At 34.1% G+C, this 57,671-nt stretch carries 40 protein-coding genes and 1 pseudogene (1 of these 41 running past the window's edge); 24 read left to right on the forward strand and 17 right to left on the reverse strand.

Going from position 1 to position 57,671, the window contains the following annotated elements; genetic code table 11:
- Positions 1–200: 200 nt before the first annotated feature.
- The 4 genes and pseudogenes from F0000_RS07835 to F0000_RS07850 all read right to left on the reverse strand — a co-directional run bounded on the left by F0000_RS07835 (position 201) and on the right by F0000_RS07850 (position 2,784).
- Positions 201–461, reverse strand: coding sequence for a hypothetical protein (locus tag F0000_RS07835; RefSeq protein ID WP_149624161.1), 261 nt, complete (start codon positions 459–461; stop codon positions 201–203).
- 269 nt (positions 462–730) lie between these two features.
- Complete coding sequence (locus F0000_RS07840) at positions 731–1,237, reverse strand: SMI1/KNR4 family protein (RefSeq protein WP_149624162.1); 507 nt, start codon at positions 1,235–1,237, stop codon at positions 731–733.
- A 10-nt stretch (positions 1,238–1,247) separates the two neighbouring features.
- Positions 1,248–1,814 (reverse strand): annotated as a pseudogene (locus tag F0000_RS07845) (RHS repeat-associated core domain-containing protein); the annotation flags it as partial.
- 349 nt (positions 1,815–2,163) lie between these two features.
- Positions 2,164–2,784 (reverse strand): SLATT domain-containing protein, encoded by a 621-nt coding sequence (locus F0000_RS07850; protein ID WP_149624163.1) that lies wholly within the window; start codon positions 2,782–2,784, stop codon positions 2,164–2,166.
- A 119-nt stretch (positions 2,785–2,903) separates the two neighbouring features.
- On the opposite strand from F0000_RS07850, the gene F0000_RS07855 reads away from it, so the two are divergent.
- Positions 2,904–3,167 (forward strand): helix-turn-helix domain-containing protein, encoded by a 264-nt coding sequence (locus F0000_RS07855; RefSeq protein ID WP_188112050.1) that lies wholly within the window; start codon positions 2,904–2,906, stop codon positions 3,165–3,167.
- A 94-nt stretch (positions 3,168–3,261) separates the two neighbouring features.
- Here the strand turns inward: F0000_RS07855 and F0000_RS07860 are convergent, their stop codons facing one another.
- From F0000_RS07860 to F0000_RS07875, 4 genes are read right to left on the reverse strand one after another with little or no spacing between them, the layout of a single operon-like run.
- Positions 3,262–3,630, reverse strand: coding sequence for a hypothetical protein (locus F0000_RS07860; protein WP_149624165.1), 369 nt, complete (start codon positions 3,628–3,630; stop codon positions 3,262–3,264).
- Positions 3,630–8,042 (reverse strand): DUF6531 domain-containing protein, encoded by a 4,413-nt coding sequence (locus F0000_RS07865; RefSeq protein ID WP_149624166.1) that lies wholly within the window; start codon positions 8,040–8,042, stop codon positions 3,630–3,632. The genes F0000_RS07860 and F0000_RS07865 overlap by 1 nt, the downstream gene beginning before the upstream one ends.
- Positions 8,033–9,397, reverse strand: a complete 1,365-nt coding sequence (locus tag F0000_RS07870; protein WP_149624167.1) for a hypothetical protein — start codon at positions 9,395–9,397, stop codon at positions 8,033–8,035. Before F0000_RS07870 ends, F0000_RS07865 begins: the two co-directional genes overlap by 10 nt.
- Positions 9,398–9,406: 9 nt before the next feature.
- Complete coding sequence (locus F0000_RS07875; RefSeq protein ID WP_149624168.1) at positions 9,407–11,182, reverse strand: type VI secretion system Vgr family protein; 1,776 nt, start codon at positions 11,180–11,182, stop codon at positions 9,407–9,409.
- Positions 11,183–11,703: 521 nt separating this feature from the next.
- On the opposite strand from F0000_RS07875, the gene F0000_RS07880 reads away from it, so the two are divergent.
- From F0000_RS07880 to F0000_RS07905, 6 genes are all read left to right on the forward strand, one after another.
- Positions 11,704–11,886: a CAL67264 family membrane protein gene (locus F0000_RS07880; RefSeq protein WP_149624169.1), complete on the forward strand. Its 183-nt coding sequence runs from the start codon at positions 11,704–11,706 to the stop codon at positions 11,884–11,886.
- Between the two features lie 39 nt (positions 11,887–11,925).
- The gene (ettA, locus tag F0000_RS07885) at positions 11,926–13,617 is read left to right on the forward strand and encodes an energy-dependent translational throttle protein EttA (RefSeq protein ID WP_149624170.1); all 1,692 of its coding nucleotides are present in this window, start codon (positions 11,926–11,928) and stop codon (positions 13,615–13,617) included.
- Positions 13,618–13,733: 116 nt separating this feature from the next.
- Complete coding sequence (locus F0000_RS07890; RefSeq protein ID WP_149624171.1) at positions 13,734–14,276, forward strand: pyridoxamine 5'-phosphate oxidase family protein; 543 nt, start codon at positions 13,734–13,736, stop codon at positions 14,274–14,276.
- 11 nt (positions 14,277–14,287) lie between these two features.
- Complete coding sequence (locus F0000_RS07895) at positions 14,288–14,980, forward strand: HAD family hydrolase (protein WP_149624172.1); 693 nt, start codon at positions 14,288–14,290, stop codon at positions 14,978–14,980.
- On the forward strand, positions 14,980–15,612 hold the full coding sequence (locus F0000_RS07900) for a chloramphenicol acetyltransferase (RefSeq protein WP_149624173.1): 633 nt from the start codon (positions 14,980–14,982) through the stop codon (positions 15,610–15,612). Before F0000_RS07895 ends, F0000_RS07900 begins: the two co-directional genes overlap by 1 nt.
- A 1,018-nt stretch (positions 15,613–16,630) precedes the next feature.
- Positions 16,631–17,263, forward strand: a complete 633-nt coding sequence (locus tag F0000_RS07905) for a CPBP family intramembrane glutamic endopeptidase (RefSeq protein WP_149624174.1) — start codon at positions 16,631–16,633, stop codon at positions 17,261–17,263.
- A gap of 1 nt (position 17,264) precedes the next feature.
- Here F0000_RS07905 and F0000_RS07910 read toward each other — a convergent pair whose 3' ends face one another.
- From F0000_RS07910 to F0000_RS07925, 4 genes are all read right to left on the reverse strand, one after another.
- Positions 17,265–17,837 (reverse strand): non-canonical purine NTP diphosphatase, encoded by a 573-nt coding sequence (locus tag F0000_RS07910; protein WP_149624175.1) that lies wholly within the window; start codon positions 17,835–17,837, stop codon positions 17,265–17,267.
- Positions 17,838–17,934: 97 nt separating this feature from the next.
- Positions 17,935–18,459: an HAD family hydrolase gene (locus F0000_RS07915; protein ID WP_149624176.1), complete on the reverse strand. Its 525-nt coding sequence runs from the start codon at positions 18,457–18,459 to the stop codon at positions 17,935–17,937.
- Entirely contained in the window at positions 18,443–19,207 is a 765-nt protein-coding gene (locus tag F0000_RS07920; protein ID WP_149624177.1) for a Rossmann-like and DUF2520 domain-containing protein, read from the reverse strand. Before F0000_RS07920 ends, F0000_RS07915 begins: the two co-directional genes overlap by 17 nt.
- 668 nt (positions 19,208–19,875) lie before the next feature.
- Positions 19,876–25,485, reverse strand: a complete 5,610-nt coding sequence (locus tag F0000_RS07925; RefSeq protein WP_188112051.1) for a choice-of-anchor D domain-containing protein — start codon at positions 25,483–25,485, stop codon at positions 19,876–19,878.
- Positions 25,486–26,053: 568 nt separating this feature from the next.
- On the opposite strand from F0000_RS07925, the gene F0000_RS07930 reads away from it, so the two are divergent.
- The 8 genes from F0000_RS07930 (at position 26,054) to F0000_RS07965 (ending at position 37,989) form a co-directional block, all read left to right on the forward strand.
- Complete coding sequence (locus F0000_RS07930) at positions 26,054–27,559, forward strand: aspartate aminotransferase family protein (protein WP_149624179.1); 1,506 nt, start codon at positions 26,054–26,056, stop codon at positions 27,557–27,559.
- An 8-nt stretch (positions 27,560–27,567) separates the two neighbouring features.
- Positions 27,568–28,902: a lysine N(6)-hydroxylase/L-ornithine N(5)-oxygenase family protein gene (locus tag F0000_RS07935; protein WP_149624180.1), complete on the forward strand. Its 1,335-nt coding sequence runs from the start codon at positions 27,568–27,570 to the stop codon at positions 28,900–28,902.
- The gene (locus F0000_RS07940) at positions 28,899–30,083 is read left to right on the forward strand and encodes an MFS transporter (RefSeq protein WP_255452667.1); all 1,185 of its coding nucleotides are present in this window, start codon (positions 28,899–28,901) and stop codon (positions 30,081–30,083) included. The genes F0000_RS07935 and F0000_RS07940 overlap by 4 nt, the downstream gene beginning before the upstream one ends.
- 8 nt (positions 30,084–30,091) lie before the next feature.
- Positions 30,092–32,539, forward strand: coding sequence for a GNAT family N-acetyltransferase (locus F0000_RS07945; protein ID WP_255452668.1), 2,448 nt, complete (start codon positions 30,092–30,094; stop codon positions 32,537–32,539).
- A 15-nt stretch (positions 32,540–32,554) separates the two neighbouring features.
- A complete protein-coding gene (locus tag F0000_RS07950) occupies positions 32,555–35,002 on the forward strand; it encodes a GNAT family N-acetyltransferase (RefSeq protein WP_149624181.1) in 2,448 nt (815 codons plus the stop codon).
- A gap of 89 nt (positions 35,003–35,091) precedes the next feature.
- A complete protein-coding gene (locus F0000_RS07955) occupies positions 35,092–36,015 on the forward strand; it encodes a sterol desaturase family protein (RefSeq protein WP_149624182.1) in 924 nt (307 codons plus the stop codon).
- A gap of 26 nt (positions 36,016–36,041) precedes the next feature.
- Positions 36,042–37,157, forward strand: a complete 1,116-nt coding sequence (locus F0000_RS07960; RefSeq protein ID WP_149624183.1) for a heparan-alpha-glucosaminide N-acetyltransferase domain-containing protein — start codon at positions 36,042–36,044, stop codon at positions 37,155–37,157.
- 4 nt (positions 37,158–37,161) lie between these two features.
- Positions 37,162–37,989: a crotonase/enoyl-CoA hydratase family protein gene (locus F0000_RS07965; protein WP_149624184.1), complete on the forward strand. Its 828-nt coding sequence runs from the start codon at positions 37,162–37,164 to the stop codon at positions 37,987–37,989.
- Between the two features lies 1 nt (position 37,990).
- On the opposite strand, the gene F0000_RS07970 is transcribed toward F0000_RS07965, so the two are convergent.
- A complete protein-coding gene (locus tag F0000_RS07970; protein ID WP_255452669.1) occupies positions 37,991–39,007 on the reverse strand; it encodes a helix-turn-helix transcriptional regulator in 1,017 nt (338 codons plus the stop codon).
- Positions 39,008–39,123: 116 nt separating this feature from the next.
- Between F0000_RS07970 and F0000_RS07975 the strand changes: the two genes are divergently transcribed.
- The 3 genes from F0000_RS07975 to F0000_RS07985 all read left to right on the forward strand — a co-directional run bounded on the left by F0000_RS07975 (position 39,124) and on the right by F0000_RS07985 (position 44,596).
- Positions 39,124–41,454, forward strand: coding sequence for a TonB-dependent receptor (locus tag F0000_RS07975; protein ID WP_255452670.1), 2,331 nt, complete (start codon positions 39,124–39,126; stop codon positions 41,452–41,454).
- Between the two features lie 30 nt (positions 41,455–41,484).
- A complete protein-coding gene (locus tag F0000_RS07980; RefSeq protein WP_149624187.1) occupies positions 41,485–42,750 on the forward strand; it encodes a DUF4374 domain-containing protein in 1,266 nt (421 codons plus the stop codon).
- A gap of 673 nt (positions 42,751–43,423) precedes the next feature.
- Positions 43,424–44,596, forward strand: a complete 1,173-nt coding sequence (locus F0000_RS07985) for a PepSY domain-containing protein (protein WP_149624188.1) — start codon at positions 43,424–43,426, stop codon at positions 44,594–44,596.
- Positions 44,597–44,713: 117 nt separating this feature from the next.
- Here F0000_RS07985 and F0000_RS07990 read toward each other — a convergent pair whose 3' ends face one another.
- Both F0000_RS07990 and F0000_RS07995 read right to left on the reverse strand, forming a co-directional pair.
- Positions 44,714–45,583, reverse strand: coding sequence for an SdiA-regulated domain-containing protein (locus tag F0000_RS07990; RefSeq protein ID WP_149624189.1), 870 nt, complete (start codon positions 45,581–45,583; stop codon positions 44,714–44,716).
- Positions 45,584–45,797: 214 nt separating this feature from the next.
- Positions 45,798–46,352, reverse strand: coding sequence for an NUDIX domain-containing protein (locus F0000_RS07995; protein WP_149624190.1), 555 nt, complete (start codon positions 46,350–46,352; stop codon positions 45,798–45,800).
- Between the two features lie 363 nt (positions 46,353–46,715).
- On the opposite strand from F0000_RS07995, the gene F0000_RS08000 reads away from it, so the two are divergent.
- The 3 genes from F0000_RS08000 to acs all read left to right on the forward strand — a co-directional run bounded on the left by F0000_RS08000 (position 46,716) and on the right by acs (position 50,762).
- A complete protein-coding gene (locus F0000_RS08000; protein ID WP_149624191.1) occupies positions 46,716–46,979 on the forward strand; it encodes a DUF4212 domain-containing protein in 264 nt (87 codons plus the stop codon).
- A 20-nt stretch (positions 46,980–46,999) separates the two neighbouring features.
- Entirely contained in the window at positions 47,000–48,790 is a 1,791-nt protein-coding gene (locus F0000_RS08005; protein ID WP_149624192.1) for a sodium:solute symporter family protein, read from the forward strand.
- Between the two features lie 64 nt (positions 48,791–48,854).
- Positions 48,855–50,762 (forward strand): acetate--CoA ligase, encoded by a 1,908-nt coding sequence (gene acs, locus F0000_RS08010; protein ID WP_149624193.1) that lies wholly within the window; start codon positions 48,855–48,857, stop codon positions 50,760–50,762.
- 439 nt (positions 50,763–51,201) lie between these two features.
- Here the strand turns inward: acs and F0000_RS08015 are convergent, their stop codons facing one another.
- Positions 51,202–52,287 carry a M42 family metallopeptidase gene (locus F0000_RS08015; protein ID WP_149624194.1) on the reverse strand — a complete coding sequence of 362 codons (1,086 nt, stop codon included), beginning with the start codon at positions 52,285–52,287 and terminating at the stop codon, positions 51,202–51,204.
- A gap of 106 nt (positions 52,288–52,393) precedes the next feature.
- On the opposite strand from F0000_RS08015, the gene F0000_RS08020 reads away from it, so the two are divergent.
- On the forward strand, positions 52,394–53,110 hold the full coding sequence (locus F0000_RS08020) for a DUF4294 domain-containing protein (protein ID WP_149624195.1): 717 nt from the start codon (positions 52,394–52,396) through the stop codon (positions 53,108–53,110).
- 29 nt (positions 53,111–53,139) lie between these two features.
- On the opposite strand, the gene F0000_RS08025 is transcribed toward F0000_RS08020, so the two are convergent.
- Positions 53,140–55,440, reverse strand: a complete 2,301-nt coding sequence (locus F0000_RS08025; protein WP_149624196.1) for a DNA topoisomerase 3 — start codon at positions 55,438–55,440, stop codon at positions 53,140–53,142.
- Between the two features lie 665 nt (positions 55,441–56,105).
- On the opposite strand from F0000_RS08025, the gene aroC reads away from it, so the two are divergent.
- Entirely contained in the window at positions 56,106–57,170 is a 1,065-nt protein-coding gene (aroC, locus tag F0000_RS08030) for a chorismate synthase (RefSeq protein WP_149624197.1), read from the forward strand.
- Between the two features lie 105 nt (positions 57,171–57,275).
- A protein-coding gene (locus tag F0000_RS08035) for a dicarboxylate/amino acid:cation symporter (RefSeq protein ID WP_149624198.1) crosses the window boundary here: on the forward strand, positions 57,276–57,671 show its 5' end (the start). The gene runs 927 nt beyond the window's last position; the window shows 396 of its 1,323 coding nt (coding positions 1–396); it begins with the start codon at positions 57,276–57,278; its stop codon lies off the right edge, out of view.

Below are 57,671 nucleotides of genomic sequence, written 5' to 3' on the forward strand. Positions count from 1 at the left end.
ATTATATATTAGATTTGAAGATCGAGTGGCACTTGATTTAGCGACCAAGCCCCAGGAGGGCTCTGGGAGCTAGCTCCCAGAGCCCTCCTGGGGCTTAACCCTGAGACAGGGTTATAATTACACTTCCGGTTTTATCTTTCTATTATTTTTATCACTTACTCACAACTCACGGATTACAAATCCGCGCTATCGGGTGGTAGTTATTCCGCACTTTCAAGTAACTCATCATATAAATCTGGTTCGCAATAATTTTTCCAATTATCGCCATATTGTTCTGCAATAGTACATAATGCTAATAACGAAAGAGGATTAAAAGCATAGATATCATTTTCATCCTTTAGTGCATTCCATCTAAAAATTTCTTCTTTATCTTCATTTAGTATAATCTTAATTACATATCCTTTGTCTTTTAATATTGCTAAAGCAGGATTATATGTGTTCATAGCTTCAGTTATAGTCATAATCATCAAATTATTTATTAGTGACAACCTTTTATATATTTTTCATCAATGATTCCTTCTACAAGTATTTCTCCATTCTTTTTATTAAGTCTACCCCAAAAGGATAAAGATGCAATTCTCTATAATCTAGATGCATTACTTAGAGATGCTAAAACTAGACAAGCTTATCAATAAAAAAACAGCTACATCACTGTAACTGTTTTTTATATTTCTATAATTTCTTATCCCTTACTCATACCGCTATGAAGTTGCAAACTTCAGCAGGTTCATTAAAAATATTTATAAGGATAATCGTTGTATAGATCTTTTCTTATTTTATTAAGTGCCTCTATAAAAAATGGTTTTATAATATCTTCATCCATATCTTCATCTAAATAATTTTCTAATTTATTTACAAGAAACCCAAGCTTTAGAAAGTTTTCAAAAGATAGGTTCATTTGTAGAAAACCACTATCATTATATTCACCTTTATTATGGTCATAAAAAATAATGTTTTCATTTTTTATATTCATAAACCATTCATCTCCTTGACCTGTATCAGCTATCAACCAATATTCTTTTGCTATTTCAGGAAAATTGTTCTTTAAATAGTTATTTCCATTTAAAGCTTTTTCATAATCAAATAGATTCAAATCAGGATTAATTTCTTCGGACTTGTATTTAGATATATACTTCAGATAAATATCATCCTTAACTGGTATTTTGTCAAGTTTTTTTATCAAGTTATTTCTTATGTCAATTTTATTTAATTCACTTTCAAAATTAATGTCAAACATGATTTTGTTTTTAATGATGACCTTTTACAGCTCTAGCATTGTTTTTACTAATCCTTTCTTTTCTTGCTAAACCTTTGAGGATACTTTCAAACATTTCCTTACTCTCTTTCTTTGGAAGATTCATGCTATCAACTCTTTTTACAATTCCTTTCCAAGTTTTATTCCAGTTTTGACCAGTCCTTGAACTATTTGTATGAATTCCAGGTTTTTTAGTATGTTGTCCTTTTTTTAGATTATAATGATATTCAGGATTGTTTACATCAATATCAGCAATACGTTTGAAGTCATCTGCTAATTCTTCAGGAAATCCGTGATGTATATCAGGGTTGGTGTGCTTAGATCCAACATAATCTTTCCATCCTTTTTGTAAGGTTCTTGTTGGAGTTTTTGCAAGTCCGAATGTATCAATAAAGGAATTAGAGTCGTGAACATAACTGTACATTTTACTGCCTCCTTCTAAATTAATCGGATCTTGACTTAAATAAGTTCCTGTTTCAGAAGAATAATACCTAAATCTATTATAATACAGTCCAGTTTCAGCATCCTCATACTGTCCCTGGTATCTAAAACCTGTACGATATTCAGAAGTAAGATTTACTTTTCCCTCACGATTCTACCCACAAAAAACAATGAACGTCCTTTTACATCTTCTCAAAAGTATGGATTATCCTTTCAAAAGTAAAATAAAAGTAGCGTGTATTCTCCCCAAGCTGTGTTACATAATTATTATTATACCTGCTCTTCCCAAAGCTCGCCCCATAATACAACTATGTAAAACAGCCCGCTACTGCCAGCGCACTAGGACAGTTAATGCATTTGCTCAATCGCCACAAGGGCTACCACTTCAAAAGCGGAAGATCACAGCTGCATTAGCCATTACGATCTTCCGCTTTTGAAGTGTTTACTCATTATTGATAAGTTAAAAGTTAATAAAACAGAGTGAAAAATATAATTATTGGAGGTAATGATATCAATACGTAATAAACAAGATCAGTTTTTCTAAAGTACCTGATTTTAATTTTAAACACATCAAGCTTACTTAGCTTATGATATTTTGCATTTCTTGTTTTAAATAAATCAATATCAATTGATATGTGATTTGTATATTTTTCAAGAATACTTTGGTATTTGTCTGTTATGTTAACAGCAAAATCTTTTTTTCCTTTTTCTGTATTCTCTGTATTTAGTGTTTTGTATATTCTTAAGTCATTATATATTCTAGATAATTCAAGACCACAATTATGATGTTCTTTAGCTTTTTCGATCTGCCTGAACACCAATAATAATATTGATAGACAGGTTATAGAATAAGCAATTGTATTCCGATCAAAAGAAGCTTCATCGCATATATCATATACTGACAGAAGACTTAGAGCTATTAAATATACAGATAGTAGATTGCTACATAAATTTGATAATTTAGCAGTTTGATTTAATCTAGTACTTGCATTAAATCTACTTCCTTTAGTTGACCATACTTTGTAATTTAATTCTTCCAAAAAAGTTTTGTCTAAATAGTCTGTATATGATTTCTCTTTATCACTCATAAAATATATTTTGTTTTCAAAAATAAGTGTTTTTTCCCTTCTTGTTAAGTAAGGATTGATCTTAAAACTGAAGTGCGCAATGGCAGTTGCTATAGATCTTCAGTTTTAAGATTAATCATGTGACTAATATTTCTAGGTATGAGCGAGGAGAGAATAAACCAACTACAGAGGTATTAACTAAATTGGCTAATGCATTAGATACTACCACTGATTATTTGATGAATGGTTCTACTGATGATGTAGCTACCAGTAATTTGTCTGATAAAGAGTTGTTATCGTTATTTAAAAAGGTTAGTAGTTTATCTACTGATAGACAAAAAGTAATAAAGGAACTTATCGAAGCCTTTGTCTTTAAAGCAGTTATACAAAATAAATTAGCGTAAAAAAAAGCCACAACATTTCTGTTATGGCTTTGTCTTTTTAATATTCTATTTTCTTACTCATACCGCTACAAAGTTGCAAACTTCGCAGAGCAGGTTATAAGTATTCATAACTTACTTTTTTAAGATTATTTTTTTTTATGTAACCTTTTTCCCATTGATCATAATCTTCTGGAATTTCTGAACTTATTTTAATTTTAGAATTTTGCCAGTAATTTTCTCCATAAGCTATTACCATTGACCAGTGATATTCATGTTCGTGAGTTATAAAAACTACATCGTCATAAGACTTAGGCAGACTAAACAAATAAGAATTTTTTATTAATTCTTCAGCTTCAAAAATATCTTTATCAGTATAGTTAATTATACATCCTTTTAGTATTTCTAAAAATGTATACTTATTAAAAGTAACCTTCTCTCTATTATTAGGATCTTCAAAAGTAAGATTATCAGATATCTGTTTCATTAGTGACTTCCTTTAATTTTTCCTTTGTTATGTTTATCAAATAGTTCTGCAGCTTCATCAGTAAATATAGCTAACTGATGACCTATTGCTTTGGGTTTTCCACCTCTTGGATTTGCTAACATTGGACCGTCTACACCATCAAATGTATGGCTTAAAGTTCCTTTTCTTCCAGAAGTAACTGTATCTGCCCACTCTTGAGTTGCTCCATCAAAAGTTTTTATGTTAAGTTTAGCTAATTCATCATCAGGAACATCAAAATGTATAACATCACCTCCTTTTCTATTAGCCCAAGATTGAGCTTGTTCTAAATCATTAGTTACATAGAAACCACCTTGACCTGAAGGATTGAAGTCTAAATTAGGTCGCCCTTTAGATGGATCAATTCCACCCATCACAGCATCAGTACTGGAACTTCCATTAGTAGCGTGGTAAAAGTCCATTAACCCAAAAGGATCAAGGATTAATGTAGTATTACTAGAATATTCATAAAGTTTGCTTCCTCCAGATAACCTTAATTTATCCTGCGATATATAAGTACCCGATTCAGCGGAGTAATACCTAAACCGATTATAATACAGTCCAGTTTCTGCATCTTCATACTGTCCCTGGTATCTAAAAGGTATGAACGTTTTATCTCCTTCAATACTACGAACATTTCCGTAAATATCCAACTCGCAATCCCAAACTTTTATACCTTTTTCATCATAGGCTTGTACAGGAGTGCCCAGATAATCGCAGGCAATACTATAGCGTTTATCTCCTACCATCTTAGCAGCAGGGACAAAACTATCAGACTCAAAAAGCCAGGTGATTTGGTTTGTACTGTCAGTAGGTTCTTTTTCATCACTTTTCACCTCTCCAAAGGGATCTACATACAGTGATGGTCGATCGTTTAGGTCATAGATCCATTCATGCAGAGGTACATTGCCATCCCATACCCATCGGGTGACCAATCCTCTCGTTTCTTTGGGCGTCTCTCCCCCGGAAAGGGAAAAACGTCTATGGTTTTCAACAATTTTTGCCGTTCTGCGCCCCAGCGCATCATACTCAAAAGTAATCTGTTTTTTTGCGGGTGTTCGTACCGTTTTCAGCATACCATTACCATACCACTCATAGGTCCACTCGCCAGTATCTTTATTGTTATCCGCCACAGATACAAACTTTGATATCAGATTGCCTTCTGCGTCATAGGTATAGGATGCTTTGTCATCTTTTTTTAATTTACCTCCGGTATCATAGGTTCTGTCGTTTCTGCTTTTGGTTTTAAAAAGGTTTCCTACAGCATCTGGCATTTTATAGATGGTTTCCCATCCGTTATTATAAGTAGCGGTTTGTAGGTTGCCAGTTTCATCATAGGTAAAAGCTGTTTTTTTACTTCTTAGTTCATCAACCTTATTGCTTAGTTCATCATTGCGACCCCATCTATAGGCCATACGTCTGCCTTCTATGTTTTTTGTCCGAATACTATGTTTGGTTACACGACCGAACCGGTCTCTTTTGGTGGTCATATCAATACCACCGCTGACCATACGACGAATCTCTAGTCCCATATCATCCCGCTCAAAATTAGCCTCCCATCCATCGGTAGCTGTACGGATCAGCTCTCCTGATTTGATAAAATCATGGGTGATATCAGCTCCCAGCGAACTCTGGATCTGTATGCGATTACCACTGCGGTCATAGGTGCTCTCTACCGCATAATCATTTTGTATTTCTTCGGTTACCCGACCTTTGTCATAGGATAGTTTTATGGTATTAAAAGCATTGGTGGCTTCTATGAGTTTGCCATCTCCGTCATAGGTGAAATATTCTCCAGTGCCATCATAGTGATCTGCTGTTAGGATATTTCCTGTGCCATTATACATATAACGAGTCCATCGCTCATCCGGGCGTAATACTTTTACGACTCTGCCGGCACGATCCCTGATATAGCGTCGCTGTAATCCATCGAATCCCCATTCTCCGATGATCTGCCCCATGGCATCCAGCGTAAAACGATACACCTCATTTTCTTCATTGACAATGGATTGTAGTTGTTCTTCTGTATTATATTGAAACTCTATGGTTTTTCCATTTTCTGTGCGGGATTTTAGATTTCCTAATCCCCAATAGGTAAAGCTTACCTGCCTTTTTTTGTCTTTTGCCTCGATTACGTTGCCAGAAGCATCATATATAAAATGATGTAGATTGCCATCAGCTTCTATCAGTTTGATAACATTCCCCATGGGATCATACTCATATGTAGTGGTATTCCCTTTGATATCGATATGTCTGATTACTTGCCCTAGTTCGTCATAGATCCATTGTATGGAACGCCCATCATCCAGCGATACTCGTTGTAGGGTTTCCTGCATACCCCAATGCATCGTAGTGATCAACCCTTCCTGATCTTTGATAGATTTTAGTCGTGGCCCTTCATAGGTATAAGCTGCTGTAGTGCCATCTGCATAGCGACGCCGAATCAGCTTTCCTTCTTCATCATATTTCCATGCTGCGGTGGCTCCGCCCGGACTTCTGTACGATTTGATCTTATGATCTTCGGTATACTCAAATAACGTTTTATCACCGTTGGGATTCAAAATTGCGATTAGGTTTCCCGAGCGATCATACTCATACTTGGCAGCATACCCAAGGGGGTCTGTTACCATTATCAGATCTTGATATTCATTATATTCCTGATAGGTTTCTCCTTGTTTAGCATCGGTAATTCTATAAATCAGATTTTTTTCATCATAATAATAGGTCGTAGTATGCCCAAGTGAGTTGGTGGATATAGTTTTTCCTTTTTCATATTGTGTCCAGTATTCCAGAATTCCATCATCTCCCCAGGTATGAATACATTTTGCATGATCACCTTTGCCTTCATACTCCCAATAAAAATTAAGTTCGCTCTGATTGGTAAGCCGCACTAATAAGTGCCCTTCATAATAAAAATGCTTGGATACATCATTGGCATCTGTTACCTTGATCAGGTTATCATTTTTATCTACTTCATATCTGATGAGATATGTTTTTTTGTTTTTATTTCCTGTCCATACTCCTGTAATACGTTGCTGGTCGTTACTTTCGACAGTAAAGATTCTCCCGGCACTATCTATGATTTGTTTTAAAACACCTGTATGGGTATACTGGAATTGTATTTGATACCCCAGATCGTCAGTGATTTTTTCTATGGGATGGAAACGATCTCCGTGACCAAATGTAGAAAAATGATAAGTAAGCCCATCTGCATCACGATATGCATATCCTTCTGCATTACGAATCCACGTTATTTTTTCACGTCTGTGATAAAAACGATCTCCGGGATGGAGCGGAGGTACGACAATTTCTCTACTATCCGGCAAGAGGATGGTGATTAAATCATTTTCCATTTCCCAATAGCCAATGTAATAGCTATGATGCCAATTACTACCAATAGGACTTTCTACCTCACCATCACTGTGGTAGATACGGTTCCATGATATCGGAATAGGTCCGGGAATCGTAAAATCTGTATTTTCTGCAAATACACGCCCCGTTGCAGCATCTACAGGTTCTCCAAACATCTTACACTTAAAAGGTTGTAACCTCGCTGCCTTAGATGGATTTTTTGGAGCCAGGTCATCGATATATTTCTGGAATTTATCACCTCCTTTTTTCCATAGTTTTCCTAATCCTTTTAATCCAAGATTTATTGCCAGTGCAAACAAGTCTATGGTAGGTGGTCCTCCTACCAGTACTGGTTTCCCTCCGGGAATAACAGTAAGCAAGCTGGATGTTGGCGCCATTAAACTTACTTTTGGTTTTGCTTTTTTAGGTCTGAAAGGTGCTGGAATTCCTACCAGATTACAAGATAAAGCAGGTAAAAACTGAGCAGAGAAAGGTGACCCATCTGCTAATACTGTAGCGCTCCCCATAAACATTTCGGATGATGCCATCGGGCTTACAGATGGTAATGCGTGTAATATAATTCCTGGTAAATGCTGTATACTGATTCCGGCATTGGCAATAAATTTATTGTTGACCAGTACGCTGGGTTTTAATGCTTGTACAATAGCTACTGCTACAGAACTCACACTCACAGGTTGTGGTATGGGCTCTCCAGCATCATCCACCTGTGGCTCGGGAGGTGGTGGTACGACCGCACTAATAGCGGCAAAAATGGCTCCCAAAATATCAAAAACCATGCCTACATGCGGTACCGCCATCACAGGAGATGGAGGAAATATAGTAGGATGCATATCAATGCCAATGGCAATATCCTGAAACTTCCCGGCTGGTTGTCCGGGAATTGATGGTAATACACTGGCAAGGTTTGCCTGAAAGGTATCTAATTTTGATTTTCCTTCTCCAAGCATTCCCAGGAATCCACCAGACTCACTGGCTTCCTGACTACCTCTACTTGCTGTATTTGCTGCATTTCCTACGCCCATTCTAACAATTTATTGAAGTTTAACCAATTTCTTTTGTTCATATATTTGATATCGATTGTCTCTGTTCCTTTTAATAAGGTTTTCCAATCGTCTCCTATTTGTTCATCGAATCGTTGCTCTAGGGAGAGGATGATTTCTTCTTTGCTATCATTATCATTTGCTATCTGATAGGCTATAGCGGCACTGTACAAAAAGGTAGAGCCACGTCTTACCTCTAGTGGTAAATTAGTTCCTGCCTGGAGCGAATAAATTGCTGCCTCCCATGCCGGATCAAGTTTTTTACTCTGGAAATAGATAAATGCTTTCATTCTATAAGCTTCCATGGCATAGAATGCATCTCCCTGTGTAACTGCTTTATCAGCTACATCCTGATAACAGGACAGTGCGATATCTTTTTTCTTTTTTGCCAGTACTAAAGCAGCTTTTAATAGTGTAGCGGATCGCCAGATGGGATATGCTTCTTTTTCTGCTTCTGTCATTTCTATCGCCTGATTCACATGATCCAGCGCTTCTTCATCTTCTTTTTGACTAAAAAAAGCAATAGCTGATACCAGATGAGCCGTTGCCTTGCTGGTTAACATATCGAGTTGATACCCCAGCCGGATTAGTATTTCGGTTTCATCCTGCACGGATAATTCTTCTTTTATGGTAGCTTCCATCACAGTACGCACTTGTTTCTGAAAACGTACACTTGGCGTATGAGGGCGACTCTCATCGCTATCTTTATTCATCGCATTTTTCATCGCAGCAGCCATATTGAGATCGACAGATAATTCCCGAACGATCGCAGTTTTATGATGTGCTAGTTTATCAAATTGACGCTTTCCGATAGGATCAATAGTTGCGAATCGAATATCAGCAGGTAATTCTTTCTGTAATTGTTCACTAAACCATTGCTGGAATCCGGGTTCATGTAACCCGGGAGGGAAGTAGAGTATAAAATTTTCTTCTTTATAGGGTAATATATTTTTTAATCGTTGTAATTCTATAAGTACACTATTAAAATTAGGAGACAAGCTCGTATCTACTGCATAAGAATCATCCAGATATCCATCTTTTTTCAAAGCGCCTATCAAATCATATTGACTTTGTTCTGGTACGGTAAACCAACCAAGGAATTCTTCCCAAACTTCTTTTTCGAAGGTTTCCTCCTTAGAAAATAAGGTTTGAATTCTAAAAAATATTGAATCAAAGATTCCGATAGGGGAAGCTTCTATTTCCATAAATTTATCTAGGATATCAATATCCTGATAGTCGGCAACCCACATCATCATATTCCATTTACGATGATCAATGGTTTTCCAACTATTCCGAATCTTATAGAATTCGTGTGCTATGGATATATCATCAGCCATAATGAAAAATTAAGAATTAAGTTTTACAACCGCTCCGTTGATTAGTGTGTTTCCTTTAGAATTAGTTGTCAGTGAAGTGGCATTAATTTTAGTTTCTTTTCCATTAATACTAACCTCTGCAGAATCACTAACTACAGAATCAGGTAATACGGCCATATTAGAATCCCCTGTTTGGGCTACAAATGCTTCTTCTGAGACTGCTTTTGTGTTTTTGGAATGAAATTCGATATCATCTCCAACCAGAGCGATGTACTTAGAACTCAGTATTATTTTTTCTTCACTACTTAAGGTTACTGTTTTATCAGCAGTATTATAATGTAAACTATTCCCGGCTGCATCAGTGATGGTAATCGTTTCTTCTCCTACTTTGTCATTTAATACAATACTATGCCCACTTCTGCTTTGGATCGCTTTGATATCATTTTTATCACTTTTCCAGGTTCCAGCATTACTACCTCCAGTATAAAAAGCTCCCATCACATAGGGTCTTTCTGCATTACCACCTTCAAAACCAACGATTACCTCTTCGCCTTTTTCAGGGGTAAACTGAAATCCTTTTCCACCTCCTGCATGTGGCGTCATGACTCGCAACCACGGCGTCATTTCTCCAGTAGTTTTCTGCCATGGGAATTGTACTTTTATTCTGCTCATCCCTTCTGGATCTGTGTTATCTGTAACACTGGCTATCTGTGATTCACTTTTAGGAAACGCCATTATATTGGTATTAGGGTATACATCCAGATCGGCAGTAACTCCCACAAAACTATTTTGATATTTTCCGTTTTCTGTAGAAGAATGTGATACACTTATAATTCGAAAACTGCCATAATCAGCACTTTCACCTTTTATTTTTATAACTTGTCCGAGATTAACTCCCGGATTATCACTAATACCTTTAATTTGTACCTGTTTACTCTCCACAGCTTTTTTCTGCTGTTCTACGTGGGTGTCCAGTCGTTTTTTTAATTGCGGATCATAATAAGAATTGAGATAAACACTGGTTTCTTTTGCAAAAATGGACATACTCTTTTCGCTGGTAAATCCATTAAACCCATTCACTCCAGAGTTTATCTGAGAAGTAGCCATTTCGTGATGCTCATCAGCTAAATAATCATTAGTAAAATATTTAAAATTATTGGGTGTGGGGTTTAGGTTTAAAGAAAATTCCTGTAGATCGTGTCCATATGTTAACTGGATAGGTTCTTTATCTTCTGGCTTGCCAAAAACCAATGTACTTCCGTCATAGAAAAACCATTCACTATATTGTGCTGCTAATCTACGGGCATATGAAAAGGAGCTTTCATTGTGTTGTACACTGTAATGAAGACTTTCTGAGTTTTGAGGAGTGAAGTTTGTCTCAAGTTTTGACCGATCATATCCTCTAAAAGTTTTATCCAATATCTCGGATAATCCTACATCACTATGCGAATCGTAATGAGGTCCGTCATCAGCAATGATACTGCAACTATGCGCTTTTATAGAAATCATATCGCCATTTTGTTGATGAAACCCTTTGGTATTATTTACTGAGGTAACAACTCCTTTAAACTCTAATTCTTTGTATCCCGAAACAGGATCGACAGAAGAAATCTTTACAGTTATAATTTCTCCAAGATAATTTTTGCTTTCTGCGGCTACTTCTCCTTCAATTTTTTCCAGTACATCCATCCGGCATACTAATTCTAATATATGATGAGCATCAATTTCTTGATGGAGCATTAGTCTTTTATAGGCGTTTATAAGAGTACTTCCTATAAATATCTGAGTGCTTGATTGTAATGCCATAATTTCTATTATTTCTTTTAATGTACTTTTCTCAAAAACTAATTATTTACGATGCTTAGTCTGTTAGCATACTAATTCTGCATACATAATATATCCAAAAAGGGATACTTTTACTATTCAAACAATACAGCTTCTTTCATTTTTTTAGATCAATAATCGTGCTAAAAGACAGTGTATTAAGAATTAAAAAATAAATTTCAGCGTATCAAATACTAGTTCTTATAAAAATACTTATTTTTTCAATGTGTATGATATGCGCAAAGTTGTTTTTGACTTTTTTGAGTTGAAAAAGGGTTGATTCCCCCTAAAAATTATATGTTTTTTACTTTTTGAAGTGTGATGAAATAAAATTCTCTTTTAAATATAACGAACTAAAAAAATAATCTGTAGTAAAAACAAATAGTAAGTTGTTGTAAGGCGTTAAGAACTCCATAAAAAACTATTTTTTGACAATAAAATAACGATATTTGTAGCTGGTTTTTTATCAAAAAATTAAAAAACCATTAATTAAATGATTAACTATGAAAATGAATAAAAACACAGTGTTAGCCTGGGCTACCTTTATTATGATATTCGTTGGGCTTTCATTGATAGCTCTGGGAGCATTTAGGTATAGTCACGTATCTGGATGGGGTTTTGCTGCTGTTGGGATAGGTTTTTTAGCGAATGCGTGGGTATTCAATGCACTGAAAGGAAGAGTATAATACGAGTAATTTAATATAAATAATCAATTTTAAAGGCTTATGTCAGACGATAAAAAGATAATCTTCTCTATGTCTGGAGTAACAAAGACATATAAAAGTGCAAATACTCCGGTATTAAAAAATATATATTTAAGTTTTTTCTATGGAGCCAAGATCGGAATATTAGGACTTAATGGTTCTGGTAAATCTACCTTGCTTAAGATTATTGCAGGTATTGATAAGAACTACCAGGGAGATGTTGTTTTCTCTTCGGATTATTCTGTTGGATATTTGGAACAAGAACCACAGTTGGATGAAGAAAAGACAGTACTTGAGGTGGTCAAAGAAGGGGTTGCAGAGACGGTAGCCATACTTGATGAATACAATAAGATCAATGATATGTTTGGCTTAGAAGAGGTCTATAGTGATGCAGATAAAATGCAAAAACTTATGGATCGTCAGGCTACGCTACAGGATCAGATTGATGCCAGCAATGCCTGGGAGCTTGATACAAAATTAGAGATCGCTATGGATGCGTTAAGAACACCAGATCCTGATAAGAAAATAGGAGTGTTATCTGGTGGAGAAAAAAGACGTGTTGCCTTATGTCGTTTATTATTAAAAGAACCTGATGTACTTTTATTGGATGAGCCGACCAACCACTTGGATGCAGAATCAGTACATTGGTTGGAGCATCACCTGGCACAATATAAAGGAACTGTTATTGCCGTAACGCATGATAGATATTTTCTTGATAATGTAGCCGGATGGATCTTGGAGCTGGATAGAGGAGAGGGGATTCCCTGGAAAGGAAACTATTCTTCCTGGTTAGATCAAAAATCAAAACGTCTGGCGCAGGAAAGTAAATCAGCATCAAAACGTCAGAAAACATTAGAACGAGAATTGGAATGGGTACGTCAAGGGGCAAAAGGAAGACAGACTAAACAAAAAGCGCGTTTGAAGAATTACGATAAGTTGATGAGTCAGGATCAGAAACAACTTGATGAAAAACTGGAAATATACATCCCCAATGGCCCGCGTTTAGGTACAAATGTATTAGAAGTAACCGGGATCAGTAAGGCGTATGGAGATAAACTGTTGTATGAAGATCTTAATTTTACACTCCCTCAGGCAGGAATTGTTGGAATTATAGGGCCTAATGGAGCTGGTAAGACTACTATTTTTAAGATGATTATGGGAGAAGAGACTCCTGACAAAGGTAGTTTTTCTGTAGGGTCAACAGCCAAAATTGCCTATGTTGATCAAGCGCATTCTAATATTGATCCTCAAAAATCAATTTGGCAAAATTTTAGTGATGAGCAAGACCTGATTATGATGGGAGGTAAGGAGGTAAATTCGAGAGCTTACCTGAGTCGTTTTAATTTTGGAGGTAGTGAGCAAAATAAAAAGGTTGCTACGCTTTCTGGTGGTGAGAGAAACCGTTTGCATCTGGCTATGACCTTAAAAGAAGAAGGAAATGTATTATTGTTAGATGAGCCTACAAATGATCTTGATGTTAATACATTAAGAGCATTAGAAGAAGGTTTGGAAAACTTTGCAGGATGCGCTGTTGTTATTTCTCACGACCGTTGGTTTCTAGATAGAATTTGCACTCATATTTTGGCTTTTGAAGGAGATTCTCAAGTATACTTTTTTGAAGGAAGTTTCTCTGAGTATGAAGAAAATAAGAAGAAAAGGCTAGGAGGAGATCTCATGCCAAAACGTATTAAATATAAAAAATTAGTGCGATAAAATAACAGTATAGGATTGTACTCCTTAAAATAGCTTTCAGCATTGTTTCATATGCAATGCTGAAGCAAGAATAGCATAATTCGGTTATAGTTCAGTTTCATCAATATGGTATAGACATGGCAAAGTTTTATCCTTCTATAAACAAAAGAACCAAAGAGTTTATAGAAGCTCAGAAAATATTTTTTGTAGCAACTGCTCCTATTGAAGGGCGTATTAACCTTTCCCCCAAAGGAATGGACACTTTTAGAGTTCTTGATGAAGAAAGGGTGGTATGGTTAAGTGTTACAGGGAGTGGTAACGAAACGGATGCGCATCTATTAGAGAATGATCGTATCACAATCATGTTTTGCGCTTTTGAAGGAGCTCCCAATATTTTAAGAATTTTTGGGAAAGGGCGTGCTGTACATCCGGAGGATGAAGATTGGAATGATCTCATTTCATTATTTCCTAAACTCCCGGGCACTCGTCAAATTTTTGATGTGCAAGTAGAAAGCGTTCAGACTTCTTGCGGGATGTCAATTCCGTATTTTGAGTATAAAGAAGAACGTAATCAGCTTATTGAATGGGCAACGAATAAAGGAGAAGATGGATTGAAAGCATATCGACAAGAAAAAAATCAGAAAAGTATTGATGGTTTACCTACCCGTAATCTAAATTGATAAAAAACAGTATGAGTCTATCTAATATTAAAGCGATTGCATTTGATGCAGATGATACGTTATGGGTGAATGAAACTTTTTTCAGAAAAGCTGAAGAAGAGTTTTGTGAATTGGTATCTGATTATTTACCAAAAGAAGAAGCTAATGCATTATTATTTGAGGTAGAGATGCAGAATCTGAAGCTATATGGATATGGAATCAAACCTTTTACGCTTTCTTTGATAGAGGCTGCCATAAAAGTTTCTAAGGGTTCTATGGACATAGCACTTATAGAAAAACTTATTGATAAAGGAAAGCAAATGCTTCATGAACCTGTAGAATTACTTGAAGGTATAGAAGAGACATTAGAGTATCTATCTAAGAAGTATCGTTTAGTCATGGCTACCAAAGGTGATTTGCTGGATCAGGAGCGTAAGCTCATTAAATCCGGATTAGAAAAGTATTTTCATCATATTGAGATTGTATCTGATAAGACAGAAAAACAATATCATAAATTGATAAAACATTTGGATATAAAGGAAGATGAGTTTTTGATGGTCGGAAATTCTCTAAAATCTGATGTACTGCCAGTACTAAATATAGGAGCACATGCTTTTCATATACCGTTTCATACAACTTGGGTGCATGAAACGATTACTAAAGAGATTAGTCACCCTAATTTCAGGAGTTTTACTAAAGCAATCGAATTACTTCACGTGCTGTAATGAGGACAGCACTAAACCTCACAACCTGGAACCGAAAAGAACATTTTGAATTCTTTAGTTCTTTTGATGAGCCTTTTTTTGGGATTACAACTACCCTGGATTTTAGTATTGGCTATCAAAAAGTAAAGGATTTAGGATGTTCCTACTTTTTATATTATTTGTATACATCCCTCAAAGCTGTCAATAGAATAGAAACTTTTAGGTACAGAATAGAACATGGAAAAGTATTTGTTTATGATACAATCCACGCCTCACCAACAATAGGAAGAGAAGATCATACCTTTGGTTTTTCATTTCTAAGATATGATGAGAATTTTGATGTTTTTCTACTGGAGGCAGAAAAAGAAATCGAACGTATTAAAAACAGTATTGGATTATGTCATACAGATGATACAAAAAGGATAGATACCATACATTATTCATCTATCCCATGGTATACTTTTACTTCGTTATCGCATGCCAGGCATTATCAATATAAAGATAGTGCTCCTAAAATATCTTTTGGACAGTATACCCAGGAACAAGGGAAGGTTATTTTACCCATTTCTATTCACGTTCATCACGGTCTTATGGATGGATATCACGTAGGTTTATATCTTGAGGAATTTCAACAACTTTTGAATGCGCCTTAGGATAGCTATGATTTTTAATGAAATCAGGATAGTAAATTAAGTTCAAAAATTATTTGAGCTTACCGTATTATGACACGAAGAAAATTTACTCGATAATCGAGATTTAAATGCTCCGAGGCTTGTCTCGAAATCATTTTTTTTTCAATAAATGCCTCGTATCCTATGATAAAAGCAACTTTTCCTTATAAATTTCTCTTATTAAGAGGCATATTTACATGTATCAACGTATCCTTGTCCTCGAGGTAGTTCACTGAAAAATTCATAAACTTTTTAAGTAACGATCTTAGGTATAAAAAGATGCTAAACTCATATACTTAGTTTATTAGCCATATTTTATAGGATATATTGTTCTTATTTTATCTTTTTTAGTACATACAAATAAATGTATATGTCATAGTGTAATACGATTTATAACTAAAAATTTCGCATATTCATCGTTTCTTTTTCCTTTCTACTTCGTTTAAAAAATAAACCGTAGCTATAGCTATGCTTGATTTTTTTGCCTTGCATAATGAAAAAATAATTCAATGAATTTATACGAATTTTTTAATCACAAATCGTATAAGTTGTTACCTTTATTTTTTGATTTTTTTACGAGTCAGCTGTTATTTTTTCTTAATTGTATATATAGGGTACAAAAATTCTTTTTTTAAGGTGTTGCCTCTGTTAAGAACTGTGTAAAAGTATATTTTTTGAACGAAAAATAAAGTAAGAGTGTGTTTTATCGATTAAAAATGTTTTTAATCGATTATTTTGTTTTTTTGCTATTACAATTTTATAAGACAATAAAGCTTTCAACCTATCTTTGGAGTGTTGTTAGTAATTGATTGATTTTTTTGAATTAGTTTATTTTGAATTCTTACAATACAAAAAATTTGATTACCCCAAAATTGTAGAATCAAATATTCCCCTAGTTTAATTTTTATCAGAAAAAGCCTCTTGCCCAGAGGTTTTTTTATTTTTGTTAAAAAACTAATTGTTTCAGATTTTATACAGAAATTAGTTGAAAACTAAATTAATGCAAACCACATTTACACGAGGATTAGAACTTTTACTATTATTTGTCTTATTACCTGTCAGCTATTTACTATCATATCCAACCTATATAAAAGCAGCACTCACCTTATTAGGTTTTGGTTATATTGTTATTTTACTGGTTAAATCAAAACTTTTAAAGTTTGTACTTCCGGATAGATCTCTTTGGAAACCGTTCTGGAGAGAAACCATAATTAAACTAGGGATCGTTATGATCATTACAAGTTTATATGTTTTCTGGATTGCTCCTGATAAAATATTTTCTGTAGTACTAAAAAAACCAGGTTTGTGGGTAATTATCTTATTTGTATACAGTTTTTTATCTGTATGGCCACAAGAAATTATCTACAGAACATTTTTTTATCATCGATATGAGTGTCTGATTAATAATAAATGGCTATTTATGTTTTTTAATGCTATTTTATTTTCATTAGCCCATATTTTCCTCAAGAGTTTTTTAGTACAGCTACTTACTTTTGCTGGAGGGCTGCTATTTGCATTTACATATTACAAAACAAAATCTACCACACTGGTCTCTATAGAACATGCAATCTATGGTAATTGGTTATTTACCGTTGGGATGGGAGAAATGTTGGCTTTTCCAGGAGCGAACTAATTTAGTTTTTTAGGTATCGTATTAATTGATGTACTGCTTTTGCCCGGTGACTGATCTTATTTTTTTCTTCCAGAGGTAATTCAGCAAAAGTCTTGTCATATCCTTCTGGTTGAAATATCGGGTCGTATCCAAAACCGTCTGTACCTCTTTTTTTCTCTGTAATACTTCCGGTACAAATACCTGTAAACGTTTCTGTTTTATTATTAATATGCAATGCAATAACCGTTTTGAATTGCGCTTTTCGGTTTTTGTCACCACTTAATTCCCTTAGAAGTTTGTCCATATTGGCAGTGGAGTCTTTTGCAGCTCCGGCATATCTTGCAGAGTATACGCCAGGTTCATTGTTTAATGCTACAACCTCTAATCCAGTATCATCTGCAAAACAATCATATCCATATCGCTCTTTTATATACGTTGCTTTTTGTATAGCATTCCCTTCAATAGTAGGAGAAGTTTCTGGGATGTCTTCTGCACAATTGATGTCAGAAAGAGATAGTAATTCTATATGTGAAGGTACTAATGATTGTACTTCTTTTAGTTTGTTAAGATTATTTGTGGCAAATACAAGTTTCATTTGTGTGTGAGATAATGTTTGAAATTGTGATACAAAGGATTTTTAAGAATTATAAAAAATAGCATTGTATTACATTAGAAAAAATAATAAGAGTCGATTAATTTTTTGCATCATAATTTGCAATCCATTTCCCCTGTACTTTAAGCACTTGTTCTATAACATCTCTAACACATCCTTTTCCTCCTTTTTTTAGAGAGACATACTTAGAGACTTCTTTTATTTCGGCTACGGCATCTTGAGGGCAGGTGGGTAAACCTATTATTTTCATAACTGGTAAATCCGGAATGTCATCACCCATATACAGTACATTTTCGGATTTAATATTATTTTGGAGTAGATACTCATTTAATTGATCCACTTTATGATGAGCACCCAAATGAATGTCTTTAATTCCTAAACCTTCTAATCTTTTTCTTACTCCTTCATTTTCTCCCCCAGAGATGATACATATTTTGAAACCTTGTTTCATAGCAGCTTTCAATGCATACCCATCTTTGACATTCATGGTTCTGAACAATTCTCCTTCAGTATTTATTAATAGTGTACCATCTGTCAGTACTCCGTCAACATCAAAAATAAAGGTAGTAATGTGTTGTAGGTATTCTTTATAACTCTTTTCCATATGTTAATTGTATTGCTTTAGTAAGTAATTTATATAGTTCTTTTTTTGAATCATCTTTTAAAATATCTAAATGACTATGGATCGTATTCTGATCATTTCTTTTTGCAGGACCAGTTTGTGCAGCCTGCGGAGGGATTTCTAGTATCTTTTTTGCTGTTTCTGATATCAGTGGATGTAATATCTCAAAAGGAATATTATGTTCTGAGCAAATTTCATTTCCCATAGAAAACATATAATTAGTGAAGTTGTTTACAAATACAGCTGCTACATGCAAAACTTTTCTTTGATCAGAAGAAATTTCATAAACTTTTGGGGATAAGGTTGTGGCTAATTTTTGTAATAACACTATATCTTTTTTTTCTTCTGCTTCTATACAAAAAGGAATAGTTGTGTAGTCTATACGCTTTGTTGCACTCAATGTCTGTAATGGATAGAATACACCTTTGCGATTATTATCATTTAATATTTTCATCGGTACACTTCCTGATGTATGTACTACTAATCGATCTTTAAAAAGCATGTGTTTTGCTACCGATTCTATGGCATCATCACTTATTGCTATAATATATATATCAGCTTCGGCCAAATTGTTGATATTATCTGTAACTGGTATCGTTTGCTGGTGGTTATTTATGATAATTCCCTGCCGATTATAGCATTGAACTATTTTTACTAATCCCGAGGTATGAAAAGCAGTATACAAATGCCTGGCAACATTTCCCGCACCAATAATAACGATCCTAATCATTGGGCTAAAATAAGGAAGTTAGTTTAGGTAGAATAATAGATTTTTTGATTTTATTTTTTGCGTAATGAGAATACCCCAAAGAGAGAACTGTTACTTTATTATGGATGTACTTATAAAAACTAAAAGGATTTACCTGTTTGATATGGTAAGAAAGAGGAACTGAAATGTAATTTTTGATAAAATTACATAGAATCCAATGAACTCCTTTTGAGTAGTAGTCTTCAACCGAAAAATTTGGCTTTTGTACTATGATTTTGTAGGTCAAAGCATTTCTCTAGATGAGTTCAATATCAAAATTCTACTAAAAAAATATTTACTCGATACTCGAGATTTAAATGCTCCGAGTCTTGCCTCGAAATCAAAATGTTTTTTTCAATAAATGCCTGGGCTTGCCCCGAGGTAGTTTATACGATTTATAACTAAAAATTTCGCATATTCATCGTTTCTTTTTCCTTTCTACTTCGTTTAAAAAATAAACCGTAGCTATAGCTATGCTTGATTTTTTTGCCTTGCATAAAGAAAAAATAATTCAATGAATTTATACGAATTTTTTAATCACAAATCGTATTACTACTATTTTTAAGGTGTTTTCTGAAATAACCATAATAAAAAGAGGGCGCTTAACTTTTAAGACACCCTCTTTTAACCAAATTATAGATATGTTTTTATTATTGTTTTATAATTTTCACCTGAGAAATTTTTTCACCTGCATCATTATCCAGTCTAAGAATGTATGTGCCTTTGGCAAGATTACTGATATCTAAGAAAATGTTTCCATTATCTTTTGTTTTAAAATCAGTAAAAGAATAAATTACCTGACCTAACATATTAAACATCGTAGCTTTTAATACTTGCTGTTTGTCATTTTCTATGGTTAGGAATCTGGTCGTAGTTGTTACCGGATTAGGATACACTTTGACTATCGATGAAGTAGATTGGCTTCTGTTTTGTGAGATAACCTCAAAATTGACAGTAATTTCTCCCATAGCATTGCCTTTTCCATTAGGTGCTCCGTATATACTAGCGGTGATCGTATTTGCTCCAGACGGAAAGGTTACCGGTTTATAAGTACCGGTATTATCACCATTTAGTGCATATGGAGGAATGTTCTCTATCTGATATTTGGGTGTGCCATTAAAATCAAAGATCACACTTTTTACATCTGCAATAGTAGTTTCTGCGATGATGCTAAGCCCAGTTGAGGGATAGTCATTAAGGTCTAATATATCTCCATTTGACAGATCTCCAATAAGCTCATTAGTATCCGCATTTACAAGTTTTAGTATTTCAGTTCCACTGATTACCTCAAAATCTATGGTATTTGAGATGCCTTTTTTTCCTTTACCACCTTTTTCAACATAAGGAGTAGCGGTAATGGTATTGGCACCTATTTGAAAATTTAAAGGATCATAATTGCCATCAGTATCTCCACCAATGGTATAAGGAGCAGTGTTTTCTATAGAAAAACTATTGGTAGTATTATAGTCAAAAACAACACTGCCTACTTCTGAATCATCAGTATTGGCAACAATATTAAGTTTATTCGAACCAATTGTCTTAAAGTTGATAGTGTCTTTATCATGTATCACGCCTATGAGCTCATTAGTATCTGCATTGATAAGAGAAAAACCTACGACTTCTGGAATATTATTTACTGTTAATTCTGCAACGGATGTACTTAGTGTTTTATCAGGAGAATTACTAGAGAGTATTAAGGTATCAAGATAAACTCCTGGCTCTAATTTTGTTGCATCCAGAGTGGCTGTAAGAGTTTTAGAGCTATTGGCAGGAACTACTCCGGAAATACTGCTGACATTACTAATGAAATCAACATTTGCAATGATTGGGGGTATAAAACGAACTGCCAGACGATCCTTAACATATGGTGTGTTAAAGGCAACCAGTGCACCATCATCACCAGCGGCATTTTCTATACCTACAGTAGTATTATTAATGTATGGAGCATTGTTGACGTCATCATATAAAAACTCAATAATTCCGTTTTTGAAAATTATTATCCTGAAACTTACAGTTTCATCATCCTCTGTTCCAAAAATCCGAATATTTGACCATTGAAATGTTATTTGATCTTCTGTGGGTTCTACAAATATGGCTGCATCTCCCAATTGAAGAGAAAAATCAATCCACAATCCTGCGATTATATTATTTGCGACATCATCAACAGGAATCTGCCGGTTAAAAAGAAGATCACTCATAGGTTCCTGAAAGGAAACAAACCCATTTGCATTTACATAAATAGTATTGTAGGTAATGCCATAGTATTTCACAGGGAAAGGAAGTGAGATCTCTGCTGATGTGTTAGTGCCTACAGCTTCTGTAATATTGGTGCCAGTAGCACTAATATCTGCTAAGGAATATATAGGACCTCCTTCTTCATCACTATCAATCCAGCTATAACCATATTTGGTGTCTTTACCAATATTAAACTTTTCTGCAGGATGTCCAATTCTTTTGTCTACAAAATTTTTGGTTGCTGTAGCATTAAAATTCTTAAAAGAAATTAGTGATGTATTATTAAATTCAATATCAGGATTAGATAGCGCAGAAGCTACAGCAATATCTGGAAAAGAATAAATTAAAGGTGAATTACCAGTATTCCGTATTGTAATTTCTGTATCTATTGTGGTACCTTCATCTGTTGCTTCAAAAATTCCTCTAGGTGATAGTATCGCAATTGGCGGATCTACTCCAATACCATTTAGGATAACTTCTGCTGAGGGATTATTTGATGCATCACTATTTATTGATATAATGCCATTAGAACTTCCTGCCGTGATGGGAGTAAAAGCCACTTTAACCTCTAGTTCCTCCTGTGCTCCCAATATAGCAGTATTAGGTTCTACGATGAAATCTTCATTGTCAGATACTATTTCTGTAATAGTAAGCTGATCGAATCCAGTATTGGTAATAGTAAACGTAAGTTCTTTAGTATTACCAATAAATAAATTATCAAATAATAAGTATTCCTCAGAAATTTCAATTCCGTTTACTTGTCCTGATACTTCAAAGGTAGTAGGAATTGATATAATTGGATTCACAGGATCATTATTTTTTAAACGAATATCAGTTTTATGAACTCCATTTGCCATATTAGTACCATCAAAGGTTACACCCACCTCAATATTTTCTCCGGGAGCAATTGTTCCCATTGATGGTTCTAATGTAATATATGGTTCACCAATTTGAGCACTTAATGCTCTTTTCAACATTACGTGCTCATTACTTAAGTCAGGTCTGTATGTCATGCCTCCATCAGAACTAGTGAAATAGGTATCCGGTCTTAATAAACCAGTAGTATTAAAAACTGATCCTTGTGGAGTTTGAATAGTTTCTGGATATTTATGGACTACCCAAAAAGATTCTCCAGCAGAAAAGAATAGTGGTTTTATTAATTCTTCTACAGCGAAGAGAGCATTTGGTGCTAGTTTTGTAATTACTTGCTGCAGTAACAGTTCTCCGTCCACAGGAGTAGATCCACCGCGGTAAATTTCTAATATAATGGCTACTTCAGTTACATTTTCTGTAATGTATGCATTTCTTACTGCGGTAAGCAAAAAATCTAACTCTGCATCAAATTTAACAGCACTTGTTGTTGGAGCTCCGACAAACCCTTCTGCTATATCCGGAAAATTCGTACCTGGGTCATAAAAAATAGAATCAATAAAGGTGGTTGCACTTTCTTGTACCTTAGACATTGATTTTACCTTAAGTTTCTTTTTTTCTAATTTAGATGTTATATAAGAGCTTTGTTCTGTATTCCCAACACCATATTTAGACATATCTAAATTTTTGATTGTTTTTTTCATCTTTTCCATAGCAGGAAGTGTAAACCTTGGAGGGCCCAAAGATGCTATAAATTCTAATGGGTTATCTCCAGTATTACTAACTGTGAAAGAGTCTGTTTTTATAGCGGGATCATCTATGGTGACATCTACTGAAGCATTGAGGCTATCAGGTGTTACATTAATTGTGGGTGGGATGATAACAGTTAGGTTTACCGGAATCTCTACCGCTGGATTTTCGATGTCGTTGCTATTTATGGTAATAGTAGTCTCATACACTCCTTTATCTAAAGAAAGGGTAATGAAGTCAACTTCTAAGGTTTCTTTTTTTCCTGGTTCAATGATACCAGTACTAGGAGTTACAAGTAGAAAAAGGGTTTCTTCTCCATCAATAATTTCAAAATTATCTATATCAAAAGTACTACCTGATGTTGCATTATTAGATTGTATTACAACCTGTTCAATTACATTTGAAGATGCTGTTCCTGAAAAAATCATGGTATTATCCATAAAAATTGCTAAAGAAGAATCATCTCTGTCAACCGATAAAACGATTTGAAAATACCCATCTGGAATTGTAAAACCTGTTGGTATAAAATCATTGGTTGCAATATCAAGGACATCTATAGTTTTATCAGCATTAAAACGTATTTCTGTAACACTTTTATTGTCGCTAATGGACTGAGGGATCAATATAACATCGGAGCCATTGCTTTGAATATTTAATTGAGCCGAAAAAGCCATAAAAGGTTCATTTTCAGGACTAACTACAGGTGACAATAGTTGAATAGCAACTCCAGAACCATCTGTAGTACCCCTGGCATGTTTTGTGCCATCAAAAGCGTTGCTATCGGATATTGTGAAAAAGCCCGTGGGTTGCGCAGTCCATCCATCCTGTTGGTCTAATTCTTCCAGGTTGAAATTTTCAAAATCTGTTGAATAAATAGTACCTGGCAACTTATTGAAAGTTTCTTTATTTTTGATAATAGAAAAAGAAGATTGTTTATTTAGAGATGATGGATATTGTTGTACCGTATATCCATTTGTAGCTATGTCAGTATTGGTCAAAGCTACTCTTTCTCTAAAAGAAGACTGTATCTGATCACTAATACTGATGTCATATGTAAGATCTTTGTTACCTGTATTTTCTATAGTAAGTTCTTTCTGAACTATTTTAAGTTGTTCTATGGTTTCATTAAAGGTATCGGGAGTGACGGCGATGGATGCAACTTCTGTACCATCAAATACTTCGACATTAATAGAAACATTTAAGGTGTCGTCAAAACCTGTACTCCTGAATTCGATATTTTCTTTATAGATATCTTTTGGCACTCCTACAGTACTTAATGTTACTGTAATTGTTGCAGAAGTTCCTGCGGGGATTTCGATTTCTTCAGGGCTAATGTTTTCAATAATAAGATAGGGTTCAGATGGTGTAAGTGCAGTAACAGTAACAGCTGTATCCGCTATATTGGTTACAGTAATTTCTTTGGTGATAGTTTCTTCAATACTGAGTTCCTCTTTAATTGAATTGGGAGTTATGAGTATTGGTTGCCCGTTTAAAACCCATCCCATATCTCTGAAATACCCGAGAGTTAATGGACCTATATTAAAATTAGACTCAGAAGGTCCTAATTGTGGACTCATTAATGAATTAGGATCACCTGTAGGAAATACATTCTCATCCCAATGCGCAATGCTGGAACCACCTTGAAAGGGGTTTGGGGCAAATAGTTCGGGTAGATTTCCATTTAGTGCTTCTATTGCTAAAGGTCCGTTTACAAAAACATTACCACTCGATAGAAAACTAGCAAGTTCTGTAGAAGGGTTTGGTAGGTCTAATACAGAATTGTTATTTTGGTCTACCATAAAAGTATCAAAAATCGAAGGCGTACTACCATTAAAACCAATGGAGGCTACTCCGCCATTATTTATTTCAGAACTGTCAACGAAACCAAGTCCGTGCCCGATTTCGTGTAATGCAACTGTCACAAGATCAAACTTGTCAATTGGAGTATTTCCATCAGTACCAAAATACCAGGGAATTCCTGCTCCAATATTTACGATTAAATCAAACTCGTCATTAGGGTTGAGTAGTTCTCCAGCCATTGAATTGGCTAAAGCAATTGGATAAAATACATCTGGTTTCAGGGCATTGGTAAAATTTTCAGCAATTTGAGTTGGTCCTGCAGAGGCGAGAGCACCAGGACTTAAATTTCGAAAATCAGCAGATATTCGGATCGGTACCAAAGAAACTAGTTCTTCTGCCCAAATATCCATTGCAAAACGAAATGCAGCCTGAAATTCAGGGTTATTTTGTGCCCCGGCACCAAAAGTAACCTGTATGTCTGTAGTCGTTTTCTTTTTTTTTGTAGAGTGATTTTTTTTTGCAGCCAGTTGTTTTATGGCCATTCTAGAGTGCTGGTTTTCAAATTTAGCAGGGCAAACAATTATGGGACCAGAGCGTTTTTCCATTTTTTGTTGAGATTTCAACGTTTGAATATGTAGAAAAAATAACGCAAAGAATACTAAGGATATATAAGAGGGATTGTTTAAAAAACAGCTAATTTTTTTGTACCCATAATCATCTTTTTTTTGCATGATTGTATATTTTATTGGTTAGTATTAGGTTGAGTAGGTGTATGTTTTTCTAAAAAAAAAGGCTTTAGAAAAAACTTTTCCTTAAATAATAAACAGGGCGAAATAGTTTTCCCCTATTTTTTATTTCGTTAATTAAAAGTTAAAAAGCACTTTTATTTTGTTTTTTTAGTGATTATGTTTTTTTGATCTATAATAGATAAAGCTTGATTAACTATAGGCTTAGGTAGGGTAATGAATACTTTAATTTTAGTTGTTTTTAAATCAAAGTTTTATGCTTATTTGGGTCATCTTTTTTTAGTGAGAGATGGATGCATCAATAGTAGAAAACATTAATTCCTAATGTTTATAATCAATTAGCGTCTTTTTTTATCCTAAATACGTCATGAATTTATGTTGTTTGAATCTAAATTTGCAAAACTTATTTAGATCAAATAAAAATAATATGCTCTTCGACACACAAACAGATTTAGTTATTGGCCAGAAAGTTAATCAGTTTTTTGACCCACAATCAAAAGATACCTATCAAGAATATATTCAGAAAACAGTTAGTTATCTAACAGAATTTTTGCACAATGAGAATTTTTATAGTGGAGAATCACCTAATGATTTAAGATCCATGACAGATTTGATTACTGCCGATCCACATATAAAATTATCAATAGATGATACTCTCAAAGAAATTAAAGCATTGTACCTTGATCATACGATTGCTTTTCATCATCCTACATATGTTGCCCACCTTAATTGCCCTGTTTTATTACCTTCAATTATTGGTGATTTAATAGCATCCTCTGTAAATACAGCTATAGAAACCTGGGATCAAAGTACTTCAGGTACTTTAATAGAACAGGAAATGATCAGGTGGATTTGTTCAGAAATGGGATTGCCTGCTATTTCTGATGGTATTTTTACAAGTGGTGGTACCCAATCTAATTTTATGGCTCTGTTAATCGCCAGAGATCACTATGCATACAAACATTTTGGGATAAACCTTAAAGAAAATGGCTGGTCTGATGTGGTTTCCAAATTTCGTTTTTTTTGCTCAGAAAAAGCACATTTTAGTATCAAGAAAAATGCCGCTCTCCTGGGGATGGGATATAATGCAGTTATTCCCATAGTGACAGATCAGGAAATAAAAATGCAACCAGATGCCTTAGTACAAGCTATCGAAAAGGAAAAAAAATTAGGGAATATTCCTATTGCCGTAATTGCAACAGCAGGAACTACTGATTTTGGAAGTTTTGATCCCTTAGAAACGATTGCCAAGATTGCAGATGAATATGATATTTGGTTTCACGTGGATGGAGCGTATGGAGGAAGCTATATTTTGACCGAAACCCATCAAGATAAACTAAAAGGGATTGAACAGGCAGATTCTGTCACCATAGATTTTCATAAAACCATGTTTCAATCCGTATGCTCCAGCGCATTTTTAGTAAGAGATACACAGTATTTTAAATATGTATCCTACTATGCGGATTATTTGAATCCTTTAGAATATAGAGATGAAGAATGCCCTAATTTGATTGAAAAATCTATTCAGACAACCAGAAGATTTGATGCTTTAAAGCTTTGGTTTACTCTAAAAATGACAGGAGCTAAGGCTATAGGTTCTTTTCTTGAAAAAGTACACTATTTAGCCTTGGATTTATACCACAGTATCAAAGATGATCCTTGTTTTGAAATTGTTCATAAACCAGAATTAAGTACACTGGTATTTCGCTATAAAATGGCAAATATAGAAGATGATACTATACAAAATACCGTAAATCTATATATAAAGAATACACTTTTTAAATCCGGGCAAGCATCTGTAGCCAGTACTAAACTAAACGGTAATATATATCTGAAATTCACATTACTGAATCCTAAAAGTACACTAGATGATTTATTGAATATCATAGGAATGATTAAGGAAACCGGAAGCGATTACAAAAACAATAATTAAGTACAGTTATGGATACAACAAAAGAAAATATAGTAGACTTTATAGGAATAGGTATTGGTCCAATGAATTTGGGGCTTGCCTGCTTGACAGAACCTATATCTGATCTGAATGGTCTTTTTTTTGATAAGAGAGAAAAATTTGACTGGCATCCGGGAATGTTATTGCAGGATACCACCTTGCAAATTCCATTTATGTCTGATTTAGTGACGCTGGCAGATCCTACCAATCCATTTAGTTTTCTTAATTATATCAAAAAACAAGGAAGAATATATTCTTTTTACATTCGGGAAAACTTTTTACTACTCAGAAATGAATATAATCAATATTGCCAATGGGCTATTGAGAAATTATCAAATATTCATTTTCAGACAGAGGTTACCCAAATAACATATAATGATACAAAACAATGTTATGAAGTATTGGTGCGATCCACAATAACCAATAAGCAAAAAATTTATACGTCCAGAAAATTAGTATTAGGAACCGGAAACCAGCCGTTTATTCCTGAATGTTGTAAAGGTCTAAAAGGTGCTGCAATACACTCTTCATCGTATCTTACTCATAAATCCGCTTTACAGTCCAAGAAATCAATTACAATAATGGGTAGTGGGCAGAGTGCTGCAGAAATTTTCTATGATCTATTACAGGATATTGATCATGAAGGATATGAACTTAACTGGATGACACGTTCACCAAGATTTTTTCCATTAGAATACGCTAAGCTAACATTAGAAATGACTTCGCCAGAATATGTGGATTATTTCTTTAATCTGCCATCTAACAAGCGGGAAAATCTTATCCGGAATCAAAAACACTTATACAAAGGGATTAATCAGGATTTGATAGCCAGTATTTATGATTTAATGTATACAAAACAATTGACCAGTAAAGTAAAGATTTCTCTTAGAACAAATTCTGAGTTGCAAAAGGCAGTATATGATGAGTCATTGTCAAATTTTTATCTGGAAATATATCAACATGAACAAGACAAACACTATAGTCACAAGACAGAAGGACTAGTATTGGCAACAGGATATGCCTATCAACAACCCAAATTCATTGATGGGATCAAAGATCGAATTCGTTGGGATGAAAAAGAAAGATATGCGGTACATCGTAATTATGCTATTGATGAGGAAGGAACGGATATTTTTGTACAGAATGCAGAATTGCATACACACGGATTTGTTACTCCGGATTTAGGAATGGCTTGCTACAGAAATTCATTCATTATTAAAGAACTAACAGGTACAGATTACTATCCTATTGAAAAACGAATTGCTTTTCAGCAGTTTGAAGTGAGTAATGAAGAAGAGATAAAAATAGCCAAATCTGTGTTATGAAAAACTTCCTGATCCTGATCACGTTGGTTGCTGTAGTAAGTGATTATCTTTTACATCCTTTTTATCCTCAGTTTTTTGAAGCACGTTTTGGAATTACAAATCCAGAATATGTAGGATATTATTTTGCTGCAATTTGTTGTATGGTCATGATTGCTTTTCCATTCTGGGCATATATTTCCAGAAAAGTAGCAGAACTCAATATTTTAGTATATACACAATGTATAGCTGGGATTTTGGCACTTTGCTGTTATTGGACAACTTCATATATCAATTTTTGGATAGTTTCTCTTGTGATGATTCTCTTTAAGGGAAGCTACTTATTAGTATATCCATACATTCTTAAAATCATTAATAAAGAAGAGCATCCTGATACTATTGGAGTATTGTCTGTAGTAGTACATTTAGGAGGAGTCCTGGGAGCCATTGTTGGAGGATTAACAGTAGATTTAATAGATGCCAGTTATGTTTTTTTAATCATGGCGATAGGTGATTTTATACAAATGGCGATGAGCGGGTATCTGCTAAGAAGCAAGAAATATGCTACGATAAAAATAGTGGAAGTTACACAAGATAATTCTGAACATGAAAAAGGTGTTCTTAAAAAAGGATTTATTCTCAAAATAGGATTGATTACCATGATATTGTACTTCAGTGATTTTCTGATCAGACCATTTTTTGCAACCTATTGGGAGCATATTTCCGGAGATAATTCTAAACTTATATCAGGAGCTATTTATGCGATTCCGGGATTTGTGGCATTAATTGCGCTATGGATCAATACAAAGAGGAAAACTACCAATGATAGTTTTCAAGGAATTATTTCTGCATTACTTCTTGGATCGGTAGGTTTACTTCTGCAAGGGGTTCCTAATGAGGTGGTTATAATTACAGGAAGAATTATATATGGTTGGGCAATTTTTCAGGGAGTGGTGAGATTTGATGTGCTCTTATTTAAGTTAAGTACTCCGGCATCTTATGCGCTGGATTATAGCAAGGTTCATTTTTTTCAGAATCTAGGGGTACTACTATCGTCATTTTCTGTCGGACTCATGGTAGAAAAACAAGGGTTACAAATACCATTTATAATCGCTTTGAGTGGTTTTATAATCACATTGCTGCTATATCATTTTGTTTTTAAGGTAGCGACTAGAATACCCTCAAAAAGATTCATAAAAACATAAGTGTCAACATGAATACAAGTATAAAAAACATACAAAATAAAGAACACTATTTATTTACCAAATCGTTTGATGGTTTTGGAGAAATCAATATACGTCACTACAGGATCACGCAGGATAGTAAAGAATTACATCAATGGGTAAATCAGGAATATGCTGTTTTTTGGGGAATGCAAGAGTTCTCATTAAAGCAGGTGGAGCAAGAATATGCCAGATTAATGCAACCAGATCATTATGATGTCTTTGTAGGTATCTATGGGGAGCAAACTGTTTTTGTATTAGAAAGATACCATCCTAAAAAAGATGCTATTGGAGACTTGTATTCTGCAAAAAATGAGGATTGCGGAATCCATATTATAGTAGCTCCCCCAAGGGTTAAAATTCCAAATTTTACCTGGTATATTTTTAATACTATTATGGATTTTGTATTTCAGGATCCTACTGTTGATAGGATTATTGTAGAACCAGATATACGTAATAAAAAAATGTTTGCATTATGCCAGCGTATTGGATTTCGGTTAGATAAAATCGTAGAGCTACCAAATAAAGTAGCACAGCTGGCTTTTCTATATAGAGAATCACACCAACAAACCTTATCAGGATCACAAATTAATAAAAGAAGTACCATGAATACGCTGGATACTATAGTTTCGCCACAACAATCAATCGCTCATTTACAATCTGAAGTGTGGGTAAAAGTCAATTCATTGTTTATAAAAAAAGCGATTTGTGAATTTAGTCACGAGCTTCTTATAAAGCCAATAATTCTAAAAGAATTAGAAGATGGCTGGAACGAATATGTTCTAAAAACAGATACACCTGTTATACAATATCAGTTTGTGGCAAAACCTATGGCATTAAATCATTTATGGATAGAACAGACTTCTATCAAAAAATATAATGAAAGCGAATCTGTTGTACTGGATAGTATTCTTTTTGTTAAAGAACTCAGAAAACAGTTAGGTATTAATGAGGCTCAAATGCCCATGTATCTGGAAGAAATTATAAGTACCTTATATGGAAGTGCTTTTAAAACCTTAAAAGGAAATCCAACAGCCAGAGAACTGGTAGCGGCAGATTTTCAGACTATTGAAAAATCTATGACAGCAGGACACCCAGGCTTTATTGCCAATAATGGTCGTATCGGTTTTGATAGTAATGATTATAGAGCATATGCACCAGAAGCAGGAAATTCTTTTTCATTATTGTGGCTGGCAGGACATAAAAGCAAAGCGGTATATGCGGCAACAGAAGATTTGCCTTATGAGAAATTAATACATCAGGAATTAGATGATGATACGCTTACTTCATTTTATACCATCATAAAAAATAAAGGTTTTGATCCAGAAGATTACTTCTTGATCCCAATGCATCCCTGGCAATGGTTTAATAAACTGGCGACTATATTTTCTCCAGAAATAGCAACAGGACATCTAATTTGTTTGGGGTATGGTCCGGATCAATATTTTGCTCAGCAATCCATAAGAACCTTATTTAACAGTACAAACCCCCATAAATTTTATACTAAAACTGCGCTTTCGATTCTAAATATGGGATTTATGAGAGGGCTTCCTTTGTATTATTTGGGGACAGCACCAAAAATGGCGGTATGGTTAGAAACATTATTGTACAATGATCCATATATCAGGGAAACAGGATTTGAAATGCTGGGAGAGATCGCTTCTGTAAGCTATGTGAATCCATATTTTGAAGAATTCGGAACTCATAATGACTATAACAAAATGCTGGCCTCCCTATGGAGAGAAAGTCCCGTAACAGCAATCGATGAAGGACAACAGCTAATGACTATGGCAGCCTTTCTGCATATAGATCATACCGGAGAAGCTTTTTTACCTAATATTATCAAAGCGTCTGCTATATCGATTGAAGACTGGTTAGGTAAATATCTCAAAGCATATTTGAGTCCGTTATTGCATTGTTTTTATCATTTTGATCTGGTCTTTATGCCTCACGGAGAAAATTTAATTATAGTATTAGAAGACTATATTCCAGCTAGAGTATTGCTGAAAGATATTACAGAAGAAGCGTGCATTCTGAGTCCAGATGTCGTGCTACCAGATCACTTAAAACGTATGTATGCTCCAGTACCGGAAGATGTAAAACTATTATCAATATTCACAGATATTTTTGATGGATTCTTTAGGTTTATGTCTCAAGTTTTAGCAGAACATGCTGATTTTTCTGAAGCGCAATTTTGGAAAACAGTAGCATCAGTTATTCATGAATATCAGGCACGCTATCCGGAGAAAGAAGAAAAATTTAAGCAATATGATCTATTTGCTCAGGATTTTCATTTGTCTTGCTTGAATAGGCTTCAATTAAATAATCATACACAAATGATTGATTTAGATGATCCTGTGGCATTACTTCAATTTGCCGGTCGATTAGAAAATCCTATTGCTACGTATAAAAATGATGCGATCAAAGCTGTTTCATAAATTATTGACAAAACTATGAGTGAAGATACTAGAATATCGAATGTTGTTTTTTCAAAATCTATAGAAAATTTAGGAACTATTCATGTGCGTCGTCTGGATGTAAATACTGATATAGAAATTATATATGATTGGGTAACGCGATCCTATGCACGCTATTGGGGAATGCTGAATAAATCATTATCCGAAGTACGTTCTGAATACATTGAATTGATTTCTCGAAAAAATTATGAGGTCTTTGTTGGAGTTTATAAAGGAAAGCTCATTTTTCTAATGGAAAAATATAAAGCTTTATCTGATCGGATTTCTGAATATTATACGGCAAAAGAGACAGATTATGGGATGCATATTTTGATAGCTCCTCCCAAAAATAAAATATCAGGATTCACCTGGAATGTATTTACGACTATTTTGGAATATTTTTTTTGTCAGCCAGATGTCAATAGAATTGTGGTAGAGCCAGATGTACAAAATAAAAAAATTCATGTACTCAATAAAAAAGCTGGTTTTCAATATGTAAAAGAAATAGAACTACCAGAAAAAACTGCTGCATTAGCTCTTTGTGAACGTGGGCAGTATGAAGAGGCAATTAGGGCTCATCAGGAAAAATCAAGAATAATGACAAACATAGATACAACGAATCAACCGACATATAAGCTGGATTATCTCACCACAGAGGTTTGGAAGCTGGTTAATATAAATCTGGTAGCCAAAGCTATTAGTGAGTTTGCTCACGAAATATTATTTACTCCTAAGCTAATAAAAGAAACAGAGATATTTTCTTCTTATATATTGATATCAGATACTCCGGGAACAACATATGAGTTTAATGCTCAAAAACGATCTTTAGATCATTGGGATATTGACGAAAAATCTATTGTAAAAAAGGTGAATGGTACTCCAGAACCGATAGAGGCTCTTACATTTATTATTGATTTTGTATATACCCTAGAAATACCAAAGCACCTACTTTCGATATATTTAGAGGAAATCTCCAGTACATTATCCAGTGCTGCTTACAAATTTGTACATACCAGACGTTCTTCTCAGGAGTTAGTAAAAAGTTCTTTTCAGGTAATAGAGCATGCCATGACTCAGGGACATCCATGTTTTGTGGCTAATAATGGAAGAATTGGGTTTGATAGTGAAGATTATATTAAATATGCTCCAGAGGCTAATGAGCCTTTTAAGATCTACTGGCTGGCCGGGCATAAGAATAAAACCACGTATACGGGAATAAGGAAATACGAATATAATTCGTTAATGCGCAAAGAACTTGGTATTCATACGATATCAAAATTTAATACAAAATTACAATCATTAGGGTTGGATATTGATTCTTATATATTCATACCGGTACATCCTTGGCAATGGAATAATAAGATAGTACAGGTATTTACGGCAGATATAGCCGATCAAAACTTGGTCTTTTTGGGAGAGAGCGAGGATGTTTACTCGGCACAACAATCCATACGCACCCTTTATAATAGTAGTAATCCTACAAAAATGTATACCAAAACAGCATTATCTATTTTGAATATGGGTTTTATGAGAGGGCTTTCTCCTCATTATATGAAAAGTACACCATATATAACTAGCTGGATTAATGAATTATTAGAAAAGGATGAGTATCTAAAACAGACGGGGTTTACAATGTTGGGAGAAGTGGCGACTGTAGGATATCAGAATACTTATTATGAAGTTTTAGGAAAAACGAATGCACACAATAAAATGTTATCTGCATTGTGGAGAGAAAGTCCACATACTAAAATAAATAAAAATCAGCAATTAATGACCATGGCAGCATTGCTTCATATTGATGCAGAAGGAGGTTCTTTCTTAAAAGAAATAATCCAGGCATCACCTTATGATGTAAATGTATGGCTGCAATCATATCTACAAACGTATCTAAGTCCTTTATTACATTGTTTTTATAAATATGAACTGGTGTTTATGCCACACGGGGAAAATATAATCATGGTGATGAAAAATCACACTCCGGTAAAAATTCTAATGAAAGATATTACAGAAGAAGTACTTGTTTTTAATACAGAATTAGATTTACCGACAGAAGTACAACGTTTGTATACAAAGACTTCGGATACCATGAAGGTATTGACACTCTTTACAGATGTATTTGATTGCTTTTTTAGGTTTATGGGAGCAAATCTGAAGAAATATATGGATTATCCAGAAGAATATTTTTGGAAGCAGGTGGCAGCATGCATTCATTCCTATCAAATAGAGCATCCTGAGCTGAAACTAAAATTTGACAAATATGATCTTTTTGTATCAGAATTTGATAGGTGTTGTTTAAATCGGTTACAGCTTAAGAATACACAACAGATGCTAAATCTTGCTGATCCTATGGAAAGTTTGATACTAAAAGGAAAACTGCAAAACCCAATCGCAAAATTTAAAGATCAAACTCAATCCATAAAAAAAGAAATGATATCAAATATATAATACCAATTCCGCTTTTAAAAAAATACTCAAATAAAAAGCATCAATTCCAACAGTAAGGAATATGCAAAAACTATTGTAAAATCTAAATAATGAATGAATCAATCCTGATACTGTTAGATAAATTACGGAGTACATTGGGAATCGTAATCATACTTTTGGTAATTGTAGAGTGGAGTATTCTTACCATTACCAGAAAAATAGAAAGTCACAAAGAAGGTTTTGTTAATATTACATCATATCCCATAGAAGGGATTCCATATATCCTTTTTGGTAAAGTAGTAATTTTAGGAACCATGGCGTGGCTTTATGAACATCGCCTATTTACATTGGGGTACGGCTGGTATGTATGGCTTTTAGGGTATATACTATATGATTTTATGTTTTACTTCTTACATTATATTGGACATAAAGTTCGTTTTTTCTGGTGCATACACGGAGTGCATCATACAGCCGAAGAAATGAAAATGACTGTCGCAGTGAGGGGATCTTTCTTGATATTCATACATATGCCGCATACAATAATATGGCTTCCATTTCTTGGTTTCGACCCTTTTATGATTCTTATTATAGAACAAGTAGCTAATCTTTATGGATTGTATGAACACGCAAGCGAAAAATTGGTAAAAAGACATAAATGGCTCGAGACAATATTTATTACTCCTTCTTTACATCGGGTACATCACGCAAAAAATCATAGATATATAGATACTAACTACGGAGAAACGTTTTCTATTTGGGATCGGATTTTTGGAACACTACAAGAAGAATTAGTGTATGAAAAACCCGTATATGGAGTCATGGGAGATACAATTGACGGGGCAAATTTATGGCAGATACAAATGGTGTTCTGGAAAGATCTATGGAAGGATATGAAATCAGCAGATAGATGGAGTGATAAATTGAGATACGTAATCAACCCTCCAGGCTGGAATCATATTGATGGAGGAAAAATGGCAAATGAATATAGATCAGAAGCATTAAATATTGACAGAAAACTAGAAACAAATCATTAATAATTTACATAATTATTTAGAATAACATGAAAAACTCTAATAGAATTTTAGCAATAGACCTGGCAAGAGGTGTAAGCGTATTAATGGTTATTATAGTACACACACTTTGGATATATGGAGACATTCATACACAATCAGAAACCTGGCTGGGCGCTATGATACATTTTATAGGTAAAGGAACTCCCATGTTCTTAATTGCTATGGGAGTATCTTTTACATTATCACGTAATCAAAGTGTGGTATTATCCATAAAAAGGGCGTTTTATATTTTGGCAATGGGGTATTCAATGAATTTTCTAAAGTTTATACTTCCCACATTAGTTGGAATAATACCTTCTAATTTTATAGAAGCTTATGGATGGACATATCCTGCTACTGCAGAGAATATGATCTATATGCTAGGAACCGGAGATATTCTTCAACTGGCGGGGGTTTCTCTATTGTTCATGGGAGTTATCAATACTTTTTCAAAAAATAAATATATACCATTAATTATTGCATTGCTAATTGTTTTGACAACTAGGGGAATACACGGCTTCCGATTGGATATAGTAGGTGTGGATTATGTTCTTGATCTTTTATGGGGAGCAAAGTGGAATGTTTATTTTGCTGTATTTCCTTGGTTTTCTTTTATTCTTATAGGCATGTTTTTTGGGATGTGGTATAAGGAGAAAAAAAATGATGTCAAGACCATATTCGATAAAATGGGTATTGGCGGAATACTTCTAATGGGTATTGGTGCGGGGTTATGCTACTATAATTTTGAATATCATTTTGGGGATTATTTTCATTTAGGCCCAGGAGGAACTATGTATTTGGCAGGCTTTAATTTGATACTGATGTGGGTATCCAATGTATTAGTAACAAAAGTCAGGGAAAATCCTGTTTTTAACTTCTTCTTCTATTGTAGTAAAAGAGTTACCACCATTTATATGATCCAATGGATACTTATTTGTTGGGGAATGGGATTTTTAGGATATCAGCAATTTGGAGTTGTTGGTGTACTGTTCCTAATTCCTTGTTATACCATAGTAATCTTAGCCATCCAAAAGTTTGTAATAGATAAACTAAGCAGACCAAATACATCTAAAAAGCAATCAGCTACTATTCCTAAAAGGGGAGTGACCATGCAAAAAACGTAATATTATGAGACAATTTAATTGTATTTCTATAGCGTATTATAAAGAAGAAGAACTCTTGTTTTGGAAAATAAAAGACACAGGGATGCCTAACTTTTGTTTAAGAGGGCTCACGGAATTTAGTGAATTTTGTATGTGGATAACAGCATATTTTTCGCACCCGGACAGGCCTTTAAAATTTATAGTTTCCGGCTCCGAACATAAAGATATTTATAATATGGGAGGAGATCTGGCATTTTTTCTGGAGAGTATCAGAACAAACAATGTTCAACAACTAAAGACGTATGCCTACTTATGTATTGATGCTATTTATAATATGTATACTTCATTTGGTTTACCAGTAATCACGATAGCTCTTACAGAAGGGAATGCCTATGGTGGAGGGTTTGAGTGTGCATTAGCACATGATTTTATCGTATCAAATGACAATGTACAATTTGGTCTGCCAGAGAATAAATTCAATTTATTTCCGGGGATGGGTGCCTATAGTTTATTGTATAGAAAACTGAATACCATCGATGCAGATGCCATTATTCGAAGCGGAAAGATATATACATCCAGATATCTGGAATCTTTAGGACTTATAGAAAAAATTGCTGTAAAAGATAGTACGATGCTTGTACTACACAAATTTATAAGAGAGATTAATGAGCGATTTAATTTTGAGTATCATCATATCCAATGTAAAAAACTAATACATCCATTATCAAAACATGAATTACTAAAAATAACAGATGTCTGGTTAGAAGCCTGCATGAAAATTAGCCAATTTGATCTGCGTAAAATGGAGATCTTATCAAAGGCACAATCCAGAAAGTCCAAAGTAGTATTATAAACTATGTTTTTTCGGTTACCAAGGTATTTCTGAATTTTTTTGGAGTAATTCCTTCGATTTTCTTGAATGCAGCTGTAAAATGTGTGGCATTTTTGTAACCGACCAGTTCTGAAATTTCATAAATAGGTTTTGTACTATGATATAATAATTGTTTGGCTTTTTTCATCCGCAGTTCGGTAGCATACTCAAAAATTGTTTGACCAAATACTCTCTTGAATTCTTTTTTGAGCGCAAAATCATTCAATCCTATTTCGCGAGCCAGTTGTTGTATAGAATACTGTATAGAAAGATCTGAAGAAATCAGATGCTGAGTTTTATATAGCTTTTTAACCAGTTTATCAGGTTGGTTTTTGATTTCTTGAGTATTTGATTTTTTAGTATCTAATTTGAGCGTAATTAATTCCAGTATTTTTGATTCTAAGAATAAACGTTTTAATAGACCATTTTTTTTGTCAGATATAATTTCAGAAAGTATTTCTTGTGTTTTGCTGCACAATGGTCTTATAAAATTATCTTGAGACCTCATTAATGCATACCGATTCAGAATATCATACGCTTCATAAAGGCGATGTCTTTTTAGAAATGAAACATCCATTCTGATTTTAATTTCTTTTAGATGCTTGCGTTTATGATAGGCTATAGAACCAGTGATATCTTGTACATATACCAGGTAACTTTCCTGACTTTCATATATAAAATCATTGACTAGCGTATCAATTTTTATGATTTGTTCTCCTTCAATAAGGAAAGAGAGCTCAAGCAAATCTTTGGATAAATATCCTGTAATGGTAAAGTCTTTTTTTAAAACCACATCAAATATGTAAACGTATAATCCATTAAAATGATAAGATTCAAAATGACCAGTGCCATATTCTTCTAAGAATTTGAATTTTTTAAAAATAATGCCACATTGTTCCTGGGTACTTATTAATTGAGATATAGCGTATAATGCACAGTTGTCTTTTTTGCTATTGGTTTCGGTTTTAAGCGACGTTGCTTCACGTCTTTTTTTATCCATAATACGTCATTTTTCTCTTTTTATAGATAGTAATTTTGTAACTATATTTATTTAGATCAAATATAAATAATATTGTAATGTCTAACTGAATTGTTCAAAAAAAATTGTAGTTGTCAGTGATAATTTTACGAAAAGAATGGAATGCTTGTATGTTGTTTTTTGCTGTACTATCGTGTAGTGCTCAACATAATATTCAGGGAATTGTTTTAGATCAAAAATCTACTCCGATTGTAGGTGCTACAATTGTAGTAAAAGGCCTAAAAAAACTGGGGGTTACAACTGATTTTGAGGGTCAATTTGTTATCTCAGTTCCAGAAGGTTCTTACACTTTGGAAACTAGTTATATTGGTTTTAAAAAAAGTACCAAAACAATAACAGTATCTACTGCAGATCCCGTATTCCTTACCATCGTTTTACAAGAGGATATTGAAGAACTTAATAGTGTTACTGTCAGAGGGAAAACTGAAAACGAGAAAAAAAGAAGTACAGGATATGCTATTAATGTTATAGAAGCCAAAGAGCTAAAAAATATCCCGACAGATATCAATCAGGTTATAAAGAGTATTCCAGGAATTAATTTGAGAGAAGCAGGAGGGTTAGGATCTAATTTTAAGTTGGCACTAAATGGATTAGCAGGGAATCAGGTTCGATATTTTATAGACGGAATTCCTATGGAAAATTTTGGTTCTTCCTTGACGCTTAATAATTTCCCTGTAAATCTTATTAAATCCGTTGAGGTTTATAAAGGAGTTGTTCCTGTTTCTTTGGGATCAGATGCATTGGGAGGGGCAATAAATATAATAACAGAAGGGAAGAAAGAAAACTATGTAGATGCCAGTTATAGTATTGGTTCTTTTAATACTCATAGAACAGCTTTGAATGCTCAATATAGTAATGCGCATAAAAATTATGTAAAGTTAATTTCATTTTTTAATTATTCAGATAATGATTATTTGATGAGAGATGTTCCACTTTTTGATCTTGAATTAGGGAATTTTTTGGGAAATATTGACGTCAACAGGTTTTATGATCAATATACCTCTACGATGTTATCTGCCGAGTTTGGGGTTTTTGATAAGAAGTATGCCGATCAATGGTATGTTCGTTTAACGAGTGCTTATAATAAAAATGAGTACCAACATCCTGATAATAATATTTTACGAGTGCTTGGCGAATTTAATACAGAAGGTAATACAATTTTATTGTCTACCGTGTACGAGAAAGAAATAGATAAATTAGGAATAAAACTATCAGGTCTTGTCGGAAATGTAAAGGAAATCAACGATGATACCAGTACCCGAAAATATAACTGGGCAGGAGATTTTATAGAACGAGATCCTTCTGATGGATTAGGAGAATTGGGGGTTGCCCGGTCTTTATTTCGGCTAACAGATCAATTGATTAATAGCCAGGCAAATGCTAAATATACGATCACTGATGCTCATAGTTTAGAAGGTAATTATACATTTAATTATTTAAGACGTAAAGGCAAGGATGATATAAACCCGGTAAATTTCTCCTTTAGAGAACCCAGTACCTTGTCAAAAAATATTTTTGGTGTATCCTATACGTTAAAAAGTATAAGATATAAATATGATATTTCATTTTTTGCAAAACAGTATTTGTTTTCTGGAAAGCAAAAAAACGCAAATACAGAAGAAGTAACAACAGTTGATTTCTCAGACACAGGATATGGAGGAGTGTTGGCCCTAAATCCATTGAGTTATCTAACCATAAAGGCTTCTTATGAGAAATCCTATAGAATTCCGGAAAGTTACGAGTTATTAGGAGATGGATTATTTATACTACCTAATTTTGAATTAACACCAGAAGAAAGTGATAATATTAATATTGGAGGTAGGTTGAATACTTCTTTTTCATTTTTTAGCCTTGTCTATAGTGCAAATGTATTCTATCGAAAATCAATTGATTTTATACGCTTGAAAAGACCAGAAGGTGTGTTTAGCGAATATGATAATATAACTAATGTAACTTCAAAAGGTATAGAATCTGGGGTTAAAGCTTCCTTCAACAATAAAATTGAAGCTCAATTCAATATTACCTATCAAGATATTATAGATAAGGATAGACTTGATGAAGGTGTAGAAAATGCTGCTTTTGATAGTAGAGTCCCTAATATCCCATATTTCTTTTGGAATACCAGAATGGGTTCTAAATTCTTTAAGAATAGACTTTCAATATATTGGAATTACTCATTTACAGAATCCTTCTTTTTAAAAACAGAGAATAATGGGAACCCTCTTGATAAAAATGATATCCCTGTGCAACATGTGCATGGGATTGATATAGATTATAATTGGAAACAAGGTAGATATAATCTTTCTGCTTCAGTCACGAATCTAACAGATGCATTGGTTTTTGACAATTTCAGAATTCAAAAACCAGGAAGGGCATTGTATCTAAAATTCAGATACTTTTTACAATAATGAATATTCACTTTTTAAAATAAATATGAAATGAAACAAATAAAAATAACCACTTTATTAGCAATAGTAATTTTGCTTGCAATTACTGCTTGTAGCAGTGATGACGAGACTACGGGAGGAGGTGTTGTTGAACCGGATGTTACAGGACAATCATCAAAAGGTTTTGTAATGGCATTAAGAACAACAGGAGATAACGAAACCGATTATATCGTGAGTAAAGAAGATATTATGTCTGGAGAAATTTCTGCAGAAGGAACAGGAATCGAACTCACAAGTTGGAGATTTTTCTATCCCGTAGGTAAAACTCTTTTTAGTACAGGATATAGTGAAGATAACCAGGGAGCCGCCTATGCAGATAACGGACAGGGAAGCATAGAAAAAAAAGGAGGTTTTATTTTTGACAATGCACTAGAAATGTTTGGTGCCACAAATGATAAAACTACTTTACTGGCGATGGAAATTAACAGAGAAGATCCAACAAGGAGATTACATTTTATGGATGCTCAAAATGGTTTGGTCACAGAAATTAAAAATATAAGTATTTATCAGGAGATTGATAATCAGGATCCAGTAAACTCTATTCTTTCATGGCCAACAGCTCTCGAAGTAAGAGGAGATAATTTTTTTATACCATTCCATAAGGTAAATACTAATACAGAATCTGTTGAGCCAGATGAAGCCTTAGTAGCAATATATCCTTTTCCTGCTGTTGGCAGTGCGCCAGAAAAAATTATAACAGATAATAGAACGGGACCCATAGGTGTCAATGGAGCAACTACAGGTTTGATAGAAACTGCGAATGGTGACCTATATTCATTCTCTTGTGGTGCTGTGATGGCAGGATTTAAAGAAGCCTCTACAAAACCTTCAGGTATCTTGAAAATCAAAAGTAATGAAACAGAATTCGATAGTGACTACTTTTTTAATATTGAGGAAGCTACTAACGGTGGAAAATTATTCTCACTAGATTATGCGGGTGGTACTAAGGCGATTGCTAGAATTTTAACGAGCGATACAGGTGAAATTTGGGGTGCCTTCACAAGAAAACCTGAAGCTTTTAATCAAAAATTAGTCATTATAGATCTAGAAGCAAAAACTGTTACAGATGTAGCTAATGTTCCGCTACATGCAAAAAGATATACATCTCCAATTCTGGTAGAAGCTGGGAAAGCATATGTAAGTATAGAGACTGCAACTGATGCTCATGTATATCAAGTGGATATAGAAACTGCAACAAGCACAAAAGGCGCAAAAATAATAGGGAAAACAATAAAAGGATTCTTTAGATTACAATGATTTAAGAAAAAAAGTGTCCCGTCAACCTCTTGATAAAAAGGAACTGTTGTATGTATATGTAGACTATTATTTCTAAAAACCTACAATTGATACGAGACTGACTTTTAAAGTTAAAATTTAGGGATATTTCTATCCAATCTTATATACTCTTAAAACCTAAATTAAAAATAATACGATTTGTGATTAAAAAATTCGTATAAATTCATTGAATTATTTTTTCTTTATGCAAGGCAAAAAAATCAAGCATAGCTATAGCTACGGTTTATTTTTTAAACGAAGTAGAAAGGAAAAAGAAACGATGAATATGCGAAATTTTTAGTTATAAATCGTATAATACTAATTGTTGTTTGAATTTACTCGATAATCGAGATTTAAATGCTCCGAGGCTTGCCTCGAAATCAAAATGTTTTTTTCAATAAATGCCCCGTGGGCTTGCCCCGAGGTAGTTTAAATGAAAAGCAAGATTTTTTTATCTCGGTGAATAAGAAAAATCAATCATAGCAAGGTTACGGTTTGTTTTTATGCTGAAGCTGAGGTGAAAAAAGAACATTTTATTCCAGTAAATTCAAACAGTAAATGGTATAAGTAGCGTACTGTTTTTAGTTGGTTTATTGAGTTTTAACATTCAAGGAATAAGATTTTTATAGATACTTTTTTTTATTAATGACCTGATATGACAGATAAAACAGAAAAGAAAAATAGACGTAAAACAATTCTTAAAATTCATCGAATACTTGGGTTAATTACAGGTGCGGTGCTTTTTATTGTTTCGGTTACAGGATGTCTTTGGGTTTTTAAAGAAGAAATCGAAAGCTTTTATGATGATTATAAATATGTAATTCCGCAAGAACAAGATTTTGTAAGTTCTTCTGAAGTAAAAAGGATTGCAGAAAGTATCATTCCTGATAGAGCTATTCACGGGGTGATCTACGGAAAACCAAATGAAGCGATAGAGGTGGTTTTTTATGAAGCAGAACCAGAGGTGTTTTATCATAGCGTTTTCTTAAACCCATATACGGGCAAATTTATTAAGAGCTTGGATAATAATTCGGGCTTCTTTGGTTTTATACTAAAAGGGCATATAGGGCTATGGTTGCCAGAAGCAATTGGTTCCAGAATCGTATCTTATTCAGTCCTACTTTTTTTAATCATATTAATGACAGGAGTATTGCTTTGGTGGCCCAAAAAAATGAAAAACTTAAAAGCTCGACTAAGATTCAAATGGAATGACAAAACCCGTTGGAAACGTAAGAATTTTGACTTGCATACCATCATCGGTTTTTATGTATCCTCATTTGGTTTGATACTGGCTTTTACCGGATGTGTAATGGCTTTTAACTGGTTTTATTTTATCGCGTATAAGGCTACAGGAGGTGATAAAGCACCACAATTTATAGTTCCTAACAGTGCTAGTCCTTATACCGATATATCAGATAAGGTTCCGGCATATGACAAGCTGATTCCGATATTATATAAAACTTATAAAACTGCAAAAAGTTTTGAATTACATTATCCAGAAAATGATACGACATCAATTCTTGTTGAGGTGAGTAATTCTGACGGATTATATTACAATATGGATTATCTTTTCTTTGATCAGAATACACTACAAGAGATCGAGACGACCAGTATCTATGGTAAATATAAAGATGCAAAATTTGCAGATAAAGTAATCCGGATGAACTATGATATCCATATAGGAGCTATAGGTGGTATTGCCGGAAAAGTAATTGCTTTTTTAGTAAGTTTTCTTTGTGCTTCACTACCAGTAAGTGGTGTTTTGCTTTGGTATGGCAGGAAATATAAGCGTATTAGAACCAATAAACTTAGTTTAATAAGTTCATAGCTATATTTTACAGAATTCATAGTATTGATGCACATAGTCAGGATGAAGTAATCCGGATATAAAACTAAAACACTAATGAGAGTGCATTATAAACAAAAATATGGAAATCAATAAGCACTACTCAAGTGTATATTTGTATAATTTCCCTTTTCTATTGTTCCTTTTTTCATCAACTATAAAAACTGAATTCTCGTCGTTAAAACATATTCCTTCTTTCTGAGAAAAGTGGTTAAGTTTTATTTTTTTAATAGTCCCCTGAAATACATCATCACCTTTGAAATCTGTTAATAGAAAAATTTTATTATAAGTAAGAAGAACTATTTTATTACCTCTTGTATTAATCGCTGCACTGCTTATAAAACAATCATTGGGATCATTACCTATTTTGAACGAAGTAATCAATTTTGCTACCTGTTTACCCGGTTGAGCTAAAACTTTGTATAGTTTAGTTTCTCCCTTAAATTTACTACTTCTGTTCTTAGTGAATAGAAAAAAGCTTCCGTTTTTATAGATAAAAGCCTCAACATCAAAATTTCTATTCTTCTTTTTTGGAGGGAATTCTTTTTGATCTTCCAGGCTAAACTGAATTTTATGAGATTCTATTTTTTCAGAATCAATTCCCGAAATTTTATAAATAGTGAGATCCTTCCGTTTGTTATCATTATTACCAAAATCCCCTATGTATATATTACCTTGATTATCAAATGTTAAATCTTCCCAGTCAATATTTTTAGCATTTGGAATTTTAAACTCTTTTACAATCTCTCCTTCTTCATTTATTTTAAAAAGAGTGTTGTCATTTCCAGAATCATTAATTGCATATATAAAAGCAGTACCAGATATTTTGGTAATGCCAGAGATTTCTTTTAACCTATTTGATAAAACATTAATCTGTAAAAGATCAGTTTTTTCCTTTTTTTGACAACTAACCGATATAGATGCGATTAATAAAAGTAATAATATTTTTGATTTTAATGGTAACGTCAATTTTTTAGTTTTTTTATTTCAGACTTCGAGTATCTGATTTATTTTTCTAATTCTCAAAATAGGTAGTCTGTTAAGTAGGTTTAGCCTTCTTGTTGTTTCTCTATGTAAATTGTAATAGTTTCAATCTATGTCTACTTTTTTTAGTATTGGATGCAAAAATACTATAGTTTATTTTTGCCCTATGAAGTTACAATAGTTATAGAGAATATTAGAATTAATCTAATCGATTTATGATTTCCTTAAGAATAAAATTGTAGTATTCAGTTGTATGAGGAACATACCTGGTAGCCAATAGATCATCCGTAAGATCAGCTTTAAAATCGGTTATTGGTATACGTTTGACAGCTGCAACTTCTTCTTCTTGAAGCGTAAGTTCTTCTATGGCAGTGTCGAATTTTGAAACATATATATGATTAATCTCATTGTCAAAAAAGTTTGGTTTTGGCTGCTTTTTAGATACGTATGTTCCTATAAAAATTAGTTCTTCTTCAGAAAGAGATACTCCTATTTCTTCTTCAATTTCTCTGATAGCAGAATTTTTGGGCGTCTCACCAGCAGCTATATGTCCGGCAACGGATATATCCCAAAGATTAGGAAACGTATCCTTATTATGAGCACGCTTTTGTAAAAGAATATTTCCGTCTACAGTATACAACCAAACATGAACACTTGCATGAAATAATCCTAATCGATGCGCATCCGCTTTTAATCTTATTTCTCCAGTCAGAAGACCATTTTCATCTAATATATCAATAAATTCATCTGTCATAAATACTGTATTACTCGATAATCGAGATTAAAATACTCCGGCTTGCCTCGAAATCAAATTTCTTTTTCAATAAATGCCTCGTGGGCTTGCTCCGATATAGTTTATTTTTTAAAAATAATATTAAAAAATGAACTAAAATATTACTTTTTAGTAAATGAACTCATCTTGACTTTTTATTTTTAACCAAAAATGAGTTGAAATTTGACCAGATGAGTGCAGGTACTTTAATTCTTAAAGTAATATATTTAACAAATGATCATTGTATACCAAATGGATTTTATTGTAGCACATTGAAACATTTATTTAGTATTATTTTAATTTAAAAATTACATTAGTAATAGATAGCATTATAAAATCAACAAAATGACAGAAAAGCAAAAAATAGCGAATGCATACTGGAAAGAAAATATAAAATACCTTTTTATATTACTATCAATTTGGTTCGTAGTTTCATATGGTGCAGGTATTTTGTTTAAAGATTGGTTAAATCACATTCGGTTAGGAGGTTTCCGATTAGGATTTTGGTTTGCACAACAAGGTGCTATCTATACATTTGTAATTTTAATTTTTATCTATGTGCGGTTGATGAACAAATTAGATAAGAAATATGGATATGATAGAGAATAAATCATTTTAATATAACAAGAATGAGTGTACAAATTTGGACATATCTATTAGTTGGAATCACTTTTGCCGTATATATTGGTATTGCTATCTGGTCTAGGGCGGGGTCAACAAAAGAATTCTATGTTGCCGGAGGTGGAGTATCTCCATTAGCAAACGGGATGGCAACTGCTGCTGATTGGATGAGTGCTGCTTCTTTTATTTCTATGGCAGGTATTATTGCTTTTGACGGGTATGACGGAGCAGTTTATCTAATGGGATGGACAGGAGGCTATGTATTGCTAGCTTTATTGTTAGCTCCATATCTCAGAAAATTTGGAAAATTTACAGTTCCTGATTTTATCGGAGATCGCTATTATTCTAAAACTGCCAGATCAGTAGCAGTATTTTGTGCGCTTCTGGTTTCATTTACATATGTAGCAGGTCAAATGAGAGGTGTAGGCATCGTTTTTTCCCGGTTCTTAGAAGTAGAGATTAATACAGGTGTTCTTATAGGAATGATTATCGTACTGTTTTATGCTGTTCTCGGTGGTATGAAAGGAATTACCTATACGCAGGTAGCTCAGTATTGTGTATTGATTTTTGCTTTTATGGTTCCCGCAATATTTATTTCTATCCAGATGACCGGAAACCCAATTCCGCAGTTAGGATTCGGTGATACTGTAGCGGATGGCTCTGGAACGTATCTTTTGGATAAATTGGATGGACTCAGTGTAGCACTTGGATTTGATGCTTATACCGACGGGTCTAAAACCATGTTAGATGTTTTTACAATTACCTTAGCTTTGATGGTAGGAACAGCAGGATTGCCTCACGTTATTGTTCGTTTTTTTACTGTAAAACGAGTAAAAGACGCTCGTAAATCAGCAGGGTATGCATTGCTACTAATCGCAATTTTATATACCACAGCACCAGCAGTAGCAGTTTTTGCAAAGACAAACCTTATTGAATCGGTACATAATAAAGAGTATCAAGAACTGCCCTCGTGGTTTAAAAATTGGGAGCATACAGGTCTGTTAGGTTGGATTGATAAAAATGGAGATGGTAAGGTACAGTATGCAAAGGGACATGTAGTACAAGGAAATAAAAATAAACCTGTTTTTGAGAAAGAAAAAAGAGGGCAAAAAGGAGAACGAATTATTAGTAATGTAAATCCAGCTTCAGAAAATGAACTGTTTGTAGATCGAGATATTATGGTATTGGCTAATCCAGAAATAGCGAATTTACCAAATTGGGTAATTGCTCTGGTCGCGGCAGGAGGATTAGCAGCTGCGCTTTCTACAGCAGCCGGACTGTTATTGGTGATTTCATCTTCGGTATCTCATGATTTAATTAAAAAGATGATCAAGCCTGATATTTCTGAAAAAGGAGAATTGATGGCAGCGCGTATATCGGCAGTAGCGGCTGTGTGCGTTGCAGGATATTTTGGGATTAATCCGCCAGGATTTGTGGCCGCAGTAGTTGCCCTGGCTTTTGGATTAGCAGCTGCCTCTTTTTTTCCTGCAATTGTACTAGGAATTTTTTATAAAAGGATGAATAAGGAAGGAGCGATCTCGGGAATGATCGTAGGAATTATATGTATGCTTCTTTATATGGTCAAATATAAATTAGGATGGTTTGATGACGTAGTTCCTTCCTCAAATGAATGGTGGTTCGGTATTTCTCCAGAAGGTTTTGGGGCAATTGCAATGAGTATTAATTTCATAATATCATTGGTAGTTTGTCAATTCACAGCAAAACCACCCAAAGAAGTACAAGAAATAGTAGAAAACATTAGAATACCAGGCAATGCGGGAAGACCTACACACGAATGATTAGCTATAAAAATTGATACACTATACTTTATAAATTTTTCAACTAAAAATAGGATTAACCATAATGAGTAATTATCACATAAAGCATCTCGAAGAATATTTTCAGGTTTATAGAAAATCTATACGTAATCCAGAACTTTTCTGGAGTGAAGTAGCTGAAGAACATTTTTTATGGAAGAAGAAATGGGAAGCAGTATTAGATTGGGATTTTACAAAACCAGAAGTAAAATGGTTTGAAGGTGCTAAGCTGAATATAACAGAGAATTGTATTGATAGGCATTTATACGTTCGAGGAGATAAAACTGCGATTTTATTTGAACCTAACAATCCTAATGAGCCTGCAGAACATATTACCTATAAACAATTACACGAACGGGTATGCAAATTCGCAAATGTTTTAAAAGAAAATGGTATAAAAAAAGGAGATAGAGTCTGTATTTACCTTCCTATGATTCCGGAGTTAGCAATATCTGTATTGGCTTGTGCAAGAATAGGGGCAATCCATTCTGTGATTTTTGCAGGGTTTTCTTCTACGGCATTAGCGACAAGAATAAACGATTGCCAGGCAACTATGATAATTACTTCAGACGGATCATTCAGAGGAGCAAAAACTATTGACCTGAAAAGTATTGTAGATGATGCCTTAGAAAAATGTCCGACCATTGAAACCTCACTGGTTGTAAAACGTATCAATACAGAGGTAGTAATGAAAGAAGGAAGAGATAAATGGCTTCAACCATTACTAAATGAGGCTGATAAAGAATGTGTCCCCGAGATTATGGATGCAGAAGATCCGCTATTTATATTATATACTTCCGGGTCTACGGGTAAACCAAAAGGAATGATGCATACTACCGCAGGATATATGGTATATACGGCCTATAGTTTTAAAAATGTTTTTCAATACAAAGAAGATGACATCTATTGGTGTACAGCTGATATCGGATGGATAACCGGACATTCATATATTGTATACGGACCTTTGGCAAATGGAGCGACTACCGTCATGTTTGAGGGTGTTCCTTCATATCCGGATTTTGGACGTTTTTGGGAAATAGTTCAAAAACATAAAATAACTCAGTTTTATACGGCTCCCACCGCAATTAGAGCTCTGGCAAAAGAAAATTTGGATTACGTTACAAAGTATGATTTATCAAGTTTGAAGGTGTTGGGTACCGTAGGAGAACCTATTAATGAGGAAGCATGGCACTGGTATAATGATCATGTAGGGAAAAAAAAATGTCCTATTGTTGATACCTGGTGGCAGACAGAAACCGGAGGGATTTTAATTTCGCCAATACCCTTTTCTACACCAACAAAACCTACCTATGCCACGTTGCCAATGCCAGGGATACAGCCAGCATTAATGAATGAACAGGGTAAGGAGATAAAAGGGAACCAGGTAGAAGGTAGATTGTGTATTAAATTTCCCTGGCCTTCTATGGCGAGAACTATTTGGGGAGATCATAAGCGATACCGCGATACTTATTTTGCAGCATTTAAGAATACTTATTTTACCGGTGATGGAGCATTCAGAGATGAGGTAGGTTATTATAGAATAACAGGTAGAGTAGATGATGTCATTATAGTTTCCGGACATAATTTGGGAACGGCACCGATTGAAGATGCAATTAATGAGCACCCTGCGGTGGCAGAATCAGCTATTGTAGGTTTTCCTCATGATATAAAAGGAAATGCATTATATGGATTTGTAATTTTAAAAGAAGTAGGAGAATCCCGGGATCGTGATAATTTAGGAAAAGAGGTGAATCAACAAATAACAGAGCGTATTGGTCCGATCGCTAAATTGGATAAAATTCAATTTGTACCAGGCTTACCAAAAACGAGAAGTGGTAAAATTATGCGACGTATTCTTAGAAAAATAGCATCAAAAGATACCTCTAATCTTGGCGATACAAGTACGTTGCTTAATCCAGAGGTGGTACAAGCTATTATTGATGAAGCCTTATAATAGTAATAAAACCATAATTGAACCTTGACTTTATTCATAAAATATACTTCTGGAAGACAGACAGTATTTAGATTTCTATAATAAGCTTTTAAAAAGGAGCATAAAATAAAACCTCACGATTATGAGGTTTTATTTTATACGATTTACGGGTGAGAATTTCGTAAAAATAATGGCAAGGATTTTTCGCTAGATTGATGAATTAAATTAAAGAATAGCCATAGCTATTGTTTCATTTTATGAAGAAAATATAGTAGAAAAAGAATGTCATTAGATGCGAAATTTTTATTCGTAAATCGTATTATTTCTATTTTATAATTACCCATTCAAATTTACTTTTTTTGAATGCTGAAGAAAAAACACTTTTTATGTAAGTAATTCTAAATTAGTAATGGTATTAGAAAAAATTTAAGATTTTGTTTTAGATGTTGATTTAGGAATATCAAAAATAACTAAAAGTATTGCCCGCTTTGATATTCAATAAACTTTCATAAATCAAACGAATTACATTTTCTACATCATCTCTGTGTACCATTTCTACAGTAGTATGCATATATCTTAGTGGTAACGATATTAGTGCAGAAGCTACACCTCCATTACTATAGGCAAAGGCATCAGTATCAGTTCCTGTCATTCTGCTAGATGCCATTCTCTGAAAAGGAATTTTTTTCTTTTCTGCAGTTTCAATTAATAGTTCACGCAATCTGTTTTGTACAGCAGGAGCGTACGATATAACAGGACCATCGCCAATTTTAGTTTCTCCCTGCGTTTTCTTTTCAATCATAGGCGTGGTAGTATCATGACAAACATCTGTTACGATCGCTACATCTGGTTTGATGGTATGCGTAATCATTTCTGCACCTCGTAAGCCGATCTCTTCTTGTACTGAATTCGTGATATACAACCCAAAATCAAGAGTGTCCTTATTTTCTTTTAATAAACGAGCAACTTCTGCAATCATAAAACCACCCATTCTATTATCTAATGCTCTGCAAACGAACTTATCTTTATTAAGGACAAAAAATTCATCTGGATAGGTAATTACGCAGCCTACATGAACACCTAGTTTTAATACTTCTTCCTTAGTATTACATCCTACATCAATACAAATATTCTCCAGTGTAGGGGCTTGTTCTTTTGATCCTTTACGAGTATGAATTGCCGGCCAGCCAAATACACCTTTTACAATTCCTTTTTTGGTGTGTATATTCACTCGTTTAGAGGTTGCAATCTGATGATCACTACCGCCATTTCTGATGACATATATGAGTCCATTATCGGTTATGTAGTTTACATACCACGATATTTCGTCTGCATGCCCCTCAATAACGACTTTATATTTTGCTTTTGGGTTTATAATACCTACTGCCGTTCCATAAGTATCCGTGATGAATTCATCAACATATGGTTTAAGATAATCCATCCATATTTTCTGCCCTTCCCATTCATATCCGGTAGGAGCAGGATTGTTTAAGTATTTCTCAAGAAAAGTTAAAGACTTTTTATTTAATATGCTTTTTTTAGCCATTTATAATTGTTTTTTCACGAAGTTAGTAATATTCACATAGATTTCACACTTAGCAAAAGGTTTATTGTTAATTTTGGAACTATTTTAGAAGATCATAATATTAGTTATGCTAAGACAATTGTTGTACATATTACCGTTTATTTTTTCTGTATCGATTTTTTCTCAAAAGAATGGTGATAAAGTGGTTGATTCTGTTAAGGTTGATACTGCGGGCTATGTTCAATACTATATCATAGAGGGAGATACAATTCCTCATGAAGCAATCGATCTTGACGAAGTAGTCATATTAGGGCGATTGAAGTTTAAAGATAGACTGGCAAGAAGAAAGTATTTGATCCTGAGAAGAAAAACAAGAAAAGTATATCCATATGCAAAATTGGCAGCAGACAGATTGATTTCTCTGAATGAGAGATTAGAAAATATAAATTCAAAAAAGGCTCGTAAGAAATATGTAAAGATGCTACAGAAGTATATGGAGGAAGAGTTTACGGCAGAACTCAAAAAGATGACCAGAACTGAAGGTCAGATTTTGGTAAAACTCATTCATAGACAGACAGGGCATACGATGTTTAAACTGGTTAAGGATTATAGAAGTGGATGGAAAGCATTTTGGTATCATAAAGCAGCAAAGATTTTTAGTATTTCATTAAAAGAAGAGTACGACCCTATTAACGTAGAAGAAGATTACTGGATAGAAGATATATTGCAGAGAAGTTTTCAATCTAATGTATTAGAAGAACAGAAAACAGCTTTAGACTTTAGTTTTTATGATTTGCGTAATAAGTGGACAGATACAATCAAAGCAGCAGCGATAAAGGATTAACTTCAAAGGTTGAATGTGGTAAAATAATTCTAAGTAATTCCTTTTAAAATAGAGTATACGAGTGCTTTGGATAAAGTTTTTCCAGCAGCTTTATTTCTGACGGTTTCAAAAGAAAATCTAAAATCACATCCATTTTTAAATTCGCTACATCCATATGCCGTTTTTCCTTTTAAGATATGTCCGGTGTCGCATTGAGGACAAGACATCTTATCAGAAACACGAGAAGGTTTTGTTTTTGTGAGATCCTTCTTTTCTTCTAAGATGAGCTGATAACTAGCATCAAGACGCACTAAACCTTCTGTTATACCTATTTCAGTTTTAAAACCTTTAAGATTGACCGTGCATCCTTTTTTGAGTAGCCGTATATATTGTTTCTCTGATATTTTTTTATCCATAAAATAAAACGGAAGCTGAAAATCACATCCTTTTTTGAATGCTTTACAGCCATAAGCAGTTTTTCCTTTTAAGATTGTTGCTTTTTGGCATTTAGGACATTTGAGCGCAGTAATACCATCATTCGGTTTTTTGGATGTTTTTTTAGATTCCTTGGGAATTGCATGTGATATATTGGCGCGTACTTTTTCGGTCCTTACCTCATACACCAGATGATCTACCATTTGTTTCATGCTTTTTATAAAAGTTCCTGCGTGATGCGTACCTTTTTCAATCTCCTTTAATTGCTTTTCCCATCTTCCTGTTAATTCTGCAGAGGTTAATAGCTTATTCTGGATAGTATCTATTAATTGAATACCTGTAGCCGTAGGAAGGATTTGTTTTTTATTACGTTCTATATAAGTACGTTTAAAAAGAGTTTCTATAATATTAGCACGGGTAGAAGGTCTTCCTATACCATTTTCTTTCATCAATTCCCGCATTTCATCATCGTCAACCTGTTTTCCGGCAGTTTCCATGGCTCTTAGCAAAGTAGCTTCAGTAAACTGCTTAGGAGGTTTGGTTTCTTTTTCAAGAAAAGAAGGCTCATGAGGTCCTTTTTCTCCTTTTATAAAATTAGGAAGCACTCCTGTTTCTTTTTTTTCAGGGAGATTGGGAGTTTCAAAAACGACACGCCATCCTTTATGCAGAATGACTTTTCCTGTAGTTTTAAACGAAACGTCGGCTGCTTTACCAATAACGGTCGTATTGGCTACCTTACAATCATCATAGAATACGGCGATAAAACGTTTTGCAATAATATCATATACCTGTTTCTGATTATATTGTAAATTCATGTGTTCGCCAGTAGGAATAATAGCATGGTGATCCGTAACCTTTTTGTCATTAAATACCTTAGCAGATTTTTTAATCTTTTTATCTAATAAAGGCTTGGTCAAACTATGATAATCTACTAATTTTTGTAAAATCCTGGGAACTTTGGGATATACATCGTTTGGCAAAAACGTAGTATCTACTCTAGGATAGGTTACAATCTTCTGTTCATATAATTTCTGAACAATTTTTAAAGTCTCATCAGCAGAAAATCCAAATTTTGTATTGCAATAAACCTGCAGCCCTGTAAGATCAAATAGTTTTGGAGCGTATTCTTTACCTTCTTTTTTGGTAATAGAGATAATTTCAAAATCACTTTCTTTTACCTTGTTTGCCAATAGCGCTCCTTCTTCTTTTTTTAAGAAACGTCCTTCTTCATAACTGAAGGTTGTATCTCTATATAATGTCTGTAACTCCCAATAAGGTTGAGGTCTGAAATTCTGAATTTCCTTATACCTGTTTACAACCATAGCCAAACTCGGAGTTTGCACTCTGCCTATCGATAATACCTGTTTATATCCTCCATGTTTTACAGTATATAATCGAGTCGCATTAATTCCCAGCAGCCAATCACCAATTGCTCTGGAGAACCCAGCATAATATAGATTATCATATTGTTTAGAAGATTTTAGGTTTTTAAAACCTTCTTTTATAGCCTCTGTTGTTAGGGACGAAATCCATAAACGCTGTATTTCTCCGGTATATGCTGCCTGATGGATTACCCATCGCTGGATCAATTCTCCTTCTTGCCCTGCATCCCCGCAGTTGATAACCAGACTGGCTTTATCAAATAAAGATTTTATGATATTGAATTGTTTCTGGATTCCAGGATTATCAACCACTTTTGTCTTAAACTTATCAGGAAGCATCGGTAGATTATTAAGATCCCAGCTTTTCCAATAAGGTTTATAGTCTGTTGGTTCATATAATGTGCATAGATGCCCAAAGGTATAAGTTACTGCATATCCATTACCTTCATAATATCCATCATGTTTGATATTTGCTCCCAGAACAGCAGCTATTTCTCTAGCAACACTTGGTTTTTCGGCAATGCAGACTTTCATAAATATGTTATTTATTTGCCCGAAAATTACGGAATTTTAAAATTACGAATACTACCGCCCTCAAATGATATTATCGAAGTGGTTTACACTTTTTTGATTCAGGCGAAAAATAGTATTTTTTTAATCAATTGAAGTGTTTTTTGTACTTCACAGCAGCGTTACGAAGTAAGAAAAAGACAAGAATTGAGTGAAAAAAGACATTTTTATAGCGAATTGAAAAAAGTTTAAATCACTTCATCTACTAAAATTATTTCTTTTTGTCCCATATTTCAAAATAAAACACGTCAATAGTGCTGCGACCTCTTAATTTTCTTTATCGACTGAATCAAAAATAATTAAATTCAGTTAACAGTACTATTGTCTGATGCTTGTATAAAAAGATATTTATAAGCATTGTTTTTTCTAATTTGGGCGTGACCACAAGGGTCGGGCTATCCACTTTTACGCCTCGCACCTCCTGATGTCGGGCTGTGGGGTAACCGTTACTATCCCTCACGCATACTTTTGAGGTTATTACAGAAAAAACAGCAATTTTTATATTTATTCAAAAAATAGCGTCTAAATCCAGGATAGATTGTTTTTTTTAAACAGAAACATTCGTTTTTCTATGAAATTACTACTCCCTTTTTGAAGATTAACAAGTACATTTGTTAAAAATTTTTTTAATGGCAGGAAATACATTTGGAAACCTATTTAAGGTAACCACTTTTGGAGAATCTCATGGAGTTGCAATAGGCGGGATCATTGATGGATGTCCTTCTGGAGTAAAATTAGATTTAGAAGCGATACAAGCAGAATTGGATCGCCGCAAACCAGGGCAGTCTGCCATTGTTACCCAGCGTAAAGAACCGGATACTGTAGAATTTTATTCAGGAATTTTTGAAGAAGTGACTACAGGAACTCCCATCGGTTTTGTTATTAAAAATGCGAACCAAAAATCTAAAGATTATTCTCATATAAAAGATTCCTACAGACCATCACACGCAGATTATACCTATGATCAAAAATATGGAATACGAGATTATAGAGGTGGCGGACGCTCATCAGCTCGAGAAACTGCGAGTAGAGTGGTAGCTGGGGCGATTGCAAAACAGGTGCTTTCTGGAATCTCTTTTAATGCCTATGTAAGTGGAGTAGGAGCAATAAAACTGGATACACCGCATACAGAATTAGATTTTTCGTTAACCGAAAGTAATATCGTACGTTGCCCGGATACCGAAAAAGCTGCAGAAATGGAACAGTATATTAAGCAGATACGAAAAGAAGGAGATACGGTAGGAGGCATCGTAAGTTGTGCTATTTCTGGGGTGCCTGTTGGTTTAGGCGAACCAGTTTTTGATAAATTACATGCAGAATTAGGCAAAGCTATGCTATCAATCAATGCCGTAAAAGGATTCGAATATGGTAGTGGTTTTGAGGGAGCAGCATTAAAAGGGAGTCAGCATAACGACCTTTTTAATCCAGATGGAACGACAAAAACAAACCTTTCTGGAGGTATCCAGGGAGGAATTTCTAACGGGATGGATATCTATTTTAATGTAGCGTTTAAACCTGTAGCGACGATCATGCAAGATCAGGAAACTATCAATAAGGAAGGTACTATGGTAAATATGCAAGGTAAAGGACGTCACGACCCATGTGTAGTGCCCAGAGCAGTGCCCATTGTAGAAGCAATGGCAGCGCTAGTCATCGTTGATTATTGGCTTATGAACCGTACAATAAAGAAGTAAACTATAGAAATATAGTTAATATAACGGTAATCTTAGTAAGGTTACCGTTTTTTTATATTTAATTTATACCTTCGATTTTTTGTATCCAAAAACTACATAATTCACATGAAGAAGCTTGCATTACATTGGCAAATTATGATCGGAATGATCACTGGGATCATATTCGGATTTTTAATGACACAATTTTCCTGGGGAAAAGGATTTACAGGAGATTGGATAGCACCCTTGGGAACTATTTTTGTAAACCTTCTGAAATTAATAGCTGTTCCCTTGATTTTAGCTTCATTAATTAAAGGGATTTCTGATCTAAAAGATATTTCGAAATTTAAAGCCATTGGCGGTCGCACTATTATTATTTATATTTTGACAACCGTTATTGCGATTACCATCGGATTAGTACTAGTTAATCTAATAAAACCAGGTAATGGTATTACATCAGAAACGATTGAAAAATTAACAACAGAATATGCGAGCAGTGCTAAAATTTCAGAGCGTATTGCA

The sequence above is a fragment of the Aquimarina sp. RZ0 genome (assembly GCF_008370685.1).
Lineage (GTDB): Bacteria > Bacteroidota > Bacteroidia > Flavobacteriales > Flavobacteriaceae > Aquimarina.

Bases quoted from the DNA above. Each gene is read 5' to 3' on its own strand.
- F0000_RS07835 (WP_149624161.1), bottom strand. From the start codon at position 461: ATGACTATAACTGAAGCTATGAACACATATAATCCTGCTTTAGCAATA.
- F0000_RS07840 (WP_149624162.1), bottom strand. From the start codon at position 1,237: ATGTTTGACATTAATTTTGAAAGTGAATTAAATAAAATTGACATAAGA.
- F0000_RS07850 (WP_149624163.1), bottom strand. From the start codon at position 2,784: ATGAGTGATAAAGAGAAATCATATACAGACTATTTAGACAAAACTTTT.
- F0000_RS07860 (WP_149624165.1), bottom strand. From the start codon at position 3,630: ATGAAACAGATATCTGATAATCTTACTTTTGAAGATCCTAATAATAGA.
- F0000_RS07865 (WP_149624166.1), bottom strand. From the start codon at position 8,042: ATGGGCGTAGGAAATGCAGCAAATACAGCAAGTAGAGGTAGTCAGGAA.
- F0000_RS07870 (WP_149624167.1), bottom strand. From the start codon at position 9,397: ATGGCTGATGATATATCCATAGCACACGAATTCTATAAGATTCGGAAT.
- F0000_RS07875 (WP_149624168.1), bottom strand. From the start codon at position 11,182: ATGGCATTACAATCAAGCACTCAGATATTTATAGGAAGTACTCTTATA.
- F0000_RS07880 (WP_149624169.1), top strand. From the start codon at position 11,704: ATGAAAATGAATAAAAACACAGTGTTAGCCTGGGCTACCTTTATTATG.
- ettA (WP_149624170.1), top strand. From the start codon at position 11,926: ATGTCAGACGATAAAAAGATAATCTTCTCTATGTCTGGAGTAACAAAG.
- F0000_RS07890 (WP_149624171.1), top strand. From the start codon at position 13,734: ATGGCAAAGTTTTATCCTTCTATAAACAAAAGAACCAAAGAGTTTATA.
- F0000_RS07895 (WP_149624172.1), top strand. From the start codon at position 14,288: ATGAGTCTATCTAATATTAAAGCGATTGCATTTGATGCAGATGATACG.
- F0000_RS07900 (WP_149624173.1), top strand. From the start codon at position 14,980: ATGAGGACAGCACTAAACCTCACAACCTGGAACCGAAAAGAACATTTT.
- F0000_RS07905 (WP_149624174.1), top strand. From the start codon at position 16,631: ATGCAAACCACATTTACACGAGGATTAGAACTTTTACTATTATTTGTC.
- F0000_RS07910 (WP_149624175.1), bottom strand. From the start codon at position 17,837: ATGAAACTTGTATTTGCCACAAATAATCTTAACAAACTAAAAGAAGTA.
- F0000_RS07915 (WP_149624176.1), bottom strand. From the start codon at position 18,459: ATGGAAAAGAGTTATAAAGAATACCTACAACACATTACTACCTTTATT.
- F0000_RS07920 (WP_149624177.1), bottom strand. From the start codon at position 19,207: ATGATTAGGATCGTTATTATTGGTGCGGGAAATGTTGCCAGGCATTTG.
- F0000_RS07925 (WP_188112051.1), bottom strand. From the start codon at position 25,485: ATGGAAAAACGCTCTGGTCCCATAATTGTTTGCCCTGCTAAATTTGAA.
- F0000_RS07930 (WP_149624179.1), top strand. From the start codon at position 26,054: ATGCTCTTCGACACACAAACAGATTTAGTTATTGGCCAGAAAGTTAAT.
- F0000_RS07935 (WP_149624180.1), top strand. From the start codon at position 27,568: ATGGATACAACAAAAGAAAATATAGTAGACTTTATAGGAATAGGTATT.
- F0000_RS07940 (WP_255452667.1), top strand. From the start codon at position 28,899: ATGAAAAACTTCCTGATCCTGATCACGTTGGTTGCTGTAGTAAGTGAT.
- F0000_RS07945 (WP_255452668.1), top strand. From the start codon at position 30,092: ATGAATACAAGTATAAAAAACATACAAAATAAAGAACACTATTTATTT.
- F0000_RS07950 (WP_149624181.1), top strand. From the start codon at position 32,555: ATGAGTGAAGATACTAGAATATCGAATGTTGTTTTTTCAAAATCTATA.
- F0000_RS07955 (WP_149624182.1), top strand. From the start codon at position 35,092: ATGAATGAATCAATCCTGATACTGTTAGATAAATTACGGAGTACATTG.
- F0000_RS07960 (WP_149624183.1), top strand. From the start codon at position 36,042: ATGAAAAACTCTAATAGAATTTTAGCAATAGACCTGGCAAGAGGTGTA.
- F0000_RS07965 (WP_149624184.1), top strand. From the start codon at position 37,162: ATGAGACAATTTAATTGTATTTCTATAGCGTATTATAAAGAAGAAGAA.
- F0000_RS07970 (WP_255452669.1), bottom strand. From the start codon at position 39,007: ATGGATAAAAAAAGACGTGAAGCAACGTCGCTTAAAACCGAAACCAAT.
- F0000_RS07980 (WP_149624187.1), top strand. From the start codon at position 41,485: ATGAAACAAATAAAAATAACCACTTTATTAGCAATAGTAATTTTGCTT.
- F0000_RS07985 (WP_149624188.1), top strand. From the start codon at position 43,424: ATGACAGATAAAACAGAAAAGAAAAATAGACGTAAAACAATTCTTAAA.
- F0000_RS07995 (WP_149624190.1), bottom strand. From the start codon at position 46,352: ATGACAGATGAATTTATTGATATATTAGATGAAAATGGTCTTCTGACT.
- F0000_RS08000 (WP_149624191.1), top strand. From the start codon at position 46,716: ATGACAGAAAAGCAAAAAATAGCGAATGCATACTGGAAAGAAAATATA.
- F0000_RS08005 (WP_149624192.1), top strand. From the start codon at position 47,000: ATGAGTGTACAAATTTGGACATATCTATTAGTTGGAATCACTTTTGCC.
- acs (WP_149624193.1), top strand. From the start codon at position 48,855: ATGAGTAATTATCACATAAAGCATCTCGAAGAATATTTTCAGGTTTAT.
- F0000_RS08015 (WP_149624194.1), bottom strand. From the start codon at position 52,287: ATGGCTAAAAAAAGCATATTAAATAAAAAGTCTTTAACTTTTCTTGAG.
- F0000_RS08020 (WP_149624195.1), top strand. From the start codon at position 52,394: ATGCTAAGACAATTGTTGTACATATTACCGTTTATTTTTTCTGTATCG.
- F0000_RS08025 (WP_149624196.1), bottom strand. From the start codon at position 55,440: ATGAAAGTCTGCATTGCCGAAAAACCAAGTGTTGCTAGAGAAATAGCT.
- aroC (WP_149624197.1), top strand. From the start codon at position 56,106: ATGGCAGGAAATACATTTGGAAACCTATTTAAGGTAACCACTTTTGGA.